The organism is Nocardioides sp. URHA0020 (assembly GCF_000620705.1).
In the GTDB taxonomy this organism is placed as follows: Bacteria; Actinomycetota; Actinomycetes; order Propionibacteriales; family Nocardioidaceae; genus Nocardioides.
Genome location: NZ_KK211168.1, coordinates 1 through 57,221, shown reverse-complemented (window position 1 = coordinate 57,221; position 57,221 = coordinate 1). Strand labels below are relative to the sequence as shown.

51 protein-coding genes, 1 tRNA gene and 3 rRNA genes (1 of these 55 running past the window's edge) are annotated in these 57,221 nt (G+C 69.4%); 15 read left to right on the top strand and 40 right to left on the bottom strand.

Annotated elements, in window-relative coordinates:
* Window positions 1-155: the 5' end (the start) of a bestrophin-like domain gene (locus N542_RS0112010; RefSeq protein WP_028644119.1), read on the bottom strand. Its footprint begins 670 nt before the window's first position; only the first 155 of its 825 coding nucleotides appear in the window; the start codon lies at window positions 153-155; its stop codon lies off the left edge, out of view.
* Window positions 156-433: 278 nt separating this feature from the next.
* On the opposite strand from N542_RS0112010, the gene N542_RS0112005 reads away from it, so the two are divergent.
* The 3 genes from N542_RS0112005 to N542_RS0111990 all read left to right on the top strand — a co-directional run bounded on the left by N542_RS0112005 (window position 434) and on the right by N542_RS0111990 (window position 5,122).
* Window positions 434-1,813, top strand: coding sequence for a glutamate decarboxylase (locus N542_RS0112005; protein WP_028644118.1), 1,380 nt, complete (start codon window positions 434-436; stop codon window positions 1,811-1,813).
* Between the two features lie 11 nt (window positions 1,814-1,824).
* Complete coding sequence (locus N542_RS0112000; RefSeq protein ID WP_051551680.1) at window positions 1,825-2,640, top strand: YrhK family protein; 816 nt, start codon at window positions 1,825-1,827, stop codon at window positions 2,638-2,640.
* A gap of 157 nt (window positions 2,641-2,797) precedes the next feature.
* Window positions 2,798-5,122, top strand: a complete 2,325-nt coding sequence (locus tag N542_RS0111990; protein WP_028644116.1) for an arylsulfatase — start codon at window positions 2,798-2,800, stop codon at window positions 5,120-5,122.
* Between the two features lie 187 nt (window positions 5,123-5,309).
* Here N542_RS0111990 and N542_RS27535 read toward each other — a convergent pair whose 3' ends face one another.
* Window positions 5,310-5,606, bottom strand: coding sequence for a hypothetical protein (locus N542_RS27535; RefSeq protein ID WP_155993024.1), 297 nt, complete (start codon window positions 5,604-5,606; stop codon window positions 5,310-5,312).
* A 486-nt stretch (window positions 5,607-6,092) separates the two neighbouring features.
* Between N542_RS27535 and N542_RS0111980 the strand changes: the two genes are divergently transcribed.
* Complete coding sequence (locus N542_RS0111980) at window positions 6,093-7,466, top strand: cytochrome ubiquinol oxidase subunit I (RefSeq protein WP_231482629.1); 1,374 nt, start codon at window positions 6,093-6,095, stop codon at window positions 7,464-7,466.
* Entirely contained in the window at window positions 7,463-8,464 is a 1,002-nt protein-coding gene (locus N542_RS0111975; protein ID WP_028644113.1) for a cytochrome d ubiquinol oxidase subunit II, read from the top strand. Before N542_RS0111980 ends, N542_RS0111975 begins: the two co-directional genes overlap by 4 nt.
* Before the next feature lie 267 nt (window positions 8,465-8,731).
* Here N542_RS0111975 and N542_RS24625 read toward each other — a convergent pair whose 3' ends face one another.
* The 3 genes from N542_RS24625 to N542_RS0111960 form a co-directional block, all read right to left on the bottom strand.
* Window positions 8,732-9,235: a PGPGW domain-containing protein gene (locus tag N542_RS24625; protein ID WP_051551676.1), complete on the bottom strand. Its 504-nt coding sequence runs from the start codon at window positions 9,233-9,235 to the stop codon at window positions 8,732-8,734.
* Between the two features lie 78 nt (window positions 9,236-9,313).
* On the bottom strand, window positions 9,314-9,592 hold the full coding sequence (locus N542_RS0111965) for a GlsB/YeaQ/YmgE family stress response membrane protein (protein WP_028644112.1): 279 nt from the start codon (window positions 9,590-9,592) through the stop codon (window positions 9,314-9,316).
* Between the two features lie 967 nt (window positions 9,593-10,559).
* Window positions 10,560-11,516, bottom strand: coding sequence for an AraC family transcriptional regulator (locus tag N542_RS0111960; RefSeq protein ID WP_036507882.1), 957 nt, complete (start codon window positions 11,514-11,516; stop codon window positions 10,560-10,562).
* Window positions 11,517-11,589: 73 nt separating this feature from the next.
* Here N542_RS0111960 and N542_RS0111955 point away from each other — a divergent pair, with 73 nt between their 5' ends.
* A complete protein-coding gene (locus N542_RS0111955; RefSeq protein WP_028644110.1) occupies window positions 11,590-12,567 on the top strand; it encodes an SDR family NAD(P)-dependent oxidoreductase in 978 nt (325 codons plus the stop codon).
* 145 nt (window positions 12,568-12,712) lie between these two features.
* On the opposite strand, the gene N542_RS0111950 is transcribed toward N542_RS0111955, so the two are convergent.
* Window positions 12,713-13,507 carry an aldo/keto reductase gene (locus N542_RS0111950; RefSeq protein WP_028644109.1) on the bottom strand — a complete coding sequence of 265 codons (795 nt, stop codon included), beginning with the start codon at window positions 13,505-13,507 and terminating at the stop codon, window positions 12,713-12,715.
* 89 nt (window positions 13,508-13,596) lie between these two features.
* Here N542_RS0111950 and N542_RS0111945 point away from each other — a divergent pair, with 89 nt between their 5' ends.
* Window positions 13,597-13,812: a hypothetical protein gene (locus N542_RS0111945; RefSeq protein ID WP_028644108.1), complete on the top strand. Its 216-nt coding sequence runs from the start codon at window positions 13,597-13,599 to the stop codon at window positions 13,810-13,812.
* Between the two features lie 31 nt (window positions 13,813-13,843).
* Here the strand turns inward: N542_RS0111945 and N542_RS27165 are convergent, their stop codons facing one another.
* Both N542_RS27165 and N542_RS0111935 read right to left on the bottom strand, forming a co-directional pair.
* Complete coding sequence (locus N542_RS27165) at window positions 13,844-14,290, bottom strand: CBS domain-containing protein (RefSeq protein WP_028644107.1); 447 nt, start codon at window positions 14,288-14,290, stop codon at window positions 13,844-13,846.
* 92 nt (window positions 14,291-14,382) lie between these two features.
* Window positions 14,383-16,803 carry a molybdopterin-dependent oxidoreductase gene (locus N542_RS0111935; RefSeq protein ID WP_081795170.1) on the bottom strand — a complete coding sequence of 807 codons (2,421 nt, stop codon included), beginning with the start codon at window positions 16,801-16,803 and terminating at the stop codon, window positions 14,383-14,385.
* 136 nt (window positions 16,804-16,939) lie between these two features.
* Here N542_RS0111935 and N542_RS0111930 point away from each other — a divergent pair, with 136 nt between their 5' ends.
* The 5 genes from N542_RS0111930 to N542_RS0111910 all read left to right on the top strand — a co-directional run bounded on the left by N542_RS0111930 (window position 16,940) and on the right by N542_RS0111910 (window position 21,529).
* The gene (locus N542_RS0111930) at window positions 16,940-17,599 is read left to right on the top strand and encodes an enoyl-CoA hydratase-related protein (protein ID WP_028644105.1); all 660 of its coding nucleotides are present in this window, start codon (window positions 16,940-16,942) and stop codon (window positions 17,597-17,599) included.
* 7 nt (window positions 17,600-17,606) lie between these two features.
* Entirely contained in the window at window positions 17,607-18,212 is a 606-nt protein-coding gene (locus N542_RS0111925; RefSeq protein WP_028644104.1) for a TetR/AcrR family transcriptional regulator, read from the top strand.
* 57 nt (window positions 18,213-18,269) lie between these two features.
* The gene (locus tag N542_RS0111920; protein WP_051551675.1) at window positions 18,270-18,737 is read left to right on the top strand and encodes a PaaI family thioesterase; all 468 of its coding nucleotides are present in this window, start codon (window positions 18,270-18,272) and stop codon (window positions 18,735-18,737) included.
* Between the two features lie 388 nt (window positions 18,738-19,125).
* Window positions 19,126-19,818 carry a response regulator transcription factor gene (locus N542_RS0111915; RefSeq protein WP_036507670.1) on the top strand — a complete coding sequence of 231 codons (693 nt, stop codon included), beginning with the start codon at window positions 19,126-19,128 and terminating at the stop codon, window positions 19,816-19,818.
* A gap of 358 nt (window positions 19,819-20,176) precedes the next feature.
* Window positions 20,177-21,529, top strand: a complete 1,353-nt coding sequence (locus N542_RS0111910) for a chloride channel protein (RefSeq protein WP_197025949.1) — start codon at window positions 20,177-20,179, stop codon at window positions 21,527-21,529.
* A 394-nt stretch (window positions 21,530-21,923) separates the two neighbouring features.
* Here N542_RS0111910 and N542_RS0111905 read toward each other — a convergent pair.
* The 10 genes from N542_RS0111905 to N542_RS0111860 all read right to left on the bottom strand — a co-directional run bounded on the left by N542_RS0111905 (window position 21,924) and on the right by N542_RS0111860 (window position 29,111).
* Window positions 21,924-22,000 (bottom strand) — tRNA-Pro (locus N542_RS0111905).
* A gap of 72 nt (window positions 22,001-22,072) precedes the next feature.
* Window positions 22,073-22,603: a DinB family protein gene (locus N542_RS0111900; protein ID WP_028644100.1), complete on the bottom strand. Its 531-nt coding sequence runs from the start codon at window positions 22,601-22,603 to the stop codon at window positions 22,073-22,075.
* A 38-nt stretch (window positions 22,604-22,641) separates the two neighbouring features.
* Window positions 22,642-23,607, bottom strand: a complete 966-nt coding sequence (locus N542_RS24620; protein ID WP_051551673.1) for a hypothetical protein — start codon at window positions 23,605-23,607, stop codon at window positions 22,642-22,644.
* Between the two features lie 9 nt (window positions 23,608-23,616).
* A complete protein-coding gene (gene der, locus N542_RS0111890; RefSeq protein ID WP_028644099.1) occupies window positions 23,617-24,990 on the bottom strand; it encodes a ribosome biogenesis GTPase Der in 1,374 nt (457 codons plus the stop codon).
* Window positions 24,987-25,748: a lysophospholipid acyltransferase family protein gene (locus N542_RS24615; RefSeq protein WP_028644098.1), complete on the bottom strand. Its 762-nt coding sequence runs from the start codon at window positions 25,746-25,748 to the stop codon at window positions 24,987-24,989. The genes der and N542_RS24615 overlap by 4 nt, the downstream gene beginning before the upstream one ends.
* A complete protein-coding gene (gene cmk / locus N542_RS0111880; protein ID WP_028644097.1) occupies window positions 25,745-26,446 on the bottom strand; it encodes a (d)CMP kinase in 702 nt (233 codons plus the stop codon). The genes N542_RS24615 and cmk overlap by 4 nt, the downstream gene beginning before the upstream one ends.
* Before the next feature lie 11 nt (window positions 26,447-26,457).
* Complete coding sequence (locus N542_RS0111875; RefSeq protein WP_028644096.1) at window positions 26,458-27,519, bottom strand: prephenate dehydrogenase; 1,062 nt, start codon at window positions 27,517-27,519, stop codon at window positions 26,458-26,460.
* Window positions 27,512-27,910 (bottom strand): chorismate mutase, encoded by a 399-nt coding sequence (aroH, locus tag N542_RS24610; protein ID WP_051551672.1) that lies wholly within the window; start codon window positions 27,908-27,910, stop codon window positions 27,512-27,514. The genes N542_RS0111875 and aroH overlap by 8 nt, the downstream gene beginning before the upstream one ends.
* Window positions 27,911-27,919: 9 nt before the next feature.
* Complete coding sequence (locus tag N542_RS0111865) at window positions 27,920-28,312, bottom strand: VOC family protein (protein WP_028644095.1); 393 nt, start codon at window positions 28,310-28,312, stop codon at window positions 27,920-27,922.
* 4 nt (window positions 28,313-28,316) lie between these two features.
* On the bottom strand, window positions 28,317-29,111 hold the full coding sequence (locus tag N542_RS0111860; protein ID WP_028644094.1) for a helix-turn-helix domain-containing protein: 795 nt from the start codon (window positions 29,109-29,111) through the stop codon (window positions 28,317-28,319).
* A gap of 70 nt (window positions 29,112-29,181) precedes the next feature.
* Here N542_RS0111860 and N542_RS0111855 point away from each other — a divergent pair, with 70 nt between their 5' ends.
* Entirely contained in the window at window positions 29,182-29,538 is a 357-nt protein-coding gene (locus N542_RS0111855; protein ID WP_028644093.1) for an STAS domain-containing protein, read from the top strand.
* 732 nt (window positions 29,539-30,270) lie between these two features.
* Here N542_RS0111855 and N542_RS0111850 read toward each other — a convergent pair.
* The 6 genes from N542_RS0111850 to N542_RS0111825 form a co-directional block, all read right to left on the bottom strand.
* Window positions 30,271-31,035, bottom strand: coding sequence for a pseudouridine synthase (locus N542_RS0111850; RefSeq protein ID WP_028644092.1), 765 nt, complete (start codon window positions 31,033-31,035; stop codon window positions 30,271-30,273).
* Window positions 31,032-31,760 carry an SMC-Scp complex subunit ScpB gene (scpB, locus tag N542_RS24605; RefSeq protein ID WP_036507863.1) on the bottom strand — a complete coding sequence of 243 codons (729 nt, stop codon included), beginning with the start codon at window positions 31,758-31,760 and terminating at the stop codon, window positions 31,032-31,034. Before scpB ends, N542_RS0111850 begins: the two co-directional genes overlap by 4 nt.
* Window positions 31,753-32,634: a segregation and condensation protein A gene (locus tag N542_RS24600; RefSeq protein WP_036507665.1), complete on the bottom strand. Its 882-nt coding sequence runs from the start codon at window positions 32,632-32,634 to the stop codon at window positions 31,753-31,755. Before N542_RS24600 ends, scpB begins: the two co-directional genes overlap by 8 nt.
* Entirely contained in the window at window positions 32,631-32,966 is a 336-nt protein-coding gene (locus N542_RS0111835; protein WP_442937466.1) for a hypothetical protein, read from the bottom strand. Before N542_RS0111835 ends, N542_RS24600 begins: the two co-directional genes overlap by 4 nt.
* 2 nt (window positions 32,967-32,968) lie before the next feature.
* Window positions 32,969-33,865 carry a ParA family protein gene (locus N542_RS0111830; RefSeq protein WP_036507661.1) on the bottom strand — a complete coding sequence of 299 codons (897 nt, stop codon included), beginning with the start codon at window positions 33,863-33,865 and terminating at the stop codon, window positions 32,969-32,971.
* A 290-nt stretch (window positions 33,866-34,155) separates the two neighbouring features.
* Window positions 34,156-34,467: a GNAT family N-acetyltransferase gene (locus N542_RS0111825; RefSeq protein ID WP_028644089.1), complete on the bottom strand. Its 312-nt coding sequence runs from the start codon at window positions 34,465-34,467 to the stop codon at window positions 34,156-34,158.
* A gap of 191 nt (window positions 34,468-34,658) precedes the next feature.
* On the opposite strand from N542_RS0111825, the gene N542_RS0111820 reads away from it, so the two are divergent.
* Entirely contained in the window at window positions 34,659-36,029 is a 1,371-nt protein-coding gene (locus N542_RS0111820) for a glycoside hydrolase family 26 protein (protein ID WP_028644088.1), read from the top strand.
* Window positions 36,030-36,106: 77 nt separating this feature from the next.
* On the opposite strand, the gene N542_RS0111815 is transcribed toward N542_RS0111820, so the two are convergent.
* The 12 genes from N542_RS0111815 to N542_RS0111760 all read right to left on the bottom strand — a co-directional run bounded on the left by N542_RS0111815 (window position 36,107) and on the right by N542_RS0111760 (window position 50,069).
* Complete coding sequence (locus tag N542_RS0111815; protein WP_036507659.1) at window positions 36,107-38,674, bottom strand: DEAD/DEAH box helicase; 2,568 nt, start codon at window positions 38,672-38,674, stop codon at window positions 36,107-36,109.
* Window positions 38,674-39,630, bottom strand: coding sequence for a site-specific tyrosine recombinase XerD (locus tag N542_RS0111810; protein ID WP_028644086.1), 957 nt, complete (start codon window positions 39,628-39,630; stop codon window positions 38,674-38,676). Before N542_RS0111810 ends, N542_RS0111815 begins: the two co-directional genes overlap by 1 nt.
* A complete protein-coding gene (gene ald, locus N542_RS0111805; protein WP_028644085.1) occupies window positions 39,623-40,750 on the bottom strand; it encodes an alanine dehydrogenase in 1,128 nt (375 codons plus the stop codon). Before ald ends, N542_RS0111810 begins: the two co-directional genes overlap by 8 nt.
* Window positions 40,751-40,885: 135 nt before the next feature.
* Complete coding sequence (locus N542_RS0111800) at window positions 40,886-41,473, bottom strand: NUDIX domain-containing protein (protein ID WP_028644084.1); 588 nt, start codon at window positions 41,471-41,473, stop codon at window positions 40,886-40,888.
* An 11-nt stretch (window positions 41,474-41,484) separates the two neighbouring features.
* Window positions 41,485-43,170 carry a CTP synthase gene (locus N542_RS0111795; protein ID WP_028644083.1) on the bottom strand — a complete coding sequence of 562 codons (1,686 nt, stop codon included), beginning with the start codon at window positions 43,168-43,170 and terminating at the stop codon, window positions 41,485-41,487.
* Window positions 43,171-43,181: 11 nt separating this feature from the next.
* On the bottom strand, window positions 43,182-44,033 hold the full coding sequence (locus tag N542_RS0111790; protein WP_028644082.1) for a copper transporter: 852 nt from the start codon (window positions 44,031-44,033) through the stop codon (window positions 43,182-43,184).
* Window positions 44,030-45,187 carry a putative cytokinetic ring protein SteA gene (steA, locus tag N542_RS0111785; RefSeq protein WP_051551669.1) on the bottom strand — a complete coding sequence of 386 codons (1,158 nt, stop codon included), beginning with the start codon at window positions 45,185-45,187 and terminating at the stop codon, window positions 44,030-44,032. Before steA ends, N542_RS0111790 begins: the two co-directional genes overlap by 4 nt.
* 112 nt (window positions 45,188-45,299) lie before the next feature.
* Window positions 45,300-47,048: a DNA repair protein RecN gene (recN, locus tag N542_RS0111780; protein WP_028644080.1), complete on the bottom strand. Its 1,749-nt coding sequence runs from the start codon at window positions 47,046-47,048 to the stop codon at window positions 45,300-45,302.
* Entirely contained in the window at window positions 47,041-48,021 is a 981-nt protein-coding gene (locus tag N542_RS0111775) for an NAD kinase (protein ID WP_028644079.1), read from the bottom strand. Before N542_RS0111775 ends, recN begins: the two co-directional genes overlap by 8 nt.
* Window positions 48,018-48,857 carry a TlyA family RNA methyltransferase gene (locus N542_RS0111770; RefSeq protein ID WP_028644078.1) on the bottom strand — a complete coding sequence of 280 codons (840 nt, stop codon included), beginning with the start codon at window positions 48,855-48,857 and terminating at the stop codon, window positions 48,018-48,020. The genes N542_RS0111775 and N542_RS0111770 overlap by 4 nt, the downstream gene beginning before the upstream one ends.
* Before the next feature lie 2 nt (window positions 48,858-48,859).
* A complete protein-coding gene (locus tag N542_RS24595) occupies window positions 48,860-49,057 on the bottom strand; it encodes a hypothetical protein (RefSeq protein WP_036507655.1) in 198 nt (65 codons plus the stop codon).
* 10 nt (window positions 49,058-49,067) lie between these two features.
* Window positions 49,068-50,069: an HAD-IIA family hydrolase gene (locus tag N542_RS0111760; RefSeq protein WP_028644077.1), complete on the bottom strand. Its 1,002-nt coding sequence runs from the start codon at window positions 50,067-50,069 to the stop codon at window positions 49,068-49,070.
* A 47-nt stretch (window positions 50,070-50,116) separates the two neighbouring features.
* Here N542_RS0111760 and N542_RS0111755 point away from each other — a divergent pair, with 47 nt between their 5' ends.
* A complete protein-coding gene (locus tag N542_RS0111755) occupies window positions 50,117-51,238 on the top strand; it encodes a DUF1015 family protein (RefSeq protein ID WP_028644076.1) in 1,122 nt (373 codons plus the stop codon).
* Here the strand turns inward: N542_RS0111755 and N542_RS0111750 are convergent.
* The 4 genes from N542_RS0111750 to N542_RS0111730 all read right to left on the bottom strand — a co-directional run bounded on the left by N542_RS0111750 (window position 51,213) and on the right by N542_RS0111730 (window position 57,212).
* Window positions 51,213-51,569 carry a single-stranded DNA-binding protein gene (locus N542_RS0111750; RefSeq protein WP_028644075.1) on the bottom strand — a complete coding sequence of 119 codons (357 nt, stop codon included), beginning with the start codon at window positions 51,567-51,569 and terminating at the stop codon, window positions 51,213-51,215. The genes N542_RS0111755 and N542_RS0111750 overlap by 26 nt on opposite strands.
* Window positions 51,570-51,733: 164 nt before the next feature.
* A 5S ribosomal RNA gene (rrf, locus tag N542_RS0111745) occupies window positions 51,734-51,850 on the bottom strand.
* 136 nt (window positions 51,851-51,986) lie between these two features.
* A 23S ribosomal RNA gene (locus N542_RS0111740) occupies window positions 51,987-55,131 on the bottom strand.
* A 558-nt stretch (window positions 55,132-55,689) separates the two neighbouring features.
* Window positions 55,690-57,212: ribosomal RNA gene (locus tag N542_RS0111730) — 16S ribosomal RNA — on the bottom strand.
* The 16S, 23S and 5S rRNA genes sit together here, the layout of an rRNA operon.
* Window positions 57,213-57,221: the final 9 nt, after the last annotated feature.

The window sequence follows — 57,221 nt, the reverse complement described above, 5'->3', positions numbered from 1 at the left end:
GCGAATCCGGTAGCCAGCACCCCGAAGACGCCGGCAGCGCGATCGCCGTCGTTGAAGTAGCCGCCGTCGGGCGCGCGACGGCGTACGAGCAGCATCGCGGCCACCGCGGCCGAGACCGCTGCGACCACGATCGCGGCGCCGATGAGGAGGTTCATCCGCTGCTCCGGAACGAACCGCTGCGGACCGTGCTCGACATGTGCGCTCCGTTTCGACTCGACGGTCCGACAGCTCCGACCATCGCAGGACTGCACTGCCCCCTGCCTCCCCCGACACGGGTGAGGACGGCGCGAGGCTGCCGCCGCTGTCCTCACAGCAAGGCGCTCCCGACCGGCAGCGTCCGAAAGGTGGCGCTCGTGATCTCACCCGAACCGGGTGGTCCGGCGCCACCCGTACGGCGGGAACCTGAAACGCTGCCCCACCCCGAGGAGATGCGATGACGGACGTTGACCGCTCGTTCGATGCAGGTGCCGCGCTGTTCGGCAACCGCTTCCTGATCGACGAAGTGCCGACCCGGGAGTTCCCCGAGCACGGCATGACCGCGACGGACGCGCTGCGACTGGTGGGCGAGGACATCGCCCTCGAAGGCGACCCGGCGCGCAATCTCGCGACGTTCGTCACGACCTGGATGGAGCCCGAGGCGCAGAAGATCATCGCCACGAACCTGCACCGCAACTTCATCGACCACGCCGAGTACCCGCGCACGGCCGAGGTCGAGCAGCGCTGCATCCGGATGCTCGCCGACCTCTTCCACGCCCCAGGCGAGACCACGGGCGCGCGCACCCAGGGTTCGTCGGAGGCCATCATGCTGGGCAGCCTCTCCCTGAAGTGGAACTGGCGGAAGCGACGGGAGGCAGCCGGTGCCTCGACGGCGAACCCGAACCTGATCTTCGGCGGTGACGTCCACGTCGTGTGGGAGAAGTTCTGCCGCTACTTCGACGTCGAGCCGCGCATCGTGCCGTTGCGGCCCGGCAAGTACACGATCGGACCCGAGGACGTCGAGCCGCACGTCGACGAGAACACCATCGGTGTTGCCGCCGTGCTCGGCACCACCTTCACCGGCCACCGCGACGACATCGTGGGCATCAACGACCTCCTCGTCCGGATCAAGGCCGAGCGCGGTCTCGATGTGCCGCTGCACGTCGACGGCGCCAGCGGCGGCTTCGTGTGGCCCTTCCTCTACCCGGACTCGAAGTGGGACTTCCGGCTCGAGCAGGTGCGCTCGATCAACGTCTCGGGCCACAAGTTCGGACTCGTCTACCCCGGGGTCGGGTGGCTGATCTTCCGGGAGACCGCAGACCTGGCGCGTGACCTGGTCTTCGAGGAGAACTACCTCGGCAAGACCGACGCCACCTTCACCCTCAACTTCTCCACCGGCTCGGCGATGGTGCTCGCCCAGTACTACAACCTGATCCGCTACGGCCGCGAGGGCTACACCTACATCATGCGCAACATGCAGCAGAACGCCGAGCTGCTCGCCGACAAGCTGGAGGCCATGGGTCAGTTCGAGGTGATCGGTCGCCACGACGAACAGCTCCCCCTGGTGGCGTTCAAGCTCAACGGCGACTACCCGTACGACGAGTTCGACATCGCCTGGCAGCTCTCCGCCGAGCGCGGCTGGATGGTCCCGGCCTACACCCTGCCGCCGGACGCTGAGGACGTGACGATCATGCGTGCTCTCGTCAAGGAGACCATGAGCCGCGAGCACGTGGACACGCTCGCCCGCGACATCGAGCAGGCTTGCGCGACCCTGCAGGCGAAGGGCGGTGCGCACGAGTCGGAGCGCAGGAAGGTCGTCCTCGGGCCCGGCTTCTGACGAGCGCGGCGATGTCCGACCTGCCCATCCGGCTACCCGAAGGGGCCACGGACGTCGTCACCGACGGACCCGCCCCGTTCGTCACCGGGGTGCGGTACCGGGGCCCGGACGGCGTGCTGGTCCGCTGGGAGGCGCGCGCGAGCCGACGGGTCGCTCCGGCGCACGGCCGGGGGCTCACCTGGTGGATCGGACTTCTCTTCGCGATCGGCGCGACGGCATTCGTGGTCGGCCCGATCCCCGCCTACACCCACGCGGTGGGAGCGCGGGCGGACGCGCTCACCTACTTCGTCGGCTCGCTCTTCTTCACCGCCGGCGGCTACCTGACCTACCTCCAGGTGGTCCGCGCCTCCGGGCGCCGGTGGTTCGGCTGGTTGCCGCGCGCCCTGGGGTTCTGGGCTGCGACGGTGCAGCTGGTGGGCACCCTCTACTTCAACGTGACGACGTTCGCCGGCCTGCTCGACCTGCCCGCGGACCTCGACGAGCGCGTCGTGTGGCGACCCGACGCCATCGGGTCGGTGTGCTTCCTGGTCGCCTCCGCGATCGCGTTCGCCGAAGCCGGTCACCGGTGGTGGTCGTGGCGGCCGGGACACCTCGACTGGCACATCACCGCCCTCAACATGTGGGGCTCGATCTTCTTCGGCCTGTCAGCCATCGGCGCTCACATCGGCCCGGACGGCTCGCTGACCAGCGTGCAGCTCGCCAACGGCGGCACCTTCGCCGGCGCGCTCTGCTTCCTCGTCGGCGCGGTGCTGACGATGTCGGAAGGCCGCGCGGCCAGTTCCGGAGCGGACCCGGGTCCGGTCGCGCCACCACGACCGAGGCGTTGAGCGCGGTCGCGGAGGGCCGGTTCACCCGACTTGGGTGATTGCCTCCCCCGTCATCGTCCCTAGCGTGGAGGCGCCCCGGCCGACAAGTCCTCGGTTGCCGGACCCCGACCTCACGCAGGTCGACGGCCGGCAGCTGTCGAGCAGGAAGTAGCCGTCCATGAGTGCCTCGTTCCCCACGCTGCCGCGCCAAGACGTGCTGCCGTTCCCGGCGACCCCGTCGGCCTCGACGGCGGGACGCACGATGCAGGAGTCGACGTACGAGCGCCGGGTCCAGGAGCGACGGCTACCGGCCGATGCCCCCAACATCCTGGTCATCCTCATCGACGACGCCGGGCCGGGCCTGCCGGACACGTTCGGCGGAGAGGTCCGCACGGACACGCTGACTCGGATGCGTGATGCGGGCATCAGCTACAACCGATTCCACACCACCGCGATGTGCTCACCGACCCGGGCCTCGCTCCTGACCGGTCGCAACCACCACCGGATCGGCAACGGTCAGATCGCCGAGCTCGCCAACGACTGGGACGGCTACTCGGGGCACATCCCCAGCAGCACGGCGCTGGCCGCCGAAGTGCTCACCGACTACGGCTACTCGACCGCGGCGTTCGGCAAGTGGCACAACACGCCAGCTGAGGAGACCACTCCGTCGGGCCCGTTCCACAACTGGCCGACCGGCAAGGGGTTCGAGTACTTCTACGGCTTCCTCGCCGGTGAGGCGTCGCAGTACGAGCCCAACCTCGTGCGCAACACCACCAGCGTGCTGCCTCCTCAGCGGGCCGACGAGGGCTACCACCTCAGTGAGGACCTCGCCGACGACGCCATCGGCTGGCTGCGTCGGCACCAGTCCTTCGAGCAGGACAAGCCGTTCTTCATGTACTGGGCCAGCGGCTGCCTGCACGGTCCGCACCACATCATGAAGGAGTGGGCCGACAAGTACGCCGGGGCGTTCGACGACGGCTGGGACGCCTACCGCGAGCGCGTCTTCGCGCGGGCCAAGGAGTCGGGTTGGATCCCACAGGACGCCGCACTGACGCCGCGTGACCCGCGGCTGCCTGCCTGGGACGACATCCCGGAGGACGAGCGCCCGTTCCAGCGCCGCCTCATGGAGGTCGCCGCCGGCTTCGCCGAGCACGTCGACGTCCAGGTCGGGCGACTCGTCGACGAGCTCGAGCGACTTGGCTACGGCGATGACACGCTGATCTTCTACATCTGGGGGGACAACGGCTCCTCCGGAGAGGGCCAGAACGGCACCATCAGCGAGCTCCTGGCCCAGAACGGCATCCCCACCACCGTCGACATGCACATCAAGGCCCTCGACGAGCTGGGCGGACTGGACGCGCTCGGCTCCCCGAAGACCGACAACCAGTACCACGCAGGCTGGGCATGGGCCGGCAGCACGCCGTACAAGGGGATGAAGCTGCTCGCCTCGCACCTGGGCGGGACCCGCAACCCCATGGTGGTGCGCTGGCCCGACCGCATCACACCCCAGACCCGACCTCGCACCCAGTTCCACCACTGCAACGACCTGGTGCCCACCATCTACGAGGTCCTCGGCATCACGCCACCGCGCGTGGTCCGCGGTGTCGAGCAGCAGCCACTGGACGGAGTCAGCCTGGCGTACACCTTCGACGATCCCGACGCCGCGGGACGACTTCACACCCAGTACTTCGAGATCATGGGAAGCCGGTCCATCTACCACGACGGATGGATGGCATCCGCCTTCGGACCTCGAGCACCGTGGGTGCCCGGTCTCCCCGAAGGCATCCTGGACTGGACACCGGACCAGGACGTGTGGGAGCTCTACAACCTCGACGAGGACTGGACCCAGGCCCACGACCTCGCAGCCGAGGAGCCCGAGAGGCTGGCGCAGCTGAAGGAGACCTTCGCGATCGAGGCGGCCCGCAACAGTGTCTACCCCATCGGTGGCGGGCTCTGGGTCCCGGTGTTCCACCCAGAGATGCGGATCTCCACGCCGTACCGGGAATGGACCTTCACCGGTGACATCGTGCGGATGCCGGAGTTCTGCGCACCAGCCCTGGGCAACCGGGCCAACTCCGTCGTCATCGACGCCGACCTGCCGGCCGGCGCCAGCGGCGTGCTCTACGCACTCGGCGGGGCCGGCGGCGGCCTGACCTGCTACCTCGACGACGGCTATCTCTGCTACGAGTACAACTGCTTCATCCTGATGCGCACCAAGCTGCGATCCGCCCGACCTCTGCCTGCCGGCCACACCAAGATCGAAGTGCGGACCGTGTACGCCGAGGCCCGTCCCGGCGGACCGCTGGACATCACACTCCTGACCGATGGAGAGGTCGTCGCGTCCGGACAGGTTCCCGTCAGCGCCCCGCTGCTGTTCTCCGCCAACGACTGCCTCGACATCGGCACCTGCCTCGGCGGTCCCGTCTCCCTGGACTACTACGACCGAGCCCCGTTCCCGTTCAACGGCACGATCGAACAGGTTGAAGTGCGGTACACACACTGACAACCCGGCTCCCCGAACTGCCCCAACCCGAGACACCCGGCTCGCGACGCCAGGTCCGGGACGCGGGAGTGCTCGTACGGCGCTTCTCCCGCAGCATCAACGTCGATGGAGACTGCTCTGCCGGCTACGGTGCCGCCCGACATGCGTCACCGGAGCGGTGACCCGGGCCGACGCAGTCATCCTTCCGTCATCGATGCGGGCCCCGCGCGCGCGATGTGGCCTCCGGTGTGGCGACGGCGAGCAGAACGAGACCGAGGACCAGTCCCAGGAATCCCAGTTGCCCGACGCCGACGAGGACGAGGATGGTGACGACCACGAGAGCGGGCACCCGGCGCAGGTCACGGGGGTCGCTCATACGGCTGGCAACGAGGAGCCCGACCAGCGCCCCCAGCGTTGCGAGCAGGCACAGCGGCCCGAGGTGGGAGCGCAGCAAGGCTGCCGCCACGAGGACGGTCGCGAGGACGAGGGCGGTCAGTTGGCGCATGGTCCGACCCCCGAGCACGACCGGCTCAGGACGCTGTCGACGATCGAGATCTCCCAGCACATCCTTGGCGCCTACTGCTGAACTGGCGGATTGTCACCGGTTGCTCAGTGGTCCGCTCCGGATAGGTACCCTCCGCGTGACTTCCAAGCCCCACCCGAACGGGGGGCGGACCGGTCGCGCAGTCAGCGCCAACGCGCGTGGATCACGACCTGCGCCAGGAACGCTCACGGCCCTACGCAACCCGAGTCTTCACCAGCTCGCCCGGATCCAGGCAAGCTCCTCGGCCGAGGGTCGACGGTTGAAGCGCATGTTCGCCGTGGTCGGGGCAACCGAGTACGACGGCGCGCCCCTACTCGCAAAGGAGGATCACATGCGAGCGACGCTCTGCCACAGACCGGGCAGCGTCCGCGTGGAGGAGAGGGGCCGTCCACCTCACCCGCCCGGCATGCACGGGACCCTGCGGGCCAAGGCTCGGCGAACGGGCGCGTGAGGACCTTGCTGGCAGACATCATGGTGACGGACCCAGCGGGTCTGCTCCCCGCCCGCCAGCAGATGGCGCTGTCCCTCGGGTGGCACATCGTGCTCGCCTGCTTCGGCGTCGCGTTCCCCGCGATGATCTTCGTGATGCACCGGCGCGGCATCGTCCGCGCAGATCCCGTCTCCCTGGGCCTCGCACGGCGCTGGTCGAAGGTCTCAGCAGTCCTGTTCGCCATCGGCGCGGTGTCCGGGACCGTGCTCAGCTTCGAGATGGGGCTGCTCTGGCCCGGGCTCATGGGCCCGTTCGGTGATGTCCTCGGGTTCCCGTTCGCCCTCGAGGGACTCTCGTTCTTCGTCGAGGCCATCTTCCTCGGCATCTACCTCTACGGATGGGATCGGCTGCCCCCGCGGCAACACCTCCTGATGTTGCTGCCGATGGCCACCGCCGGCGTCGTCGGCACGTACTGCGTGATCTCGGTCAACGCCTGGATGAACATGCCGACCGGGTTCCGCATGGTCGACGGCGAGGTGACCGATGTCGACCCGTGGGCCGTGCTCCTCAACTCCGGCGCTCTCCTTCAGTTCGCGCACATGTGGGTCGGTGCGTTCATGGTCGTCGGATTCGTCGTCGCGGCGGTCTACGCCGCCGGCATGCTGCGCGGACGCCGCGACGAGCACCACCGCCTCGGGTTCACGGTGCCGTTCGTGTTCGCGACCGTCGCCGCGTTGCTGCAACCTGTCATCGGCCACGTGCTCGGCATCCGGCTGGGCCAGACCCAACCGTCGAAGCTGGCCGCGTTCGAGCTCGCCACCACCACCGAGCAACCCGCACCGTTGCGCCTCGGCGGACTGCTCATCGACGGCCAGCCACGGTGGTTCGTCGAGATCCCGCAATGGGGCTCGTTCATCGCACGAGGGTCGTTCGACAAGCCCGTACGTGGCCTCGACACCTTCCCGGCTGCGGATCAACCGCCGGTGAACATCACCCATGTCGCGTTCCAGTCGATGATCGGCATCGGATCTCTGCTGGCGCTCGGTGTTGTCGTGTTCTGGGTGGCCCGGTGGCGCGGTCGCGACCTGAGCGGCAACCGTTGGTTCCTCCGTTGCGTTGTCGTCGCAGGTCCCCTTGCCGTCCTCGCACTCGAGTGCGGGTGGATCGCGACAGAGGTCGGCCGGCAGCCGTGGACGGTCTGGCAGGTGCTCCGCACCACGGAGGCCGCCACCGACAACCCCGGCCTGTGGTGGAGCTTCGCCGGCGCCTGCCTCCTCTACGTCGGCATGACCGTCGGAGCCGGGGTGGTGCTGCGGTCGATGGCGCGCCGGTGGCGCGCGGGTGAGGAGGACCTACCCAGCCCGTACGGACCGCAGAGGCAGGACGCATGACGCTTCCTGTGCTGGCCGCGGCCGCGCTGTTCGCCGGAGTGCTGGCCTACGGGCTCTTCGGTGGCGCCGACTTCGGGTCCGGATTCTTCGACCTGACCGCTGGTGGCAGCACCCGAGGCGGCGAGCTCCGCACCCTCGTCGACCACAGCATCGGTCCAGTGTGGGAGGCCAACCACGTCTGGCTCATCTACGTCCTCGTCACCTGGTGGACCGCTTTTCCCACCACGTTCGCCGCGGCGACTGAGACCCTGTTCGTGCCGTTCCTGCTGGCGCTGGTGGGCATCGTGCTTCGAGGTGCTGCGTTCGCATTCCGCAAGTACTCCGGCACCCTGGCGCAGGCGCGCCTGTTCGGTGCCGTCTTCGCCGGGTCGTCGCTCATGGCGCCGTTCTTCTTCGGAACCATCGCTGGCGCCATCGCCTCGGGGCGCGTGCCTGCTGACGGCGACGGTGACCTGTGGTCGTCGTGGACGAGCCCGACCTCGCTCTTCGGTGGAGTCATCGCCATCGGGACCTGCTCGTTCCTCGCCGGCGTCTTTCTCGTCGCGGACGCCGAGCGCGCCGGCCACCGCGATCTCGCGAGCGGCTTGCGCCGCCGAACCCTCACGGTCGGTGTGGTCACCGGTGCAGTCGTCTTCGTCGCACTGGTGCCGATCATCCACGACGCCACCACCCTGAGCGAGGGCCTCACCGGCCGCGCCGCGCCGCTCATCCTGGCCTCCGGTCTCACCGGCGCCGCAACCTTGGTGCTCCTCGCTCGCCGGCGTTTCCCGGCCGCACGCCTGACCGCCGTGGTCGCGGTCGCCACCGTGCTCCTCGGGTGGGGAGTCGCGCAGTACCCCTGGATGCTCGTCGATGAGGTCACGATCGACCAGGGCGCCGGGGCCGACGCGACGCTGGTCGCGATCCTCGTCGCGGTCGCCCTGGCGATCGTCCTCGTGCTTCCCGCCCTCGGCTACCTCTTTCGCCTGACGCAGTCGGAGAGATGGACGCACGACTAGAAGCGCCGCGTCGTGACGTGCTGTGCGACCGAGCCGACGATCTCCGTTGCCGCGAGGTCCCAGGGATTTCCGGGGCCTGTACGCCAGTGTTCGCCGAACCATCTCGTCGCTGGCAGGCCCTCAGTGACCCTCCGCAAAGTAGCCGGGCACCAGGTGGTCAAGGTCGAGCGTCGCTGGCGGCCGATCCGCAAGGACACTGGCTATGAAGGGCCGGAGCGGCAACCCCGCAGGGAGCCAGGCGGCGGATGCGCGACTGTTTGCACGTCCTCAGCCGGTCGAGCCGGGTGCCTTGCCGGCGGACGCCCCAGAGCGCTCGTTGGCGGCCTCGTCGTGGCGGATCTCCCTGAAGTTGAAGTAGGAGTACACGACGGTGGCTCCGGCTATCAACCCGGAGAGGATGAGGGTCGCGCCGGTGCCCCAACCGCCGAGGAGCCACCACCGGTCGGCCACGGGCCACCACCCGGGCGCGTGGGGTCGCACCCCCCACACGATGCCGAGGGCGATCAGGGCAGTGACACCGATGGCCGACACGAGCAGACGCGACCACGTCGCCACACTGTCGGCCGCGGTGCGCAGAGCCGCCTTCTTGACTGGCGACAGGCGTCGCTCGGCCCAGCTGTACTGCGTCGACAGCAGTGCCATCCCAGCGAAGAGCGCGAGCAGGCCGGGGCCCGGCAGCACGAGTGCGGCGATGCCGATGAGGACCAGCAGCCAACCTGCGATCTGGACAGCGACGCCCTTCGCGGCGTCCCGGCCCCGAGATGTGGCCATGTGAAGCTCCTCCCCTGCCGGACCTGTGGCCCGCGATCGTGCTCAGGGCCGGTCGACGTGCCCTGGCGGACTACCGGCTCAGACGGCCCCGTGCCGACGCTTGGTCACCTGTCCCCGGATCAGGCTGTTGACGAGGAGAACGAGGATGGCGGCAACGACCGCCTGGACGATCAAGACCTGCCACCAGACGTCCATGTCCATCCCCTCGGCCAGGAAGCCTCCGACGAAGGCGCCCACGAGTCCGAGCACGAACGTCAGGATCCACCCGATCGCCTGCCGACCCGGGATCAGCAGTCGCCCTAGTGCCCCGACGACGATCCCGGCCAGAAGTGCAGTGAAGATTCCTGCGGTGCTCATGCGATCTCCCCAACGTGCAGCGCCAATCCGTGCCTTCGTCAGGGGCCGGTACCCCGTCCCCGGGCGAGGAAACGGGCGCTGTCACGAGGTGGGTCCAGATCAGCTCGACGCGCAGATCACCACTTGCCGGGGCGCCGTTAGTCGCCGGCTTGCCGAGGGCTCGGCGAGCTCGTCAATGTTGAGAGGGGTGAGTGGACACTTTGTGGAGCACCGGTTCAGATCCCGGAGGCCTTTCAGGCCCAGGGATCCGCAGATCACCGGGCCTGATTTCGCAGGTCAGACGCCCTTTCGCGCACTCTGCGTTCGGTCGGCCTGACAGGATTCGAACCTGCGACCCCTTGGAGGACCTTAGGCAGTCGGTCGCGACTTGCCCTGGCGAACGGAAACCGTTTTTGACCTGCGGAAAGACCTCCGTCAGATTTGTTCGGTGTAGCGCTCGACGGCTCGAATCGGCCGACGTCTGAGAGGGTTTACGACCAGTTGAGGACCAGTGTTTTGCGCTGAAGCGCGGACGATCGAGCGCCGGCCAGGACGCGCGGTGGGTCGGCAACGCGCTCCCCGATCTGCACCTCGGCTGAAGTTACACGTGGTTGGAGGCGCCCCATAGGCGGTGGAATGACTCACTTGCTGGGAACGCGTCTGCGAGCAGGAACCGGTCCAGTTGGGCCGTCGCTAGGCTTTAGCGGGGTTCGGGGCACCGTCTTGCCGCATTGCGAATGGTGGCGGCCTCACCCGAGCTGGGCGACGATTTAGCGGGCGTTCGCGCTGCGTCTTGGCTGCTTCGAGGTGGAATGCGAAGAAGGGTTTTTCGCCTTGGACTCACGACTTTCGTCGTATCACGATCGCCTTCACCATGGTGGGGCCTTGTCGCTTTGAAAGGACTGCTCGGCCAAGAACGGTTCGATGGCCGACACGAGGCAGCCATCCTCTTGCGGCCTCATCGACGCCGAAGTGTGCGTCTCAGTCGCTAGCCAGCCGTGCTGTGAACTCGTCGCCGGTAGTGCAGGGGAGACTCGCCGATCTGTCGCTTGAAGGCGGTGCTGAACGCGCTTTCGGATCCGTAGCCGAGCCGGGAAGCGAGATCGCCGACCCGCACGTCGGGGTCACGCAAGGCCCGTTGAGCCAGAAGCATCCGCCAGCGCGAAAGGTATGAGAGGGGTGGAGTGCCTGCGACCTTTCGGAACCGGTCGGCGAAGCTAGTCCGCGACATGCCGGCGGCGCGGGCGAGCTCCGTCAAGCCCCACGGTGTGCCTGGGTGGTCGTGCATGAGCCGCAGAGCCGGGGCGAGCTGCTCGTCTGCCAAGAGCCGGAGCCATCCGACTGGGGGCTCCTCCTGCTCCAAGTACGCGCGCAGCACCTCAAGCAGGAACAGCTGGCCCTGCTGGCGGATAGCGAATGCGGACCCGAGCCTGCCGCTGGAGGCTTCTTCGACGATCTGCACAACGATCGTGGCCAAGCGGGACGCCGCGGGCGTCGAGGCCCGGACGTGGACCAAGCCGGGCAACGCCGTGCGAAGCAACTCCTGTCCTGCAGGGTTCACCTCAATCCAGCCTCCAACGAGAACGTCGTCGGTCGACAGGTCGGCCGCAGCCAACTCCATCGCATCGAAGCTTGCCGCGGGGCTCAGCTCGCGGGGCGGTCCGTCGTCATCGAGCCCGCCGCGGACCTCCAGGCTTGTGCGGTGGTTGAGCAGCACCACGTCGGCGGCAACGAGTTCGATCGGTCCATCCGGTCCACCTGGTCCGTCGACGGTGAAGCGAGCGGAGCCGGCGACTAGCGCGATGAGCTTCAACGGCCGCGCCACTGGCTCGCGGGCAGTCCACGGGCCACGCACCGCGAACCCGCCGGTCACCATGCCGCGGACGCCTACCTGCTCGAAGACGTCAGAGAGCACATCAGGCAGAGAAGCGGTCGCGATAGCCATGTTCGTACTTTGAAGCAAGAAATACGGATTCGCAAGCATTCCGAGTCCGGCCGTAGCCGGTCAGACTTGAATCATGATGACGCAGCAGGTTCCTCTGCACACCCCGTTCACACCCGCCTCCACCGCCACGGACGTCCTGCTGGGCGTCGACCTGCGCGGGCGCGAGGCCATCGTCACGGGCGGCCACAGCAGGCTGGGGCGCGAGATCACTCGCGCTCTCGCGGCCGCCGGCGCGACCGTCACGGTCGCGGCACGCGACACGTCGCGTGCGACCGCCGCAGTGGAGGAGATCCCCGGTGTCCGGGTCGAGCAGCTGGATCTCTCCGATCCGACCTCGATCGAGGCCTTCGCCGCTCGATGGATCGCCTCCGAACGCCCGCTGCACATGCTGGTCAACAACGCCGCCGTCCTGTTCGGACCCGAGCTGCGCCTCGACGCCCGCGGCCACGAACTGGCGTTCTCGACCTCACACCTCGGTCACTTCCACCTCACGCGGTCGCTCCTCCCAGCCCTACGCGCAGCGCACGGTGCCCGAGTCCTCACGGTCACCTCCGGCGCCGCCCGGATCGGTGAGATCCGTTGGGACGACCTCAACTTCTCCAGCGGCTACAACCCCGTGGCCGCCTACGCGCAGTCCAAGCGCGCGAACACCCTCTTCACCGTCGAGCTCGACCGTCGCTACGCCGAAGACGGCATCCGGGCCTTCGCGGCACACCCCGGCGTCATCGTCGGGCCCGGCCCTCACGCCCCTGGACGACTGGATTCCTTCCGCGCCCAGGGCCTCGTCGATGAGCACGGTGCCACCATCGTCGACCCAGTCGCAGGAAAGAAGACCATCGAGCAGGGCGCTGCCACCCTCGTGTTCGGCGCCGCCAGCCCTCTGCTCGAAGGCATCGGCGGCGTCTATCTCAAAGACAGCGACGTCGCCGTAATCGACGACGAAGACCAACCCATGACCGCCGACAGCATCCCCGCCGACGCCAACATCGCCATGCTCGACCCCGAGGACGCGCGGCGCCTGTGGAACCTCACCGAGCAGCTGCTCGCCTGACATCTCAGGGGTGACCGGTCACTCGCGTCGGTGTGACGCAACTTCGTGAGTGCGCGGACCGCGGCAGGGTGCCCCGCAGCGCAAGCTGTCTGCGGGCATGAGCGGTCACTTCCGAGGGACCGTCTGGGCGCGAGGACTCGTTGCTTTAACCCTTCCCGAGCGTGTCTAGGGCGGCCATGTCGTCATCGCTGAGCGCGAAGCCGCCGACGTCCGCGTTGGAGCGGATCCGCTCCGGGTTCACGGACTTGGGAATGACCACGAAGTCGTGCTGGAGATGCCAGCGGATGATCACCTGGGCGGCCGTGCGGCCTTCCCGCTCGGCGATCTCCACGATGGTCGGGTGGTCGAGCGTGCCGCCGCGCAGGGCGCTGTAGCCCTCGAGCACGATGCCGCGGTCGCGGTGGTCGGCCACCGTCGCGGCGTCGTACAGCAGGGGGCTCCACTCGATCTGGTTGACGGCCGGGGTGTACCCAGTGGCCGCGGTGACCTCGTCGAGGAGGGCGGAGTCGAAGTTGCTGACCCCGATCTCGCGGGCGAGTCCCGACTCGCGGGCCTGGCCGAAGGCGCGCCAGATGTCGTTGTTGGACGACCCGTCTCCCGGCCAGTGGATCAGCCACAGGTCGACGTGGTCGGTCTGCAGCAGATCGAGGCTGGCTTTGAGGGTGTCGAGCTCGTTCCCGGCCTGGCTGGGCGGGCACTTGGTCGTCAAGAAGACCTCGTCGCGCGGCACACCGCTTTCGGCCAAGGCGCGTCCTACCTCGCCCTCATTGCCGTAGACGGTGGCGGTGTCGAGGTGGCGGTAGCCGGCTTCGAGGGCCGCCGACGCGGCGCGGACGGCCTCGTCGCCCTTGATCTGCCAGGTCCCGAAGCCAAGTAGCGGCATCGCCGAACCAGCGGCCAGGGTCACGGTGTCGTCGGGCAGCTCGATCGAGTGGGTCATGACCCCACCCTAGGCAGGCGGGATCAACTGGCCACGGCACAGCCGCTTTGCGACGAACCTTTCGCATGCGAGCGTCCACACCATCACCCATGAACCGGGCGACCAATCTGGCTCCGGCACGTCTCTGCCTTTCGGCGCACCCTGCGGATCGCGCAGATGCGGTTGTTCGGGTCCTGGCGGCTCACCTCGACGCTCACCACCGCAACCGACACGGCGGACTCGACTACCGTCCCGAGGACCTCGGACTCGACCTCGACGACCTCGGCCTGCGCCTCACGTTCTACGCCGACAGCTTCCTGGTCTGAGACCTCGCTCGGGCAGCGGCCGCCGGCCCAGTCACAATGGCCGACCTCGGGCGAAGGTCACTCCGGTGACGTGCGGTGGCGGTATGCGACCGGCCCGTTCGGCCCCGCGAGCCAGTACGTCGGAGTCGTTGCAGCAGCCGCTGCGCGTTCGTTTGAGACAGAGGAGCCCGATGAGGCGGTGGTTGGGGTCCGTGACGGCCAGGCGGCGTGACTGTTGCCTCTCCAGGATGGCTGCCGCTTCGGCCAGCGGTTGCGAAGGTCCGATCGTTCGGGATGCGATGGTGGCCGTGTTGATCGCGGCGTCGTTCGGGACGATGCCTAGAGCGATGTCTGGACGCAGATCGTCGCGGGTGAGCGTGCCGTGGAGGACGCCGTCGTCAGAGACGAGCAACAGCATGTGGACGTGGTCGTCGGCCAGTGCGGCGCGTGCTCCCTCGACGGTCAGGTCGAGGCTGTGGGTCTTGGGCCGTCTAAGCATCGCGTCGGCAACTTGTAGCTGACGTGTCGGAGTTGCCGGAGCGCCTGCGAGAGATGAGTCGCTGCGGGGGTGGCAGCTGGTCGGTGGGCGACTCACACCGTCGCCTCGACGTCGGCGGGTGCCGGCTGGAGTCGTTCGATGCGGGCCGGGAGGTGCTTGTGCCAGGGCGTGGCTGAGAACGGGTCGCGCCGTGTGGAGTCGGTGAGCTCGTTGAGAGCCACCCCTACACGGGTGAGGTTCTTCGAGTTCTCGGACGTCGCAAGGTTGTCAGCGTTCGTCGGGTCGTCTTGTTGGGCGTTCGGTAGGTCGAGCCCGAAGCCGTTGGGCAGGCTGGCGTGTCCGGGCTGCAGTCGGTCGTCGATCTCGACCTTGCTCGTGGCTTGGCCCCGGCTGGTCGTGATGACGGCTTGGTCTCCGGTCGCCAGGTGGAGTCGCTCGGCGTCGGTGGGGTTGATGCGGAGCGCGCCTTCGGGGTCGCGCTGACGCCAGGTGGGGTCGCGGAAGATGGTGTTGGCGGTGAAGGCGCGTCGTTGTCCAGCGACTAGCACGAACGGGTAGTCGTCGCTGGTGTGGGTGGTCGGGGTCTCCGGCAGCGCGGAGAGTGCGTCGAGCAGGTCCGGGATGGCGAGGGGGATCGGGTCGGGACTGTGGCGAACGTGCTTCCAGGCGTCTTCGGGGCGGTCCAGGGTAAAGGTCACGCCCGATCGGCTGGACACGATGTCGTCGAAGAGTTCGTCGGCGTTGCGGTGGCCGGCCCTGCGCATGGCATCCGGGTAGTCGCGAGAGACCTTGACTGCCAGTCCCCACAGGACGGCGGCTGCCTGTGCGTCGTCGGGAAGGGTGCGGCCCAGGGAGTGGTAGAGCAGGTATGGCGCCATCTTGATGGTCGTGCGGTCGGCGGCGAGGAGTGCGGCAAAGGCTGCCTTGAACGCCGGACGTCCCAGTCGCAGCGCTGTCCGTAGGAGGGCGACCCGGCGGGTGGGTGCAGCGCCGAGTGCTTCGAGGAGACGGCTGTAGATGACGGGCTCGGGCAGGGTGCCGGGCAACGGGTCGAGTGCCGGCGCCCGGAGCTGGAAGGTGTTGCCCGGGAACTCGAAGTTGAAGAACGTGGCCTCCCACTTCTCGAACTGGCTGCTGGCGGGGAGCACGTAGTGGGCCAATCGGGCGGTCTCGGTCATCGCAACGTCGGTCACGACGACGAGGTCGAGGGCAACGAGGGCTCGCTTGAACTCGGCGGAGTCCGCGAACGAGTGGGCAGGGTTCGAGGAGTCGATCATCATCGCCCGGAACCGGCGCGGGTGGTCGGTGAGGATCTCAGAGGCGATCACGTTGCACGGCACCAGACCGGCCGGCATGGGGGTGTCGGTGACCGGGGTGCGCTGCACGCGGGTCTCGTAGCGACCCAGCGGCGCGAGCGAGGTGTGAGGTTGCATAGCTCCGGGCCTGCCGAAGTTCCCGGTCAGCAGCCAGGTGAGCTTGTTGAGGTAGGAGATCAGGGTGCTGTTCGGTCCCTGCTGGACGCCCAGGTCCTCGTAGGTCGAGACGCTACCGGCGGTCGCAATGCGGCTCGCGACCTCGCGGATGCGCTGCTCGGGCACGTGACACACGTCTGCGTAGGCGGCGACATCGACGGCGCCCAATGCCTCCAGCACTGGACCTTGGTCGGTGAGGTGCTCACGGGCGAAGGCATGGTCGACCAGGTCCTCTTGAACGATGACGCCGAGGATCGCGGCCAGGCACCAGGCATCGGTCCCAGGGCGGACCTGAAGGTGGTAGTCGGCGAGGTCGGCGGTCTCGGAGCGAATCGGGTCGATGACGACCATCGTCCGGGCCGGGTCCTTTGCGATGTCCTTGAGGACTGTGCGGGCACGGGTGACGCCGTGGCTCTGCCAGGGATTCTTGCCGATGAACACCGAGACCTCGGCGTGCTCAAAGTCGCCGTGGGTGTGTCCACCGGTGAGGTGGGCGTCGACCCATGCCTCGCCGCACTTCTCCTGGGCCAGGGGGTTGGAGCGGTAGCGCGCACCGAGCGCGTGTTGGAGCGGCTGGCGGTACGCGCCGCCGAGGTGGTTGCCCTGTCCGCCGCCGCCGTAGAAGAAGATGCTCTCCCCGCCGTGGGTGTCGCGCACTGCGGTGAGACGTTCGGCGATCTCGTTGATCGCGGTGTCCCAGCTGATCTCGCTGAAGCTGCCGTCGGCTTCGCGGCGCAGTGGGCTGGTCAGCCGGCGCCCACCGTTTTGGTAGTGGTCGAGCCGCAGAGCCTTGTTGCACGTGTAACCGTGGCTGGAGACGTGGTCCTTGTCGCCACGAATTTTGACGAATCGACGGTCGTCGACCTGCACCTGGATGCCGCAGTTGTTCTCACACAAGATGCATGCGGTCTTCTTCCACTCCAGGTCGGCTTCCGCAGCCGCAGTCACCGTCCGGATTGGTGCGGCACTGGCACCTCCGTCGCCTCGCCCAGTCCTTCGGTCAAAGGCGTGCGGGGTGGTGGTGTCACGGGTCTGGGTCATGGGTCGCCTCTCGTGGGATTGGTTCTCCGAGACCGCTTTGGTTCGGAGGTCCCGTGGTGTGTCTCGGTATCGCTGCTTGCTCGACTTGGACAGATTGTAGAGCATGTGCTCTGATACTCAGGACGAAAGGAGAGCCATGCCAACTCTCACCAAGCACGGCCCGCTCTGGACGATCGACTTGGGCGAGGACGAGAACCGCTTCTCGCCCGCCTTCCTCGCCTCGATGGAGGAGTTCTGCGACGAGATCGCCTCTGGTACTGAGCCAGCGGCGCTGCTGACTACCGGGGGCGGCAAGTTCTATTCCAACGGCCTCGACCTGGACTGGCTCGGTGCTCACCCCGACGAGATGGACTCCTACGTCCACCGAGTTCACGGACTGTTCGCGCGGGTGCTGACGCTGCCGGTGCCGACGGTGGCCGCACTGAATGGTCACTCCTTCGGTGCCGGAGCGATGCTGGCGATGGCGCACGACTACCGGGTCATGCGCGAGGACCGCGGCTACTTCTGCTTCCCCGAGGTCGACATCCACATCCCGTTCACCTCTGGGATGGCGACACTCATCATGTCCAAGCTCACCCCACGCGCGGCCGCGGACTCGATGATGACCGGACGTCGGTACGGCGGTGCTGATGCGAGCGCCGCAGGCATCGTCGACGCCACCGCCGCCCTGGAAGGGCTCCACGAGGCCGCCGTCTGCATGGTGCAGGACTTGGCCGGCAAGGACCGCGACACCCTGGGCAAGATCAAGCAGGTCATGTTTGCCGACGCGGTCGCCGCTCTGCAGAAGACGAGCTGAGTCGCTCGTGGGCCGCCCCCGAGAGCACGACCTCGACACCCTCCTCGGACATGCTCGAGACCTCTGGGCCGAACAGGGCGCGACCGCGCTGACCATCCGTGCACTCAGCGCCCGCTCCGGAGTCTCCAACGGCGCCATCTACAACGCGTTCGGCTCACGCGCCAACCTCTTGGCACGCGTGTGGGCAGCCGAGGCAGAGAAGTTCCTCACCTTCCAGACCTCGACGGTCGACATCGCCCTCGCCGCCCACGACGCGGTCGGCGCCGTCGTCGCAGCCGCCCTCGCCCCGTCCGACTACGTCCTCCACGACGAAGCGGCCGCCCGGCTACTGCTGGCCACAAGCCTCGACGACCTGCGCGAAGCAGACGTCAGCCCGGCCGACCGCGAGCGCCTCAACGACCTACGCGCAACCCTGTCCCTGCTGATCCGCCGGCTCGCCGAGCAGCTCTGGGACAACACCGACCCCCCAGCCATCACGCTGATCAAGTACTGCCTGGTCGACCTCCCCTCCGCACTCCTACTCGCCCAGAACGCCCCCACCGACCCCCTCGCCCGCTACGCACTCGAGCACGCCGTCCGCGGAATCGCCGCCGGCACCCCGCCCCAGCGCTAACTGCCCAGGCACACGTCGCACAACGCCGGCCGGACTGAACGCCAACCAAGGAACCTCATGTCAACCGAACCCGCCACCGCCGTCGACGCCGACGTGCTTATGTCCCTGTCCGGACTAGAGCTTCTTCGACTCGGCCTCACCGACGCACCACGCCCGCCCAGCATCGGTCAGCTGCTCGGCATGCGCCTAGCCGACGTCGAGTACGGATCTGTCACCTTCGAGCTCACCACCCAGCCACTCTTCAGCAACCCACTCGGCACCGTCCACGGCGGCATCGCAGCCACCATGCTCGACTCTGCGATGGGCTGCGCCGTGCACACCACCCTCGAAGCCGGAGCTTGGTACGCGACGCTGGAACTGAAGGTGAACTACATCAAAGCCGCCAGCGTCCAAGGCCAGACTCTCATCGCAACAGGGCAGACAATCCACGTCGGACGCAGCACTGCCACCGCAGAAGGTCGCGTCGTCGACAGCGAGGGAAACCTCATCGCGCACGGCACAACGACCTGCCTGATACGCCGGTAGGCAACCGCACACGCTCGTCACACCTGCCGATGTTGAACCGACCGGATCTCGGCAGATCCGCGCGTCCGGCAGACGGCGACGAGGCACTGGCCCCGAACCGCAGATCGCGGCACGAGCGACTGGCCTTCGCACATGGCACTTGACTGACCGTCCCTGTGGAACAGCCGTCCGGGGACACAGCGACCGGCCCTGCACTCATCCCCAAAATTGGGGAAGAGATCCCTCCGACGCGTAGCAGTCGCTCAACTGGGCAAACCCCTAGGGTCCGGCCCCCAGGGTCGGGTGAGTCAGGTTGGTCGGCCTCCGGTCGGCCCTCGATGGTGGCACCGGGCCTCGGGATGTCTCAGGCCCGTCTCGGGGTGGCGCGCTCAAATCGTTCGGGGGGACGATGGAACGCTCTAACCAGATCACGGTCGCGATAGTCGACCAGCATGTCCTGTTCACCCAATGCCTCGCGATGGCGCTGGAGCTGCGGAACTACTCCTGCCGGGTGTTGCCCGAGCCAGACGAGGCGCCGGAAGCTGGCTCGATCTTGGGACAGCTCCTCGCGATGCGCCCGGACGTCGTGCTGGTCAATGCTGATCTCGGGCCATACTGCAGCGGCGTCGAGTTGGTCGAGCCTTTGGTGCGCGCCGGCATTGCGGTCGTGGTCATCACCGAGTCGATCGACGAGCCACTGTGGGGGCGATGTCTGGCCCGAGGTGCCCGCACCGTGTTGTCCAAGAGCGCTCAGCTGACATCCGCAATCGCGGTGGTGCGACGAGTCAGTCAGGGCCAACTCGTCCTCGACCGGTCCGAGCGGGACCGCTTGATCGCGGTGCACCGCCGCTACGCCGTGCAGCAACGCGAGCTCCGAGAGCACCTACGGCGCCTCACCATCCGCGAGCGCGAGATCCTGCGGCACCTGGTCGCCGGGGTCACGGTCCGTGAGATCGCTGCACGCCGTGTCGTGAGCGAGGCGACGGTGCGGAGTCAGGTGAAAGCGGTTCTGAGGAAGCTGGACGTCAGTTCTCAGATCGCCGCTGTCGCGGTTGCTCGTCAGGCCGGCTGGAGCGCCCCGATCGGATCGCTGGCCAGTTGACGTGGCCTTCCCACCGCTCAGGCGCATCAGGCCTACTGGCTCGGACCCGCCGATACGCGGCGCAAAAGGCTAGGTGGCGACCCACTGTCCCGGTGACATGTTCGGCCGGCTGTACGCGCGTCTCGCGGTCAGAGTCCGAGCTCGTTGCTGACCTGCGGTGATGTTGCTGAGAGCCCTGAGGGCGTCGGTGCGATCCTGCGAGATCTTGCGAGTCAGGGTGGGCCCACACCGAGCCTTCGGACAACGCGTCACCGGCACACGTCACCAGCCTCACCAATGAATGCGCGCAGCCGCGTGGTGCCGTCTCACCCGTTCCGCATGAGGCGCGGCGGGACAAAGGACGCTGAACTTGGGTCGCATGGCAACGTCCGACAGCTCCCACGCCACCATGTCGGGGTCCCCGCCCCCGGCGCCGGATCCGGCCGTCGTCATCCGCTCCCGGCCCTACTTGACGGCGCTGGTGCTCGCGACGTTGCTCGGCATCCCTATCTCGGGGGTCGCCTACGGGTTCCTCGCGTTGGTCACCCAGGTCCAGGACTACCTCTTCACCGACCTGCCGGGTGACCTCTTTGCCGGCGGCACGCCGGCCTGGTGGCCTGTGCCGTTCCTGCTGCTCTGCGGCTTGCTGACCGGCCTGACCATCCGGCACCTGCCCGGCAACGGTGGTCATTCACCCGCCTTCGGCTTCGTCGCCGGAGGTGCTCAGCCCGTCGACCGAGAACTTCCCGCGATCGTCCTCGCCTCGTTCGCCACGCTGGCGCTGGGTGCCGTCCTCGGGCCCGAGGCGCCGCTCATTGCCATCGGTGGTGGTCTCGCGGCACTCGTGGTCCACCTGCTCAAGAAGGATGCGCCGCCGATGGCGGTGACGATCATGGCCTCGGCCGGCAGCTTTGCGGCGATCAGCACGCTGCTGGGCTCGCCGCTCCTCGGCGCGTTCCTCATCATGGAGAGCGCCGGGATAGCCGGCGCGACGTTGAGCCTGGTGGCGCTACCGGGCCTGCTCGCGTCCGGTGTGGGCGCCATCGTGTTCGTTGGCCTCGACAGCTGGACCGGTCTCGGTGACTTCTCCCTGGCTCTCACCTCGGTGCCGCCCGCAGTGGCCCCCACGGTGGCGACGCTGGCCTGGGCCGTGCCGCTCGGGGCGGCAGCCGCGTGCCTGGGTTGGGTGATCCGATGGATCGGCCTGTCGCTGCGCCCGATCGTGCACCGGAGCCGGGTGCTGGTGACCGCATGCCTCGGGCTTGCCATCGGCCTCACCGCGATGGCCTACCAGCTCGTCTCGGGACACAGCTTCACCCAGGTGCTGTTCTCCGGACAGGACAACCTGCCTGCCGTGGTGGCGCACGCGGCGGACTACTCCGTCGGCACCCTCCTGCTGCTCGCGGCGTGCAAGACGCTGGCGTACGGGCTGTCGTTGAGCGCGTTCCGTGGTGGCCCCGTCTTCCCCGCCATCTTCATCGGGGCGGTGCTCGGGATCGCAGTCTCCGGCGTCCCCGGGATGGCGACGGCGCCGGCCATGGGGATCGGGATCGGCGCGATGTGCACGGCGATGCTGCGCCTGCCACTGACCTCGACGCTGCTGGCGACGCTGCTCCTGGGTGCCGACGGCCTGTCGACGACACCCGAGGTCGTGGTCGCGGTCGCGGTCGCGTACGTGGTGACGATGATCCTCCCGGTGCCGGCCGCGATCCGGCCCGGAGAAGTCCCGTGAGCCGAACATGCCGTCCATGCCCGGACCAGCACCCAGAGCCCCAGAAGGCCAACCCTGACGAAGTCCCAGGCGAAGACAAGCACAGCGAGACTCAACCACCGGGCGTCCCCGGCGGCGATGGCTCGTACCAGGGCGTACCAGGCCGTCCTCGGACATGCTCGACATCGCGGTCCGTCATGACGCGATCCCGACGAACCCGGTCCACGGGACCAGCCACGTCCACAGGCCCCGGCAGGAGACCAGGGCACTCTCCGAGGCAACCACCAGAGCGACGAGCTGGGCTCAGATTCGTAGTCCACGACACGTTGTCGACCAGCAGTCGACCATCCTGAGGCCCCACGTCACAACCAAAACCGCCTCTGCCCTGCATATCTGCAGGTCAGAGGCGGTTTGTTGGTCGGGCTGACAGGATTTGAACCTGCGACCCCTTGACCCCCAGTCAAGTGCGCTACCAAGCTGCGCTACAGCCCGAACGGTCGCCACCTTGTGAGCAGCGAACCGGCGTGAACACTACCGCAGGCCGGGCCTTCGCTCGGAATCGGGTCAGCCCATCGACTTCTGGCCGTCGATCGTCTCGCGGATGATGTCGGCGTGGCCGGCGTGCTGGGCGGTCTCGGCCGCGATGTGCACGAACGCCCGGCGGGCCGACCAGCTCGCGCCGGGCTCGAACCACGGCGCCTCGGGCAGCGGCTGGCGCGCGTCGAGGTCGAGGGCCGGGTTGGCGAGCAGCGCGTCGGTCGCCTCGGCGACCTCGTCGTACGCCGCGAGCAGGCCGGCCAGCGTCTCGCCCTCGAGCATCCGGAAGCCGTTCTGGTACTCCAGCACCGCGGGCGGCGGGTTCGACCAGTCGATGTTGGACCAGTCCACGTCGGGGCGCGTGGCCGGGCCCTCGACGACGAAGTCCGCCCAGTTCTTCTCGACGGCGGTCACGTGCTTGACGAGGCCGCCGAGGCACAGCTGGCTGACGGTGGGCGTCGAGGCGGCCTGGTCGTCGGTCAGGCCGCGGACAGTGGCGAGGAAGAGCTCGCGGTGCTTGCGGAGGAGGTCGAGGAGGTCATCGCGTTCAGTGGTCATGGGACCAGGCTAGGAAGCGATCAGGCCAGTTCCTGACCTCAATGAGAACGGACCTCGGCAGAGCCCGCGGAGACCCGCAGCGAGGACGCGTCGACCGCGACGAAGGCGGACGCCGGGATCCCCTTGAGCTCCTCGATCAGCCGATCCGGCCAGTGCACGTTGCGCTCACCCTGGAAGTACCACGGGGACCCGTTGTCGGCCAGCACCAGGCCGTAGGTCTTCATCGCCCTGATCACCGCGACGGTGTACGGCGAGAGCCCGCGCGTCGGGTAGCCCGCCCGCAGCCGGAAGCGCGCGCCCATCGGCGGGTAGGCCCGGCTCGACCGCGAGCCCGCGTCGTGACGCGCCGGCCACAGGTGGTGCCTGCTGGTGACGTCGGTGGTGAAGCGGATCGCGTGGTCGACCCGCCTGGCCCTCACCTCCGACCACCGCAGCAGCCCGGGCAGGATCGGCAGCCCGGCGGCGTCGGCGGAGGTCCAGCCGTTGGGCCGCAGCCGGTTGGAGCGCAGCGACCACACCGCCCCGGAGCCGGCGACCCACCTCCCCCGGCTGGTGCGGGTGTTCCAGGTCTCGTAGAGCCTGCAGGCGCCGCGGTCCACCACGATCGCGTGCTTGTCGCCGTCGGAGCCGCGCCCACCCTCGACCCGGGTGTCGCGACCGAGCGGATAGCGGACGCGGTCGCTCTCACGGGCGTAGTCGAACCGGACCCGCACCCTGGCGTGCGACGGCTTCACCACCGTGACCGGGATGCCGTAGCCGGGACCATCGCCGTACGACGGCCCGAAGTCGGGGTGCAGGTCACGGCCCGTCGACATGTGCGAGAGCCACTGCCGGCTGCGGGCGTGCACGGGCAGCCCGCGCACGCTCGCGTTCCACCAGTTGTCCGCCGGGAAGACCCGACACCCGCCCACCGCGCGCTGGACCGGAGCCCGCTCGCCGTACGCCGTGCTCGCGGTCGGGACGGTCAGTGCCAGCGCGACGACCGCGACCGCGAGTCTTCTCATGCTGGGACGCTAGCGCTTGCGCTTCTCGCGCGGGCGCTGCTCCAGGATGATCGGGGTCCCGACGAAGCCGAACTCCTCGCGCAGGCGACGCTCGATGAACCGCTCGTACGACGCGTCCAGCTTGCCGCTGGTGAAGAGCACGAACGTCGGCGGCGCGGTGGAGGCCTGGGTGCCGAAGAGCACCTTCGGCTGCTTGCCGCTGCGCACCGGGTGCGGGTGCTCGGCGACGAGCCGGCCGAGGAAGCCGTTGAGCGTGCCGGTCGAGATCCGGGTCTCCCAGCCGGCGATGGCCTTCTCCAGCGCCGGCACCAGCCGGTCGATGTGCCAGCCGGTGCGGGCAGTGAAGTTGATCCGCGGCGCCCACTGCACCTGGACGAGCTCACGCTCGATCTCGCGCTCGAGGTAGTAGCGGCGCTCCTCGTCGACGAGATCCCACTTGTTGAACGCGATGACCAGCGCGCGGCCGGCCTCGCGGACGGTCTGGAGGATCCGGACGTCCTGCTCGGAGATCGACTGCTCGGCGTCGAGCACCAGCACGGCCACCTCGGCCCGGTCGATCGCGGTCGACGTGCGCAGGGAGGCGTAGTACTCGTGGCCCGAGGCCTCCTTGACCCGCTTGCGCAGGCCAGCGGTGTCGATGAAGCGCCAGACCCGGCCGCCGATCTCGATCAGCTCGTCGACCGGGTCGACGGTGGTGCCGGCGACGTTGTCGACGACGACGCGCTGCTCCCCCGCGAGCATGTTGAGCAGCGAGGACTTGCCGACGTTGGGCTTGCCGACGATCGCGATCCGGCGCGGACCGCCGACCTCGCCGAGCCGCTCCTCCGGAGGCTCCGGCAGCGCCGCCAGGACCGCGTCGAGCATGTCGCCGGAGCCGCGACCGTGCAGGGCGGAGACCGGGTAGGGCTCGCCGAGCCCGAGGTTCCAGAGCCCGTACGTCTCGGCCTCGGTGCGCTGGTCGTCGACCTTGTTGGCCGCGAGCACGACGGGCTTGCCCGATGCACGCAGGATCTTGACGACGGCCTCGTCGTGGTCGGTGACGCCGACGGTCGCGTCGACCACGAAGAGCACCGCGTCGGCCAGGCCGACCGCGATCTCGGCCTGGGCGCGGATCGAGGCGGCAAGGCCACGGGCGTCCGGGTCCCAGCCGCCGGTGTCGACGACGGTGAAGGCGCGGCCGGCCCAGTTCGCGTCGTACGAGACCCGGTCGCGGGTCACGCCGGGGACGTCCTCGACGACCGCCTCGCGGCGACCGATGATCCGGTTGACCAGGGTGGACTTGCCGACGTTGGGGCGACCGACGACGGCGAGGATCGGGACGGGCCCGGTGTCCTCAGCCACGCCCTCCGCTGCATCCTGGGGGGCAGGCTCGTGCTCGGTCATGGTGCTCCTTGATCGGTGACCCCGGTCGGGGGGTCGGTCTCTACGTCGGTTGGCGGCAGCGGACCCGGGAGTTCCCGGCCGGTCGACGCGCGCGCCCGGTCCAATTGGACCATCATGTGCTCACGGAGCAACAACGACGCCTTCTCCACTTGTTCCCGGGTCCTCGGCCACGGCGCCGCGTCGATGCGGCACACCTCGCCGAAGACCATGTCGATGGTCGCCCCACCGTGCGGCAGGGAGCCGCTGGTGCCGCCGGGATCGCGGCTCCCGAGGGTGGTGAGGGGTACGACGGGCGCGCCCGACACCAGCGCCAGGTAGGCCGCGCCGCGGTGGAACCGCTCGAGGTCGCCGGCGCCTCGGCTGCCCTCGGGGTAGATCCCGACCGTGCGGCCCTGGCGCAGCGCCCGCAGGCAGATCTTCACCGCGCGCGGGTCGGCGTTGTAGCGGTCCAGCGGCACCTGCCCGGAGCGCCACAGGAACCAGCCGAGCAGCCCGCGGAACATCTCCTGCTTGGTCAGCACGTGCACCGGCCGCGGCGCGTAGATCGCAAGCAGCGGGCCGTCGATGACGCCGACGTGGTTGGAGGCGAAGATCACCGGACCGGAGGTCGGCACCTGCTCGGCGCCGTGCACCCGCACGTCGTACCGACGGCGGAGCAGCCAGCGCGCGACCGGGCGCAGCGGGTAGAGCAGGTAGCGCGGCGAGCTCCTGACCCGGTCGCTGCGCGGGCGCTCCAGGTGCACGCGGGCGTCGGTCACCGGTGCGCCCCGACGTCCTCGACGAGAGCGACGACGAGGTCGATGACCTCGTCGAGCGAGTACGGCGTCGTGTCGATGTGGACGGCGCCCTCGGCCATCGTGAGCGGAGCAGTGGCGCGGCCGGAGTCGATCTTGTCGCGCGCGAGCAGGGACTCCTGGGTCGCCGCCAGGTCGGCGCCACCCTCCTCGGCGGCGCGGCGGGCGGCCCGCGCCGCGGGGTCGGCGCTGATGTAGAGCTTCACCGGGGCGTCGGGGGCGACCACCGAGCCGATGTCGCGGCCCTCGACGACGATCCCGCCGTCGGCCGACTCGGCGGCGATCACCGCGCGCTGCAGGTCGAGGAGGCGGGCGCGCACCTCGGGCACGGCACTGACCGGCGACACCGCGGCGTTGACCTCGTCGCTGCGGATCTCGACGGCGACGTCGGTGCCGTCGACGGTGATCGTGGGCGCGAGCGGGTCCGTGCCCGACACGATGACGGGCTCACCGCAGCGCGCGGCGACCGCAGCCGGGTCGTGGACGTCGACGCCGGCGCGCAGGAGCCACCAGGTCATCGCGCGGAACATCGCACCGGTGTCCAGGTAGCGCAGCCCGAGCCGGTCGGCCGCTCCGCGCGAGGTGCTCGACTTGCCCGATCCGGACGTGCCGTCCACCGCGACGACGAGACCGGGGGCGAGCGGGTGCGCAGAGCTGTTCACGGGGCCGCAGCCTACCGGTGAGTGACCCACCCGCGGGATTCGAGCGACACGAGCAGGTGCTCGGCGCGGGCCTCCTCGACCAGCAGCTCCACCAGGCCGACCGGGCGACCCGGATCGTGGTCGATGTGCACGTCCTCGATGTTGACCTCGCTGGCGCCGGCGTCGGCGAAGAGCCGAGCGAGCTCGCCGGGGTGGTCGGGCACCGAGACGAAGACCGACCGGGTGGGTCGCGCCGGCCCACCGTGCTTGCCGGGGATCGCCCGGGTGCCGGCGACCCCCTGCTCCAGGAGGGTGCCGAGGCCGTCGCGGTCACCGCTCGCGATCGCCTGGATCAGCACGTCGAGCTCGCCGCGCACCTCCCCGAGCAGCCCGAGCACGGCGTCGGCGTTGGCGGTGACGATCTGGCCGTAGAGGGCGGGGTCGCCGGCGGCGACCCGGGTGACGTCCCGCACTCCCTGGCCGCTGAGGGCGAGGTGCTGCTCGGGAGCGTCGGCCAGTCGGGCGGCCACGAGGGAGGCGAGCAGGTGCGGCACGTGCGACGTACGCGCCACCGCGCGGTCGTGCTCGGCCGGGCTGAGCTGCACCGGTACGGCGCCGCAGAGCCGGGCCAGCGCCTCGACCAGCGCGACCGCGTCGGGGCGGGACGTCGCGTGCGGGGTGACGGCCCACGGCCGTCCGTCGAAGAGCGCGGCGGTCGCGGCCAGCGGCCCCGACCGCTCGCTGCCGGCCATCGGGTGCCCGCCGACGTACCTCTCGATGCCGGGGTGGTCGGCGACCGCAGCGAGCGGTCCGGTCTTGACGCTCCCGACGTCGGTGACGACCGCGTCGGAGGCCCCGAGCGCTCGGGCGATCTCGACGCCCAGGTGGTCCGGGGGCACGGCGACCACGACGAGCTGCGGGCGGTCCTCGGCGGTGCGCGGACGACCCGCACCCAGGCCGGAGGCCGTGCGCAGGTGCTCCGACGACGCGTCGGTGAGCAGCACGTCGATCCCGACGCGGCGACAGGCCAGCGCGATCGAGGTGCCGAGCAGCCCGGTGCCGACGACCTCGACCGGTCCGGCCAGCTCAGTCATCGGTGGCAGCGTCGTCGGGCACGGCGCGCACCCGCGTGAGGTCGCGGCGCAGCGCGGCGGCACCGTGCAGGTAGACGTGGGTGATGTCAGCGCGTGGGAGGTCCGTCTCGACGTGCGCCATCATCCGCACCACCCGCGGCATCGAACCGGCGATCTCGAGCTCTCGAGCACAGATCAGCGGCACGTCGCCGAACCCGAGTCGGCGCGCGGCGTACGCCGGGAACTCCGAGACCAGGTCGGAGGTCGCCGTGAAGATCACCGAGATGAAGTCGTCGACCTCGAGCCCGTTGGACGCCATGACGTCGGTGACCATCTCGGCCACGCGCTCGAGCATGTGGTCCCGTACGTCGTCCTCGAGCTGGGTCGCTCCTCGCACTGCCCTGACTGCCACCCGGCAACCCTATCGGGGCTGATAGCTCCCGAACGACCAGTGGTTGCCCTCTGGATCCTCGACGCTCCCCCCGCGGCCGCCGTAGTCCTGGTCGACCATCTCCCGCACCACCGTGGCGCCCGCGGCGACCGCCTTGTCGAAGAGCGCGTCCGGGTCGTCGACCACGAGGTACGCCGCGGAGCCACCGACGTTCGTGACGACCCCGTCGGGACGCTGGCTGCCGAACATCACTCCCCCGCCGCCGGGCCACAGCCACTCGGCGTGCACGACGACCGACGGGTCGGTCTCGTCCCGGTACGTCGCGTGCTCGGTGAAGCCGATCGCGCCCAACCACGCCATCATCGCGTCGGCGTCGCCGAAGCTCAGGGTCTGCCAGTGCTTGACGTCCGCTGCATCGCTCATGTCCTCAGCCTGCCTCGTCGTCGCCCAGGTGGTCTTGAAGAAATGGGAACTCCTCGCGCAGCCAGGTGGTCGGCGTGCAGCCCGCGAGCGCGACCCACTCGCGCGTCAGGTGCGCCTGGTCGGCGTACCCGCACGCCGGCGCCACCTCGACCAGGCGACGGCGGCCGAGCATCGCCTTCGACGTCTCGAAGCGACCGAGCCGCTGCAGGTCCTTGGGCGTCATCCCGCACTCGGCGCGCACGAGCGTCGTCAGGTGCCGGCGGCTGTAGCCCACGTCGTCGGCGACGCGTTGCACGCTCGCGCCGCGGGTGAGGCCGGCGAGGGCGCGCCCGACCTCGGCGCGGGGCTCCGGCGCCCCGTGACGGGCCAGCTCGGCGATCAGGGCGCGCTCCACCACCGCCGCGCGATCCTCGACCGGGCAGCCCGCCAGCTGCTCGGGGAGGTGCCGCAGTCGCGGTGCGACGTCCGTGACGTCGAGCAGCTCCCCCGACAGCTCCGCGGCCGGCAGCCCCAGGAGGGCCCGCGCGCCCGACGTGGTGAGCGCGAGCTGCACCCCCACCTGGGTGCCGTCGTGGTGGATCTCGGCCGGGTGCGCGTGCAGTCCGGACACCGTCGACCAGCGCCGCTGCCGGCTGCCCGGCCGACCCGCCCAGCCGACGTCGAGCGGCGCGCCGACGGGCAGCACGAAGGTGAGCGTCGTCGACGGCAGGCCGCGGTGCAGGCCGGGCGCACCGAGGTCGACGTCGTACGCCGTCAGGGAGGCGACGTACGGCGCCAGCGCGGGAGCGACCGGGGCCATGGGACCCACCGTACGGCGAACTGTCCCCGAGGATGAGCCGCGATCGCCCGCGACCGTGTAGACAACAGCCGTGGCCACCACCGACGACCAGCCGATCCTGGCCATCAGCGACGAGCTCGTCGGCGACGTCCGGGTGCTCCGCTGCGTCGGCGAGATCGACATGGCCTCGGCCCCCGGGCTGCGCGAGCGGATCGCCGGCCACCAGGTCGACGGTCCGCCCCACCTGGTGCTCGACCTGACCGGGGTCACCTTCATCGACTCGCTCGGCCTCGGCGCCCTGATCGGCGCCCACAAGCGCGCCCGTGTGCTGCAGGGCTCGCTCCTGATGGTCCCCAGCGACGCGACTCGCCGCGTGCTCACCGCCACGGCGCTCGACCGCGTCTTCGAGCTCCGCCCCACCCTCGCCGCAGCCCTCCCCACCGGCTGAGCACCCACCCGCTGGTTGAGGTGCGAGGGCCCCCAGGCCCGAGCCTCCAGCGCCCGCCCGCTGGTTGAGGTGCGAGGGCCCCCAGGCCCGAGCCTCCAGCGCCCGCCCGCTGGTTGAGGTGCGAGGGCCCCCAGGCCCGAGCCTCGAAACCCCCGCAGCCCTCGCAGTACGTCGATGCCGTCGGTCGGCACCGCACGAATGCGGCAGGGGTCTCGACAACGCTCAGGCGCCAGAGCGCCTTCCCTGCTCGACCACCGGGAGCTACGACGTCCCCGCTGGTTGAGGTGCGAGGGCCCCCAGGCCCGAGCCTCGAAACCCCCAAGCCCGACCTCCAGCGCCCACCCGCTGGTTGAGGTGCGAGGGCCCCCAGGCCCGAGCCTCGAAACCCCCGCAGCCCTCGCAGTACGTCGATGCCGTCGGTCGGCACCGCACGAATGCGGCAGGGGTCTCGACAACGCTCAGGCGCCAGAGCGCCTTCCCTGCTCGACCACCGGGAGCTACGACGTCCCCGCTGGTTGAGGTGCGAGGGCCCCCAGGCCCGAGCCTCGAAACCCCCGCAGCCCTCGCAGTACGTCGATGCCGTCGGTCGGCACCGCACGAAGGCGGCAGGGGTCTCGACAACGCTCAGGCGCCAGAGCGCCTTCCCTGCTCGACCACCGGGAGCTACGACGTCCCCGCTGGTTGAGGTGCGAGGGCCCCCAGGCCCGAGCCTCGAAACCCCCCGAACCCGACCTACAGCGCCGCGTTGTCCAGCAGCTCGCCCAGCTCGTCGAGCGTCAGGTCGCGCATCTCCCCTGACAGCAGGCCCCGCAGCACGACCGGCCCGATCTGGGTGCGCGTGAGCCGGCGCACGGGGTAGCCGATGTGCTCCATCAGCCGCCGCACGATCCGGTTGCGGCCCTCGTGGATCACCAGCTCCACGATCGACTTGTCCTTGCCGGCCTCGATGATCCGAGCGTTGCTGACGGTCACCGGCCCGTCCTCGAGCGTGACGCCCTCGACCAGCTGCTTGAGCGTGCGGCGGTAGATCTCGCCCTCGACCTCGGCGACGTACGTCTTGTCCACCTCGTACGACGGGTGCGCCAGCCGTTGGGCGAAGTCACCGTCGTTGGTCAGGATGATGAGCCCGGCGGTGTCGGTGTCGAGCCGGCCGACGTGGAAGAGCCGCTCGGGCCGGTCGGCGACCAGGTCCTGCAACGTACGCCGGCCCTCGGGGTCCGACATCGTCGACACCACGCCGCGCGGCTTGTTGACGGCCAGGTAGACCTTCTCCGAGATCGGCGGCAGCCGCTTGCCGCTGACCCGGATCACCGCGGTGCGCGGGTCGACCTTGGTGCCGAGCCGGGTGACGATCTCGCCGTCGACCTCGACCTGGCCCTCGAGCATCAGCTCCTCGCACTTGCGGCGCGAGGCGACGTTGGACATCGCCAGCAGCTTCTGCAGCCGGATCAGGCCGTCGTCGTCCATCTCCAGGCCCGAGCTGTGCACGTCGTTCATGTCGGCTCGGTCCCGCCATCGGGCTCGGTGCCGTCGCCGCTGTGCGGCGAGGCATGCGGCGAGGTGTGCGGATGCTCGGGCTCCGGAGCCGGCTCGCTGGCGACCGGCGGCGGGGCGACCATCTCGGCCAGCTCGTCCTCGAGGTCGGCCATGTCGGGCAGGTACGGCGCCAGCTCGGGCAGCTCGTCGAGCGAGGTGACGCCGATCCGCTCGAGGAAGTAGCCGGTCGTCCGGTAGAGGTTCGCCTGGGTCTCGTGGTCCTGCCCGGCCTCCTCGACCAGGCCGCGGGCCAGCAAGGTGCGCATCACGCCGTCGACGTTGACCCCGCGGATCGCCGACACCCGCGCCCGGGACACCGGCTGCTTGTAGGCGACCACGGCGAGCGTCTCCAACGCCGCCTGAGTGAGTCGAGCCTGCTGACCGTCGAGCACGTAGGCCTCGACCACCGCGGCGTACTCGTCGCGGGTGTAGTAGCGCCAGCCGCCGCCCACGTTGCGCAGGTCGAAGCCACGCCCCTGCTCGGTGTACTCCTCGGCGAGCGCGCTCAGCGCCGCCGTCACCTCGTCGACGGGATAGCTCACCGCGGTGGCCAGCGCGACGGTCTCCATCGGCTGGTCGGCGAGCATCAGCAGCGCCTCGAGCGCGGGACGCAGCGCGGTCAGCGGTACGGCGAGCCGCTCCTCGGACTGCTCGGCCGCGACGTCCTCGACCTCGGTCTCACTCATCGCCGTCATCTCCCTGTGCGTCTGCGTGGTCGGGCGCCGCGTCAGCCACCGGCGGCGCGCCGTCGAACTCGTCGGTGACCAGGTCCTCCACGGCCGTGTCGTCGTCTCCGGTCCACCGTACGGTGAGCTCGCCGAGCGGGGTCAGCTGGTCGAAGCCGACCGCCCCCTCGCGGAAGAGCTCCAGCAGCGACAAGAAGCGCGCCACCGTCGTGAGCCGGTCCGGCGAGTCGCCGCACAGGGCCCGGAAGGTCATCGAGCCGTTGCGGCGGAGCCGGTCGACGACCAGCGCCGCCTGCTCGCGCACGCTGACCTTCGCGGCGTGGATGTGGTGCAGCGAGAGCTCGAGGACGGGCTTGGGCTCCAGCGCCTTCGCGGCGAGCTGGGCGAACTGCTCCAGCCCGATCCCGATCAGCACCTCCGGCAGCAGCCCGGCGTACCGCTCCTCCAGGCCGACCGCGCGCGGGTGCCGGCGCGACTCCACCGCCAGCCGCTGCTCGAGGACCGAGGCGACCTGCTTGAACGCGCGGTACTGCATCAGCCGGGCGAAGAGCAGGTCGCGCGCCTCCAGCAGGGCGAGGTCCTCCTCGTCCTCGACGTCACCGGACGGCAGCAGCCGGGCGGCCTTGAGGTCGAGCAGCGTCGAGGCGACGAGCAGGAACGACGTGGTCTGCTCGAGGTCCCAGATCGGCCCGCCGGCCTTCACGTGCGCGATGAACTCGTCGGTGACGCGCGACAGCGCGACCTCGGTGATGTCGAGCTTGTGCTTGGAGATCAGGCTGAGCAGCAGGTCGAAGGGACCCTCGAAGTTGTCGAGGTGCAGAGCGAAGGCCGGCGCGGACTCCCCCGCGGTCTCGTCGACGACCGGGGCCGTCATTCCTCGGTCAATCGTCGGACCAGCGCGCTGTCGTCACCGTGCGCCTCGAAGTCGGCCAGCACCAGCGCGATGGCCTCGCGGACCAGCCGTCCGCGGTCGACGGCCAGGCCGTGCGCGCGACGCAGCCCCAACCGGGCGTGCTCGATGTCGAGCAGCTCGTCGGAGGTCACGTAGACCGTCATCTTCTCGTCGTGGCGGACGCGACCGCTCGGCCTCTTCGGCGCTGCCTCGACGTCGTCCGCGACCTCGGCCACGGGTTCGGCGCGGGTCTCGGCCGGGGTCTCGGAGGCGACCTCGGCCGTACGGCGGAAGAGGTCGTCGGCGGCCGGCAGGCTCACTCGTCGGGCCAACGAGCCAGCACCTCCCTGGCCAGCTGACGGTAGGAGTCAGCACCGGCAGAGCTCGAGGCGTACGCCGTGATCGGCTCGCCGGCCACGGTCGCGTCGGAGAACTTCACGGTCCGGCGGATCACGGTGTGGAAGACGGTGTCGCCCCACGCCTGGACCAGCCGGTCCATCACCTCGCGGCTGTGCAGCGTGCGGCCGTCGTACATCGTGCCGAGCACGCCGTAGATCTCCAGCTTGGGGTTGAGCCGCTCGCGGACCTTGTCGATGGTCGTCTTGAGCAGCGCCACGCCGCGCAGGGCGAAGTACTCGCACTCCAACGGCACGATCACGCCGTCGGAGGCGGTCAGCGCGTTGACCGTCAGCAGGCCGAGCGACGGCTGGCAGTCGATCAGGATGACGTCGTACTCCGAGAGCGCCGGCGCGAGCACCCGCTGCAGGGTCTGCTCACGCGCCACCTCGTGGACGAGCTGCACCTCGGCGGCGGACAGGTCGATGTTGGACGGCAGCAGGTCCATCCCGGCCACCCCGGTCGGGACCACGACGTCCTGGAGGGTGACGTCCTTCTCCATCAGCAGGTTGTAGATGGACAGCTCCATCTCGTGGGGGTTGAGCCCCAGGCCGACCGAGAGCGAGCCCTGCGGGTCGAAGTCGACGAGCAGCACCTTGCGGCCGTACTCCGCCAGCGACGCACCGAGGTTGATGGTCGTCGTGGTCTTGCCCACGCCGCCCTTCTGGTTGCACATGGAGACGACCCGGGCGCGGCCGTGGCTGACGACCGGGCCCGGCTCGGGCAGCACCGGCATCGGGCGACCGGTCGGGCCCATCACCGGCTCGGTCACGGGCGAGGGGCTCGCCGGGCGCTCGAAGGGCAGGACGTCGGACACAGGCAGCTCATCTCGCGGGTCGGGGGAAGGCAGGTCGTCGGGAGGACGGGGGGTGCGGACCAGGGGTGGCATCGCGCCGGCTTCGAACGTCCCACCTGAGCTCATCCGACGCTCCTCCCCGACATGTCGACACGGCGACTTGTGGCCGACTGTGCGCGAGCCTAGGACCGCCCACCGACGGCGACAACAGCGGGGCGGAAACCCCCAGGCGGGCGGGGCAATCTGTGCACTCGGCCCCGCGTGGGTGCACAGGGCAGGGGTCCCCTGTGCACTCACCTGTGGATGACGGATCAGTCCGTGACGGTGCTCTGCGGCACGCCGTGCACGAGCTCGGCGTACTCGGGATGCTTGTCGATCCAGCTCTTGATGAAGGGGCACAGGGGCAGCACCTGGTGCGTCCCGGTGGCGCGTACGTCGTCCAGCGCGAACCGCGCGAGGGTCGAGCCGATGCCCTTGCCCTCGAACGTCGGGTCCACCTGGGTGTGGGTGAAGATCACCAGCGCGTCGGTGAGCTGGTACTCCGCGAACCCGGCGAGCTCCCCGTCGAGGTGCGCCTCGTAGCGGTGCTCGGCGGGGTTGTGGGAGGTCTCGACGTCGGCCATGCGCCCAGCCTAGGCGCGGACCTGCGGCAGGCAACCGCTCGCACGCCGGCCCGACCGGACACGCCCCGGTAGGAGGTGCTCACCCAGCCGGTTGAACCGCACCATCGGCACGCCGGAGGCAGCACCTGAGAGGTCGTCGGGAGTTGCCCGAAGGATCGTCCGAAAGGAATCCTCGCCGGTAGCCTGGACGGATGCACCGGTGGGGGGCCGTGCGGCTCGTGCTGTCCGGGCTGCTCACGGGGGGACTGATCGCGACGGGGGTGACCCCCGTCGTCGCGCGAGCACGCCCACCTCACGTCACGCTGACCGCCCGCGTCGGCGCCGGCACCGTCCAGGTCGGCGATCCCGCCACCCTCACCGCTCGCCTGTCGCCGGCGCGCAGGGGCGTCACCCTGGTCGTCCAGCGATGGGTGTCGGGCCGGTGGGTCACCTACTCCCGTCCGCGGACCGACGCCCACGGCCGGGCGCAGGTCCGGCTCTCCTCGTCGACAGCCGGGTCCCAGCGGTTCCGGGTGCGCCGTACCTCGCCGGTGCCGGCGCGCCGAGCGACGTCCTCGCCGGTCACGCTCACCGTGACGCCGGCCGGCCGCTGCGCCCCCCGCACCCCGCTCGTGGACACGCGGGCCACCACCGCCGCGCGCTGCCTCGCCGCCCGCCTCGACCGCTGGCAGGCGGCCCGCACGATGGCGGCCGGCCAGCAGCTCAACGTCTCCAACAGCGCGTACGCCGCGCCGCTCACCTCCCTGGGCTCCCGGGCCGTCCCGGTGGTCGGCTTCGACCTCGAGGAGCTGGCCCAGGGCCAGACCTACGGCTTCCCGGTCGCGCCGCTCGACGCGCTCGTCGCCCGGGCGCAGGCCGGCGCCGTGCTGAGCGCCTCCTGGCACCCACCCAACCCGGGCACCGGCGGCGGCTACGGGGACCGCAGCTGGTCCGACCTGGGCTCCCTCCTGCGACCGGCGACGCCGGCGGCCGAGGCCTTCTGGGCGGGCTTCGAAGCTCGGATGGCGCTCCTGCTCCAGCTGCAGCAGGCCGGTGTCGCCGTGGTGTTCCGCCCCCTCCACGAGGCCAACGGCAGCTGGTTCTGGTGGGGCCACCCGGCGCCCTCCACCTACCGGAGCCTGTGGACGGCGATGCAGGCGCGGGCCGCGAGCCTCGGCGTCCACAACGTGCTGTGGGCCTACAGCTTCAACGCCGACACCGGCAGCCACATCACCTCCCCGGTGACGCTGCTCCCCGCGAAGGTCGACCTGGCCGGCCTGGACAGCTACGACCCCGAGGTCGGCGCCGGCAGCTCCGCCGACCGGCTCTCGACCGCCGGGTACGCCGCGGTGGCGGCCAAGGTGCGCCGGATGACCTTCACCGAGGTCGGCCCCTCGGACAGCCCCGACGGCGCCTGGGACCCCGCCGTCATCGCCGCCACGGCCCGCACCCTGGCCAACCCGCCGCTGTGGGCCATGCTCTGGTTCGACGACTCGACGGGCAGGAAGCAGCTGGCCTCTCTCACCCGTGGGCGGACGTGGCTCGACGGCTGCCGCGACGGCTTCTGCCTGGTCGGTCCCTGACGCCGGATCGTCGAGACACCCTCAGTGGCTGCGCATCCGCTGATTCCACGACCACTCCGGGTGTCTCGACGCAGAGGTCAGCCGCCGAGGCGCTGCATCGCCACCGCGGCCAGCACCAGCTCGCCGGTCTCGTCGGAGGCGTCGACGTCCACGACGCCGTCGATCACCCAGTCGTGGTGGCCCTCGGGGTCGTGGATGGTCTGCCGCACCTGCCACGACCGACCGGACTCGGTGACCTCGAGCAGCGCCGGCCCGCGGGCGTCGGCGTCGAGCAGCACCTCGCCGTGCTCGGCGTAGTAGAGCTCGATCGCCTCGTCCCAGGCCGAGCGGGTCATCACGACCTCCGCCGGCGGGTCCGTGCGGTCGGCCGCCGCGCGCTCCATCGCCATCAGCCCGTCGAGGTTGTCGCGGCCCACCAGCTCGACGCGGCGCCACATCGCGTTGCGGATCATCACCCGGAAGGCCCGCGTCTGCTTCGAGATCGCCCGCGGTGAGGGCGGCGGCTCGTGGTGCGCCACGTCGGCGCGCACGTGGTCGGGATCGTTGAGCGCCTCCCACTCGTCGAGCAGCGAGGAGTCGGTCTGCCGGACGGTCTCGCCCAGCCACTCGACGAGGTCGTCCAGCTCCGGGGTGCGGTGCGCCTCGGGCACCGTCTGGCGCAGCGTCCGGTAGGCGTCGGTGAGGTAGCGCAGCACCAGCCCCTCGGAGCGCGCGAGCTGGTAGCGGCTCACGAAGTCGGTGAAGCTCATCCCCTGCTCGTACATCTCGCGCACGATCGCCTTGGGCGACAGCGCGTCGTCGCGGAGCCAGGGGTGCCGCTCGCGATAGATCTCGTACGTCGCGGTGAGCAGCTCGGCCAGCGGCTGCGGCCAGGTGACGTCCTCGAGCAGCACCATCCGCTCCTCGTACTCGATGCCGTCGGCCTTCATCTCGGCCACGGCCTCGCCGCGCGCGACGTGCTGCTGCTGGTAGAGGATCTGCCGCGGCCCCTCCAGGACCGCCTCGATGACCGAGACGATGTCGAGCGTGTAGGTCTCCGCCTCCGGGTCGAGCAGGTCGAGCGCGGCGAGCGCGAAGTGCGCGAGCGGCTGGTTGAGCGCGAAGTCGGTCGGCAGGTCGACGGTCAGGACGTAGCGCCGGCCGAGCTCGTCGACCTCGTCGAGCCGGGTGAGCGTGCCCGACCGGAGCAGCGAGCGCGCCAGGCGCAGCGCCCGCCGCGACAGCCGCAGCTGCTGGCGGCGGTCCTCGTGGTTGTCGGTGAGCAGCCGCCGCATCACGGCGAACGCGTCCTCCTCGCGGGCGAGGACGTTGATCAGCATCGCGTTGTCGACCTTCATCCGCGACACCAGCGGCTCGGGCTGTCCGTGGACGAGCTTGTCGTAGGTCTGCTCGGTCCACACCACCGTGCCCTCGGGCGGCTTCTTGAGCTGCGCCTTGCTGCCGCGCTTGGCCCGCTTCTCCTCGCTCATCGCCGCGTTCTTGGCGGCCGACTTCGCCTTGGCCCGCTCGTTGGCGATGGTGTGCTCCGGAGCCTGGACGACGACGTACCCGGCCGTGTCGTAGCCCGCCCGGCCCGCCCGGCCGGCTATCTGCAGGAACTCCCGGCTGCGCAGCACCCGCGAGCGGTTGCCGTCGTACTTCGCGAGCGCGGTGAAGAGCACCGTACGGATCGGCACGTTGATGCCGACACCGAGCGTGTCGGTGCCGCTGATGACCCGCAGCAGCCCGGCCTGAGCGAGCTGCTCGACCACCCGGCGGTAGCGGGGCAGCATCCCGGCGTGGTGGACGCCGATCCCCCGGCGCAGCAGCTTGGACAGGGTCTTGCCGAAGCCCGCGCCGAACCGGAAGCCCGCCAGCCGCTCCGCGAGCTCGTCGCGCTGCGCCCGGTCCGCCCCCGCCCAGCCGGCGTTCAGCAGCGACGTGGCGTGCTCGACGGCGTCCTTCTGGGTGAAGTGCACGACGTACACCGGCCCCTGTCCGGTCGTCACCAGCTCCTCGAGGGTCTCGACCAGCGGCGTCAGCTGCCAGGAGAAGTGCAACGGCACCGGGCGTACGGCGTCGTCGACGACCGTCGTCTCGCGGCCGTTGCGGCGGCTGATGTCCGCCGCGAGCTCGGTGACGTCGCCGAGCGTGGCCGACATCAGCAGGAACTGCGCCTGCGGCAGCTCGAGCAGCGGCACCTGCCACGCCCAGCCGCGGTCCGGCTCGGCGTAGAAGTGGAACTCGTCCATCACGACCAGCCCGACGTCGGCCCGCTCCCCCTCGCGCAGCGCGATGTTGGCGAGCACCTCGGCGGTGCAGCAGATGATCGGGGCGTCCGGGTTGACCGAGGCGTCGCCGGTCAGCATCCCCACGTCGTCGGCCCCGAAGACCTCGCACAGTGCGAAGAACTTCTCGCTCACCAGCGCCTTGATCGGTGCGGTGTAGAAGGACACCCGGTCGGAGGCCATCGCGGCCTTGTGGGCGCCAACGGCGACCAGCGACTTCCCGGATCCGGTCGGCGTCGCGAGGATGACGTTGTCGCCGGCTAGGACCGAGAGGATCGCCTCCTCCTGGTGCGGGTAGAGCTCGAGGCCCAGGCCTCCGGCGTACGCCGTGATGTCGTCGAGCACGGCGTCGGCATCGAGCTCGGTCGGGGGCGGCATCAGTCTCGGGCTCTCGGGTGGGCGGTCGCGAAGACCTCGCGGAGGTTGTCGACCGTGACGAGCGTGTAGACCTGGGTCGTGGTCACCGAGGCGTGCCCGAGCAGCTCCTGCACCACGCGGACGTCGGCGCCCCCGTCGATGAGGTGGGTGGCGAACGAGTGCCGCAGCGTGTGCGGCGACACGTCCCTGGTGACGCCGGCCCGGTCGGCGGCCTTGACCAGGACCGCCCACGCCGACTGGCGGGAGAGCCGTCCGCCGCGGGCGTTGAGGAAGAGCGCTCCCCCGTTGCCCCGACCGATCATCGGGCCGGTCGACCCGGTCGGGGACACGGTCGCCAGCTCGGGCCGGCCCCGCACCAGGTAGGCGTCGATGGCCTCGCGGGCGAAGGACCCGACCGGGACGATCCGCTCCTTGCTGCCCTTGCCGCGCAGCAGCACGGTGCCCTCGACGGCGTCCAGGTCGTCGACGTCGAGCCCGACCGCCTCCGAGATCCGCGCGCCGGTGCCGTACAGCAGCTCGAGCAGGGCCCGGTCCCGCAGCGCGAGCGTCGTCCCGGGTGCGCCGGCGACCTCCAGGATCGCCTCGACGTCGGAGAGCGGCAGCGCCTTGGGCAGCCGCTTCGCCGGCGTCGGCGGCTTCACCCCGCTCGCGGGGTCGGCGACGGCCAGCCCGTCGGCGACGGCGAACTTGTGGAAGCCCCGCACCGCCACCACGGTGCGCGCCGCCGACGTCGAGCTCAGCGGCGGGTGCTCGCCATCGCCCTCGCGCAGCCGCACCAGGAAGTCGGTGACGACCGCCTCGGTCACCTGGTCGAGGTCCGCGATGCCGCGCTCGGCCAGGTAGCCGTCGTACCGCCGCAGGTCACGGCGGTACGACGTCAGCGTGTTCGTCGCGAGCCCGCGCTCGACCGAGAGGTGGTCGAGGTAGGTGCGGACCGCACGGGGGACGTCACTCAGCGAGGACTCCGTCCAGGCTCACGGCGTCGATGCCGACCGCGGCAGCGACGGGAGCGTTCGTCAGCTGCCCGGCATGCGTGTTGAGGCCCAGCGCGAGCGCCCCGTTGTCGCGGCACGCCTGCGCCCAGCCCTTGTCGGCCAGCGCGACGGCGTACGGCAGGGTCGCGTTGGTCAGCGCGTACGTCGAGGTGTTCGGCACCGCGCCGGGCATGTTCGCCACGCAGTAGAAGGTCGAGTTGTGCACCTGGTACGTCGGGTCCGCGTGCGTGGTCGCGTGCGTGTCCTCGAAGCAGCCGCCCTGGTCGACGGCGATGTCGACCAGCACCGAGCCCGGCTTCATCCGCGAGACCAGCTCGTTGCTGACCAGCTTGGGAGCGGCCGCACCCGGGATCAGCACCGCGCCGATGACCATGTCGGCCTCGGTCACCTGCTGCTCGATCGCGAGCTTGGACGACGCCAGACCGTGCACCTGGTTGTTGTAGCGCCAGAACGACATCCGCAGCTTGTCCAGGTCGTTGTCGAGCAGCGTGACGTCCGCGCCCATGCCGAGCGCGATGTTGGCCGCGTTCTGCCCGGAGACGCCGGCACCGATGATCACGACCTTGGCGTTCGCGACACCACCCACGCCTCCCATCAGCACGCCCCGGCCGCCCTGGGCCTTCATCAGCGAGTAGGCGCCGACCTGGGGCGCGAGGCAGCCCGCGACCTCCGACATCGGGTAGAGCAGCGGCAGCCCTCCCGAGGGCAGCTGCACGGTCTCGTAGGCGATGCCGGTGATCTTGCGGGCCAGCAGCTCCTCGGTGAGGGGCTTGTCCGCGGCCAGGTGCAGGTAGGTGAAGAGCGTCAGCCCCTCCCGCATCCGGTGGTACTCCTCCGCGACCGGCTCCTTGACCTTGAGGACCAGGTCGATGCTGCCGTCGGTGCCCCACGCGGCATCCGCGTCGGACACGATCGTCGCACCGGCGGCGACGTACTCCTCGTCGCCGATCGACGAGCCGACGCCCGCGCCGCGCTCGACGAAGACCTGGTGGCCGTGCGCGACCAGCTCGTGCACACCGATCGGGGTGATCGCCACCCGGTACTCGTGGTTCTTGACTTCCTTGGGGACGCCGACCTTCACCGACTCGCTCCTGTCATCGATACCGTTGTGAATGTCCGATCTGGACACTCGATCCGTACTGCAATGACCTTATTGCCACTGATTCCGCAGCCGATGTCAAGGGGTGGCGACACCGGCCGGCGGAGCTCGTGCCCCTCAGACTTCCAGAAGGCCCTGCGCCTGCGCCATCAGGACCGCGATCACCGTGTGCCCGTCACCGACCCGGCCGTCCACGACGGCCGCGTGGAGTTCACGGGCCGGCACCCACCCGGTCTGCATCTCGGCCTCCTCGTGGTGCGCGACGAAGTCGCCGCGATCCTGCTCGGCCAGGCCGCGCGCCAGGAAGTAGTGGTGCCGCTCGGAGGAGATCCCCGGCGAGGAGTACGTCGAGCCGATCGGCGTCCACTCCGCTGCCCCGAGGCCCGCCTCCTCGACCAGCTCGCGCCGTGCGGCCTCCAGCGGGTCCTCGCCGGCGACGTCGAGCAGGCCGGCCGGCAGCTCGACGAAGGTCCGCTCGGCAGGGTGCCGGTACTGCCAGAGGCACAGCACCCGCTCCTGCTCGTCGACCGCCAGGATCACGACCGCGCCCGGGTGCTCGAGCACGAGCCGGGTGAAGGGCTCGTCCTCGGGATGGCCCGGGCGCTGCAGGTGGTCCTCGCGCAGGGCGACCACCCAGTCGTCGCGGTGCAGGTCCACCGACCGCACGACCGGCCAGGACTCGTCGTGGTCGACGACCTCGGGCACGCGATCGCCCCTCAGTCCTCGTCCGCGCGACGCAGCAGGCTCTCGTCGATCGGGAAGCGCAGCTCCTTCTGCCGCTCGATCGCGGCACCGACCAGACCGGCGAAGAGCGGGTGCGGGCGGGTCGGGCGCGAGCGCAGCTCGGGGTGCGCCTGCGTCGAGACGTAGTAGGGGTGCACCTCGCGGGGCAGCTCGACGAACTCGACCAGGTTGTTGTCGGGCGAGGTGCCCGAGAAGACCAGGCCGGCCTGCTCGAGCTGGTCGCGATAGCTGTTGTTGACCTCGTAGCGGTGCCGGTGGCGCTCCTCGATCAGCGGGGCGTCGTACACCTTGCGGGCGATCGTGCCCTCCTTGAGCGCGGCCGGGTAGAGGCCCAGGCGCATGGTGCCGCCGAGGTCGCCCGCGCCCTCGACGAAGCTCACCTGCTCCGCCATCGTCGCGATGACGGGCTCGGGGGTGTCGGGGTCGAACTCCGTCGAGCCGGCCTTCTCGAGGCCGAGCACCTGGCGGGAGTACTCGATCACCATGCACTGCAGGCCGAGGCACAGGCCCAGGGTCGGGATGCCGTGCGTCCGGGCGTAGGTGAGGGCGCCGAGCTTGCCCTCGAGCCCACGGATGCCGAACCCGCCCGGCACGCAGATCGCGTCGACGTCGCTGAGGTGCTTGGCGGCGCCGTGCGGGGTCTCGCACTCGTCGGAGGCGATCCAGCGGATGTTGACCTTGGCCTCGTGGGCGAAGCCGCCGGCACGCAGCGCCTCGCCGACCGACAGGTAGGCGTCCGGCAGGTCGATGTACTTGCCGACCAGCGCGACCGTGACCTCCTCCTTCGGGTGGTGCACCCGGCGGAGCAGGTCGTCCCACACGGTCCAGTTGACGTCGCGGAAGGGCAGGTCGAGACGGCGTACGACGTAGGCGTCGAGGCCCTCGCGGTGCAGCACCTTCGGGATGTCGTAGATCGACGGCGCGTCCGCGGCGGTGACCACGGCCTCCTGGTCGACGTCGCACATCAGCGAGATCTTGCGCTTGATGGAGTCGGGCAGCTCGCGGTCCGCGCGGCAGACGACGGCGTCCGGCTGGATGCCGACCTGGCGCAGCGCGGCCACCGAGTGCTGGGTCGGCTTGGTCTTCAGCTCACCGGACGGGCCGATGTAGGGCACCAGCGAGACGTGCAGGAAGAAGACGTTGCCCCGGCCGATGTCGTGGCGCACCTGGCGGGCGGCCTCCAGGAAGGGCAGCGACTCGATGTCGCCGACGGTGCCGCCGACCTCGGTGATCACGACGTCGACCTCCGGGCCGCCCATGGCCAGGATCCGGTCCTTGATCTCGTTGGTGATGTGCGGGATCACCTGCACGGTGTCGCCGAGGTAGTCGCCACGGCGCTCCTTGGCGATCACGCTCGAGTAGACCTGGCCGGTCGTGACGTTCGCGATCTGACCGAGGTCGGTGTCGAGGAACCGCTCGTAGTGGCCGATGTCGAGGTCGGTCTCCGCGCCGTCGTTGGTCACGAAGACCTCGCCGTGCTGGAAGGGGTTCATCGTCCCGGGGTCGACGTTGAGGTAGGGGTCCAGCTTCTGCATGGTCACGCGCAGACCACGCGCCTTCAGCAGACTGCCGAGGCTCGATGCCGTCAGGCCCTTCCCGAGGGAAGAGGCGACGCCCCCGGTGACGAATACGTGCTTGGTGGGCGTCCGGTTGTTCACGGAACTCGATCCTACGTGAGAGGGACCGCTCCCGCCGAACCCGACGCTCCGAAGGCACCGCCCGGTTTGCTCAACGACCGGATCAGGGCGAGCGTCGCGGTCACCTGACCGAGGGTCGTCTCGCCCCCGTCGACGGTGCCGACGGCCTTCGCGGCCGGGTCCGCGCGCAGGGCGACCAGGTCTCCGCTGCCCCGGCCGGACCGGGTCGTGCCGACGACCACGACACCCGTGGACGTGGCGAGGCCGGTGGAGACGCCGGAGAGGATCGCCGGGTCGGTGTGGTCGCCGAGGACGACGAGCACCACGTCACCGGTCGTGGCGTCCTTGGACGTGCCGACCAGCTCCGCGCCCGCCAGGCTCTCCCGCACCGTCTCGACGTCGCTGCCGGTGCCGGCGACGGCGAGCCCGAGGAGCTGACCCAGCCGCTCGTACGTCGGGGCATCGGGGTCGATGGCGTCACCGAGCTGGGTCATCAGCTGGCTGCCGAGGGTGTCGACGAGCGACTTCTGCCCCGGATCGGTCAGCGCCGCGCGGACGGCGTACGTCCCGGAGACCTTGCCGCCCGCGGCTCCGACCTGGGCCACCAGTGCGGCGGCGGTGTCGGCGTCCGCGCCGGGCATCGCGACGACCGCGACCTGGTGGGTGGCGAGGTGGTCGGCGTACAACCGCTTCGCCGAGGCGGCCGCGAAGGTGTCCCCGAAGTCCGCGCCGCGTGGGCGCTCCGGCGACGTCGAGGTGGCGGCCGACGCAGGCCGGTCGTCGCGACCGAGGTCGGTGAGCGGGCCGCCCCCGAGCACCACGCCGACGGCGAGCGCGAGGAAGACGGCGACGAGCGACACGATGTGGTGTCGGTAGGAGATCACGAGAACAGCTCCACAGCTTGGTCGTAGAGGTCGGAGAGCGCGGCCGTGAGCGAGTCCGCCCACTCCTGGCCGACGGGGGTCACGGACACGGCCGCCGCGAGCGCCACCAGGCCGGCGAGCATCACCAGCATCAGGTGCCAGGGCCGGACGCGACCGGAGTAGAGGTGCGGCACGGCGGCGGCGTCGACGAGCCGCGGCCCCACCTTGAGCCGGGTCAGGAAGGCACCGGCGGCCCCGGGCCGCTGGCTGTCCAGCAGCTCGGCGACGGTGACCCGCATCCCGACCGCCACGATGACCGTCGGGCCGGCGGCGTCGACGAGCACCAGAGCCGCGTCCTCGGGTGCGACCGCCGTCTCGACCAGTGCCGGGCGGATCCCGAGCCGCTCGATCTGCTCGACGATCGGCGGCGCGCTCCCCGGGTCGATCCGGACCACGACGTCGCGCGCCGCCCGCAGCGTGGCCGCCGACGGCAGGTCGTCCTCGGCGTCGACCACGACGACGTCGGGGCGTACGCCGACCGCCCGCAGCGCCTCGGCCGCGGCGCCGACCGCCACCACCACCGGGTGCTGCTCGCGCACGAACGGTCGCACGGCTGCCAGCTCGGTGTCGTAGTCGTAGTCGCGGACGACCACCAGGGCCGGTCGACGCGCGACCCGGGTGGCCAGCCGAGGCACCCCGAGCCCGTGCAGCAGCAGGTCCTGCTCACGCCGGAGGAGCTCGGTGCTGTTGTGGGTCAGGCCCGCCAGCTGCGTGGCCAGACCGGACTGCGCGCGCTCCATCTCGGCCACGACGCCGGCGCTGTCGAGCGCCCGACCGGTCGCGACCTCCTCGTCGGCGACGTAGACGGTGCCGTCGTGGATCCGCAGGGTGGCGCCGTCGGAGATCGCCGCCAGGCCGGCGGCACCGACGCTGTCGACGATGAGGACACCGGCGTCGGCCAGGGTCCGCGGGCCGAGGTTCGGGTAGCGGCCGGAGATGATCGCCACGGCATCCACCACGGCGACGACCCCCGCGTCAACCAGCGCCTGGGCGCTGGCCCGGTCCATGTCGAGGTGGTCGAGGACGGCGATGTCGCCTGGGCGCAGCCGCGGCAGTAGGTCGCGGGTCCGGCGTTCGACCCGAGCGGTCCCGACGGTCCCGGGTCGTGCCTCCACGGGGCGTTGGCGAACTGAAGACTTCATATCTGCGCCATCGTGCCAAACCCAGCAAGGTCATCCGGGCACCGCTGGCAGCCGGGCGCGTCGGCACGCCGACGGGCGGTGGACCTCAGGCCCGCCTGGCGTCCTGGGCCACCTCGAGCAGCTCACGGGCGTGCGCCAGGGCCGTGTCGGAGTCGGACATCCCGGCCAGCATCCGGGAGAGCTCCCGCTCGCGCTGCGACTCGTCGAGGACCGTGAGACCCGAGCTGGTGACCGTGCCGTCGGAGGACTTCTCGACGACGACGTGCCGGTCGGCGTACGCCGCGACCTGGGGCAGGTGGGTGACCACGAGCACCTGGGCGGTGCGGGCCAGCAGCGCCAGCCGGCGCCCGACCTCCACCGCTGCGGCACCACCGACCCCGGCGTCCACCTCGTCGAAGACGAAGGTCGGCACCGGGCTGGTGCCGGCGAGCGCGACCTCCAGCGCGAGCATGACGCGCGAGAGCTCGCCACCGGACGCTCCCTTGGAGAGGGGCCGCGGCTCGGAGCCGGTGTTGGCGGCGAGCAGCAGCTCGACCTCGTCGACCCCGGAGGCGGTGTGCCGCAGCCAGCGGCCGTCGACCAGCAGCGGTCCGCGGCTGAGCCTGTCGGGCTCCGCCACCTCGCTCTGCCGCACCTCGATCGTCAGCCGGGCGTGCGGCATCGCCAGCAGGGTGAGCTCGGCGGTGACCTCCTTCGCGAGCCGGACGGCCGCCTTGCTCCGGGCCGTGGAGAGCGCTGCCGCCGCGGCGGCGAGGTCACGGCGCAGCGTGGCCTGCTGGGTGCGCAGCTCCTCGATCCGCTCATCGGTGTTGTCGAGACTCAGCAGCCGGGTCGCCGACTGCTCGGCCCAGGCGAGCACCTCGTCGACCGTCTCGCCGTACTTGCGCGTCAGCGCCGTCAGGGCCGCCCGCCGGTCCGAGACGGCGGCGAGTCGGGCCGGGTCGGTGTCGATCCGGGTGGCGTACGACGCGACGTCGGCCGCGAGGTCGGACAGCAGGTAGGTCAGCTCGGCGAGTCGGTCGGCCAGCTCCCCCGCCTCGGCATCGTGCTCGCGCACCCCGTCGAGCGCGGAGCGCGCCGCGTACGCCGTCGTGAGCGCGTCCGGGTGGCCCTCCTCGCTGGAGAGCGCCTCGCGGGCCTGCTCGGCCGCCGTGCGCAGGGTGTCGGCGAAGCCCAGCCGGGTCTCGTCGGCCGCCAGCGTGGCGTCCTCCCCCGGCTCGGGCGAGACGGCCTCGATCTCGCCGAGACCGAACCGCAGCAGGTCGGCCTCCTGGGCGCGTTCGCGCGCGGTGGCCACCACCTCCTCCAGCTCGGCCTCCGCGGCCTCCAGCCGGGTGTGCAGGGCGGAGTACGTCGCCAGCAGCGCGGCCAGCGGCGCACCGCCGAAGCGGTCCAGCGCCTCCCGTTGCGCCCGGGCCTGCAGCAGCCGGTGCTGGTCGGACTGGCCGTGCACCGCCACCAGCGGCTCCGCCACCTGGGCGAGCGCCGTCACAGGCACCGACGCGCCACCGACGAACGCCCGCGACCGGCCCTCGGCCGAGACGTTGCGCGCGAGCACGACGAGGTCGTCCTCGACCTCCCCGCCGACGTCCTCGACCGCACCGGCGAAGCCGCTGAGCCCGTCCACCCGGACGACGCCCTCGACCCGCGCGGTCTTCGCGCCCGTGCGCACCGCCCCGGTGTCGGCACGGCCGCCCAGGAGCAGCCCGAGGGCGGTCACGATCATGGTCTTGCCCGCGCCGGTCTCACCGGTGATCACCGTCAGGCCGGGGCCGAGCTCGAGCGTGGACGACTCGATCACCCCGAGCGAGGTGATCCGGATCTCCTCAAGCATCGCCGATCTCCTGGGCCACGCGGTGGCGACGCTCGGTCGACCCGCGCCAGCCCTCGACCGGCAGGCCGAACTTCGCGACCAACCGGTCGGTGAACGGCGCCTCGTGCAGGCGCACGAGCCGGACCGGGACGGCGCCACGGCGTACCTCGATGCGCGCACCCGGCGGCAGGTCGACCGTGCGACGCCCGTCGCACCACAGCACCCCGGCGCCGTCGGTGCGGGCCAGCACCTCGACCGCCATCACCGAGGTCGGGGCCACCACGAGTGAGCGGGCGAAGAGCGCGTGCGCGCTGATGGGCACCAGCAGCAGGGCCTCGACCCCCGGCCACACCACGGGTCCGCCGGCACTGAAGTTGTACGCCGTCGAGCCGGTCGGCGTCGCGCACACGACGCCGTCGCAGCCCCACCGCGACAGCGGCCGCCCGTCGATCTCGACGACCACCTCGATCATCCGCTCGCGCGAGGCCTTCTCGACGCTGGCCTCGTTGAGGGCGAAGGTCCGGGCGATGACCTCGCCGTCACGGTGCACGGTGACGTCGAGGGTGAGCCGGTCCTCCGAGGTGTAGCGACGGTGGACGACCGCGTCGATGGTCGACTCGAGGTCGTCGTACTCGGCCTCGGCCAGGAAGCCCACGTGCCCCAGGTTGACCCCCAGCACCGGGGTGAGGGTGCCGTGGATGAGCTCCGCGGCACGCAGGATCGTGCCATCGCCGCCGATGACCAGGACCAGCTCGCAGCCGGCGCTCGGATCGGCGTCGGGCGCGATCTCGACGCCCTCGCCGCCGGGCTCGAGCAGCAGGTCCGCCGCCTCGGTGCGGAGCAGCCGCACCACGATCCCGTGGGACGTCAGCGCCTTCGCGAAGGCACGGGCCACCTCCCGGGCCTCGTCCCGGCCCGTGTGCGCGACGAGCAGGACGCGACGGACCTCCGTCGACTGCTGGGTCGTCTCGGTGCTGGTCCCGGGGCTGGTCACGGGTCCACCTTCTCACCCGCCACCCCCAGGGGGTCGGCTCCCACCACGGCGCTGTGGATCTCCTCGTCGGAGATCTCGGCCGGGCCGCGGCGCAGCCACAGGAAGAACTCGACGTTGCCCGACGGTCCCGGCAGCGGGCTGGTGGCCACCATCCGGGCGCCCCAGCCCCGCTTCGCCGCGGCTGCCGCCACGTTGAGGACCGTCTCGGCACGCTGCTCGGGGTCCCGGACCACCCCGCCCTTGCCCAGTCGCTCCTTGCCGATCTCGAACTGCGGCTTGACCATCAGCGCCAGGTCGGCCTCGGGCACCACCACCCCGAGCAGGGCGTCCAGCACCAGCTCCAACGAGATGAAGGACAGGTCGCCCACCACCACCTCGACGGGTCCGGCGACCAGCTCGGGGGTGAGGTCGCGGATGTTCGTGCGGTCGTGGACCGCAACCCTCTCGTCCTGCTGCAGGCGCCAGGCGAGCTGCCCGTAGCCGACGTCGACGGCGACGACCTCGCGTGCACCGTGGCGGAGCAGGACGTCGGTGAACCCGCCCGTCGACGCTCCCGCGTCCAGGCACCGGCGCCCGGCCACCACGAACCCGTGCGGCTCGAAGGCCGCCAGCGCCCCCGACAGCTTGTGCCCGCCGCGTGAGACGTAGTCCGGTCGGTCCGGGTCAGCGCTGACCACGATCGCCACGTCCGTCGTCACGCCCGTCGCCGGCTTCGCTGCCCGGGCGCCGCCGACCTTGACCCGACCCTGGGCGATCAGCTCGCTGGCGTGCTCGCGGGAGCGAGCGAGCCCGCGTCGGACCAGCTCCGCGTCGAGGCGCAGGCGTCGAGGGGGCACGGTCAGGCGGGGTCGGTCGGCGCGTCGGTGCTGTCGAGGGCGCGGCGCAACTCGGTGTGGGCGGCCTCGAAGACCCCGACGTGCTCCTCCAACGGCCGCTCCTCGAGCTCCTCGACAGCGGCGATGACGTCGTCGACCCCCACCACCCCGGTGCGCACCCGCTCCGGCTCGTCGGGCACCGGCAGGTCGGTCTCACTCATGCGCTCGAGGCTACCGCGCAGCGGGTGGGCTGACGGCGGCCAGGTCCACCGGCTCGCCGGCGTCGTCCAGGTGCTCCCACGCGGTCGCCGCGGCGACGCGCCACCAGTCGTCCTGCGCACCCTCGCCCGAGATGACCAGCGATCCGCGCTCGACCCTGCCCTGCCACCCGCCGAGCCGGTGACCGCCGTCCGTGCGCTCCGGGGCGGTGTGCGCCTGTCCGAGTCCCGCGAGGTCCGGGGCGACGTACGTCGGCCGCATCTCCTCCGGTGCCGCTGCCAGCTCCGCGAGCCCGGTGACCCCGGTCAGCACGAGCAACGAGTCCAGACCGATGCGCAGGGCCCCCTCGATGTCGGTGTCGAGCCGGTCCCCCACCATCAGCGGCCGCTCGCCGCCGACACGCCGGATCGTCTCGTCGAGCAGCGGCCGCTCTGGCTTGCCCGCGACCACCGGGTCCACGCCGGTGAAGTCGCGCAGCATCGCCACCTGCACGCCGTGCCCGGGAGCGACGCCGAACGCTGTCGGGATGGTGTGGTCGGTGTTGCTTGCCACCCACGGGAGCCCGTCCCGGATGCGCACCGCGGCCCGCATGATCGCGCTCCACTGCACGTCCGGCCCGTAGCCGGTCGCCACCGCGGCCGCCTCGTCCTCCGGTCCGACCGGCACCAGACCGGCGGACTCGAGCGCCTCCACGAGGCCGTCCGCACCAAGGCACAGCACTCGCGCGCCCTCGCCGAACCGGTCCAGCAGCAGCCGCGCGGCCGCCTGCGCGGAGGTGACGACGTCCTCGACCTGGGCGGCGACCCCGAGGTCGCGCAGGTGCGAGGCCACCCGCTCCGGTGGCCGGGCCGCGTTGTTGGTGATGAACGCGAGGCGCATGCCGGCCTCCCGTGCGGCGGCCAGGTGTTCGGCCGCACCGGGTACGGCGTCGCCGCTGATGTAGACGACCCCGTCGAGGTCGAGCATCGCGAGGTCGTAGCCCTGGCACAGCGGCTCGTGCGAGGTGCCCAGCACGGCGCCTCCTCCGGATCGTAGGTGTGGCCGCACCCTACGATGCTCCGATGGACTCCGGCGTCGTCGCCACCCCTGCCCTGGCGGCCCGCCCGCTCCGGCTGGCGCCGTTCCGCGCGACCATGCTGTCCCCACGCCGCATCGGGGCCCACGCCTCGGCCCGAGCCTTCGCCCGGCCCTACCGCGACGTCGCGGCCCGCTTCGCGACCTGGCAGCAGTCCGGTCAGGTCGTGCGAGACCTGCTGCCGGCGCTCTACCTGCACGAGTACACGACCTCCGGGGTGACGATCCGTGGCCTGGTCGGGGCCCTCGACCTCACCCGGGCGGCCGCCAGCCGCGACGAGATCGCCGTGCTCCCCCACGAGGGCGTGCACCTCGCGCAGGCGAGGGAGCTCGCCGACCGGATGGCCGACATGGCCATGAACCCCGCCCCCATCCTGCTCACCCATCGGGCACCCGCGGACCTGCGCGACCTGTTGCGCCGGGTCCGCGACCGACCTGCTGACCACCAGTTCACCGATCGCTCCGGCCAGTACCACCGGATCTGGGCGATCCGCGACGCAGCGGTCCTCGCCGGCATCGAGGCCGGGCTGCGGGACGCCCGCACGCTGATCGCTGACGGCCACCACCGCTATGCCGCGTACGGCCAGCTCCGCACGGACCATCCCGACCTGGCCCCGGCGACAGACGCCGGGCTCGTCATGCTCGTCGACCAGGTGGACACCCCGTTCTTCCTCGGCGCCATCCACCGGATCCTGCACGGACTCTCGCTGGCTGACCTCGGTCCTCTCGAGGGTGCCGTCCGCCGCGTGGCCGGTCCGCAGGAGGCGATCGCCGCGCTCGCGCCCGACACGCTCGTGGCCACCGACGGTCACGACTGGGCCGCCGTCTCGCTGCCACGCGACGACCGGCGCCTCGCCGTCGAGGTCCTCCACGGTGACGTCCTGCCGGCGCTGGCTCACGGCCCGCGGGCCACGGCGTACGCGCACTCCGTCGACGAGGCCCTCGGCGCCGTCGCTCGACGCCCCGGTCTCGCGATCCTGATGCCCGCGCCGGAGTTCGCCGACGTCCTGCGCGTCGCCGAGCACGGCCGACTGCTCCCGGAGAAGGCGACCTCCTTCCAGCCCAAGCCGAGCGTGGGGGTGCTCATCCGGTCCCTGCGCGACGAATGAGCCGGCCGCGACTCATCTCCACCTCCACCCGTGAGGCGGCCCCCGCTGCGGTCCGGAAGAACCTGCGCCGCACCGCACCCGACACCTCCACCAGGTCGTCGGGCTGCCACGAGGCGACCGAGCGCCTGGCGCGCGAGCTCCAAGCCGCGCACTCGAGCGCGTCCACCGCGGTACGTCCGGTGCCCTCCGGCCGGGGCACGACCACGCGGAACGTCCACAGCACGTCGCCGCTGGGCAGGACCCGCTGCTCGGGTCGCTGCGAGATGCGCCCGATCAACCGGACCTCGTTCATCGCCGACTCCGGCGTCGTCTTCTTCTGCTGTGCTGACATGCACACCACCTCCACCGGACACGATGGCGCTCGGAGCCGACGGCTCGAGCCGGCCCGGGGAGCACCCTGGGGATGACGGCGTCACTAACGGCCCTGTGCACCAAAGACGGGCCGCAAATGCGAAACAGGGCCACCCCCAAGGGGGTGGCCCTGTTCGAAAGAATGTCCGGCGGCGTCCTACTCTCCCACAACCTCTCGGTTGCAGTACCATCGGCGCTGAAAGGCTTAACTTCCGGGTTCGGGATGGGACCGGGTGTTTCCCTTTCGCTATGGCCGCCGTAACTCTTGCGGTGCAAGCCGGCCACGGGGTGTGCACGTGGGGCTTGACCAAGCTCTGTATTGAGTTTGCTCTTGTGTGGTTAGTGGACGCGAACATGTGTGTTCGTCTGCGCGTTGTAGGTTTTTGTTGAGGGTTTGTGTGACAAGCCCTCGGCCTATTAGTACCGGTCGGCTAGGCATTGCTGCTGTACACCTCCGGCCTATCAACCCAGTGTTCTGCTGGGGGCCTTACCCGGTTACCCGGTGGGAAACCTCATCTTGAAACGTGCTTCCCGCTTAGATGCATTCAGCGGTTATCACTTCCGAACGTAGCCAACCAGCCGTGCCCCTGGCGGGACAACTGGCACACCAGAGGTTCGTCCATCCCGGTCCTCTCGTACTAGGGACAGCCTTTCTCAAGTTTCCTGCGCGCGCGGCGGATAGGGACCGAACTGTCTCACGACGTTCTAAACCCAGCTCGCGTGCCGCTTTAATGGGCGAACAGCCCAACCCTTGGGACCTACTCCAGCCCCAGGATGCGACGAGCCGACATCGAGGTGCCAAACCATCCCGTCGATATGGACTCTTGGGGAAGATCAGCCTGTTATCCCCGGGGTACCTTTTATCCGTTGAGCGACGCCGCTTCCACATGCCGACGCCGGATCACTAGTTCCGACTTTCGTCCCTGCTCGACATGTCTGTCTCACAGTCAAGCTCCCTTGTGCACTTACACTCGCCACCTGATTGCCAACCAGGCTGAGGGAACCTTTGAGCGCCTCCGTTACATTTTAGGAGGCAACCGCCCCAGTTAAACTACCCATCAGGCACTGTCCCTGAACCAGATAATGGTCCTAGGTTAGACATCTAGTACGACCAGAGTGGTATTTCAACGTTGACTCCACATCCACTGGCGTGAATGCTTCACAGTCTCCCACCTATCCTACACAAGCCGAACCAAACACCAATACCAAACTATAGTAAAGGTCCCGGGGTCTTTCCGTCCTGCCGCGCGTAACGAGCATCTTTACTCGTACTGCAATTTCGCCGAGTCCATGGTTGAGACAGCGCCCAAGTCGTTACTCCATTCGTGCAGGTCGGAACTTACCCGACAAGGAATTTCGCTACCTTAGGATGGTTATAGTTACCACCGCCGTTTACTGGGGCTTAAGTTCTCAGCTTCGACACCGAAGTGTCTTACCGGTCCCCTTAACCTTCCAGCACCGGGCAGGAGTCAGTCCGTATACATCGTCTTACAACTTCGCACGGACCTGTGTTTTTAGTAAACAGTCGCTTGGGCCTGGTCTCTGCGGCCTTCAACGCTTCCCCACGCAAGGTGGTTCACGTATCCGGCCCCCCTTCTCCCGAAGTTACGGGGGCATTTTGCCGAGTTCCTTAACCATGGTTCGCTCGATCGCCTTAGTATTCTCTACCTGATCACCTGAGTCGGTTTGGGGTACGGGCGGCGCGTAGCTCGCTAGAGGTTTTTCTCGACAGCATAGGATTACCCACTTCACCCATACGGGCTCGGCATCACATCTCAGGGCCGTGATCGAACACAAGACGACGGATTTGCCTATCGTCTCCCCTACATGCTTACCCCCAGACAACCATCGCTGAGGTTGGGCTACCTTCCTGCGTCACCCCATCGCTTGACTACTACCGGATCGGGTCCCACGCTCCACCAAGGCGCCTCACCCCGAAGGGATCGGTCACCAAGGCTTTGGGTGGTTAGCATCACCGGGTTCGTCATGGGCGCTACTTTGCCGGTACGGGAATATCAACCCGTTGTCCATCGACTACGCCTGTCGGCCTCGCCTTAGGTCCCGACTTACCCAGGGCAGATTAGCTTGACCCTGGAACCCTTGATCATTCGGCGCACGGGTTTCTCGCCCGTGATTCGCTACTCATGCCTGCATTCTCACTCGTGTCGCGTCCACCCCTGGATCACTCCGGAGCTTCACTCGCGACACGACGCTCCCCTACCCATCCACACACCTGGACCACATTCGTGGCCGAGTTAACGCATGAATGCCATAGCTTCGGCGGATGACTTGAGCCCCGCTACATTGTCGGCGCGGAATCACTTGACCAGTGAGCTATTACGCACTCTTTCAAGGGTGGCTGCTTCCAAGCCAACCTCCTGGTTGTCACTGCGACTCCACATCCTTTTCCACTTAGTCACCGCTTAGGGGCCTTAGCTGATGGTCTGGGCTGTTTCCCTCTCGACAATGGAGCTTATCCCCCACTGTCTCACTGCCGCGCTCTCACTTACCGGCATTCGGAGTTTGGCTAACGTCAGTAACCTTGTAGGGCCCATTAGCTATCCAGTGCTCTACCTCCGGCAAGAAACACGCGACGCTGCACCTAAATGCATTTCGGGGAGAACCAGCTATCACGAAGTTTGATTGGCCTTTCACCCCTATCCACAGGTCATCCCCTCAGTTTTCAACCTAAGTGGGTTCGGTCCTCCACGCGGTCTTACCCGCGCTTCAACCTGCCCATGGATAGATCACTTCGCTTCGGGTCTTGAGCGTGCTACTCAGACGCCCTATTAGGACTCGCTTTCGCTACGGCTTCCCCACACGGGTTAACCTCGCAACACACCGCAAACTCGCAGGCTCATTCTTCAAAAGGCACGCCATCACCCCAACAACCCCATTGCAAAGAGGGGGCCAGCCGGGCTCTGACGGATTGTAGGCACACGGTTTCAGGTACTATTTCACTCCCCGCCAGGGGTACTTTTCACCTTTCCCTCACGGTACTTGTCCGCTATCGGTCATCAAGGAGTATTTAGGCTTAACGGGTGGTCCCGCCAGATTCACACGGAATTTCAGGGGTTCCGTGTTACTTGGGATGACACTCAACAGAGCTGGACTTACACTTACGGGGCTATCACCCTCTACGGCGCCACTTTCCAATGGACTTCAACTTCAACCAGCTTTTCTTACTGTTCGACCGGCCGGCAGACCGATCAGAGTGGTCCCACAACCCCCCACGCACAACCCCTGCCGGGTATCACATGCGCAAGGTTTAGCCTCATCCGATTTCGCTCGCCACTACTCTCGGAATCACTTTTGTTTTCTCTTCCTACCGGTACTGAGATGTTTCACTTCCCGGCGTTCCCTCCACACACCCTATATATTCAGGCGTGGGTAACACGACATGACTCGTGCTGGGTTCCCCCATTCGGACACCCCCGGATCACAGCTCGGTTGCCAACTCCCCAGGGCTTATCGCAGGCTCCTACGTCCTTCATCGGCTCTTGATGCCAAGGCATCCACCATGTGCCCTTCATAGCTTGTCGCACAAACACTCAACAAAAACTACAAAGATTCAGACAAACAACAGCCCCTCTGTCTACAGCACCACACCCCATGGACTCACGGGGCACAGCACAGAGGCTGTCGCTTTAAAAATTCGCGTCAACCACCCCCGCCTACAGACAGGGCTCACACCCCCACCAAGCCCGACCCACCCCCACCCCTCACGAGGCAGAGAAAGACCAGCACCCAGAAGAGGCACACGGTTGACGCAAAGATGCTCGCGTCCACTATCCAGTTCACAAGATCCACACCCACCCAAGCCACACCGCCACACAGTGACGACACGGTCCTGGAGGGCCAAAGAGACCAGCCTGACGGCTGATGCCTCAGGACTCAACAGTGTGTCAACCCCACCCCCCACGACCACCCCTCCAGGTTCCACACCCACCAGCAAGCTGGACAGGTAGTACTGAGAAGAGACAGCCCCAACGGGCAAAGCATCATCGACGATTCCACTAGTGAACACCACCAATGCCACCCAGACACACCGACCAGAAGACCTGGCCGGTTGCTGAACGTGCGGGGCGTGTGCTCCTTAGAAAGGAGGTGATCCAGCCGCACCTTCCGGTACGGCTACCTTGTTACGACTTCGTCCCAATCGCCAGCCCCACCTTCGACGGCTCCTTCCACAAGGGTTAGGCCACCGGCTTCGGGTGTTGCCGACTTTCGTGACGTGACGGGCGGTGTGTACAAGGCCCGGGAACGTATTCACCGCAGCGTTGCTGATCTGCGATTACTAGCGACTCCGACTTCATGGGGTCGAGTTGCAGACCCCAATCCGAACTGAGACCGGCTTTTTGGGATTCGCTCCACCTTGCGGTATCGCAGCCCTTTGTACCGGCCATTGTAGCATGCGTGAAGCCCTGGACATAAGGGGCATGATGACTTGACGTCATCCCCACCTTCCTCCGAGTTGACCCCGGCAGTCTCCTATGAGTCCCCACCATGACGTGCTGGCAACATAGGACGAGGGTTGCGCTCGTTGCGGGACTTAACCCAACATCTCACGACACGAGCTGACGACAGCCATGCACCACCTGTATACCGACAAAAGGGGCCGTATCTCTACAGCTTTCCGGCATATGTCAAACCCAGGTAAGGTTCTTCGCGTTGCATCGAATTAATCCGCATGCTCCGCCGCTTGTGCGGGCCCCCGTCAATTCCTTTGAGTTTTAGCCTTGCGGCCGTACTCCCCAGGCGGGGCGCTTAATGCGTTAGCTGCGGCACGGAACCCATGGAATAGGCCCCACACCTAGCGCCCAACGTTTACGGTGTGGACTACCAGGGTATCTAATCCTGTTCGCTCCCCACACTTTCGCTCCTCAGCGTCAGGTAATGCCCAGAGAACCGCCTTCGCCACCGGTGTTCCTCCTGATATCTGCGCATTTCACCGCTACACCAGGAATTCCGTTCTCCCCTGCATACCTCTAGTCTGCCCGTATCGAAAGCCAGCCCAGAGTTAAGCCCTGGGTTTTCACTCCCGACGCGACAAACCGCCTACGAGCCCTTTACGCCCAATAATTCCGGACAACGCTCGCACCCTACGTATTACCGCGGCTGCTGGCACGTAGTTGGCCGGTGCTTCTTCTGTACCTACCGTCACCACCATCATCGGCGCTTCGTCGGTACTGAAAGAGGTTTACAACCCGAAGGCCGTCATCCCTCACGCGGCGTTGCTGGATCAGGCTTCCGCCCATTGTCCAATATTCCCCACTGCTGCCTCCCGTAGGAGTCTGGGCCGTGTCTCAGTCCCAGTGTGGCCGGTCACCCTCTCAGGCCGGCTACCCGTCGAAGCCTTGGTAGGCCATTACCCCACCAACAAGCTGATAGGCCGCGAGCACATCCCTGGCCGAAAAAACTTTCCACCAACCCCCATGCAGGAATCGGTCGTATCCGGTATTAGCCACCGTTTCCGGTAGTTATCCCAAAGCCAAGGGCAGATTACTCACGTGTTACTCACCCGTTCGCCGCTCGAGTACCCCGAAGGGCCTTTCCGCTCGACTTGCATGTGTTAAGCACGCCGCCAGCGTTCGTCCTGAGCCAGGATCAAACTCTCCGTTGAAAACAACAC

Bases quoted from the DNA above. Each gene is read 5' to 3' on its own strand.
- N542_RS0112005 (WP_028644118.1), top strand. From the start codon at position 434: ATGACGGACGTTGACCGCTCGTTCGATGCAGGTGCCGCGCTGTTCGGC.
- N542_RS0112000 (WP_051551680.1), top strand. From the start codon at position 1,825: ATGTCCGACCTGCCCATCCGGCTACCCGAAGGGGCCACGGACGTCGTC.
- N542_RS0111990 (WP_028644116.1), top strand. From the start codon at position 2,798: ATGAGTGCCTCGTTCCCCACGCTGCCGCGCCAAGACGTGCTGCCGTTC.
- N542_RS27535 (WP_155993024.1), bottom strand. From the start codon at position 5,606: ATGCGCCAACTGACCGCCCTCGTCCTCGCGACCGTCCTCGTGGCGGCA.
- N542_RS0111975 (WP_028644113.1), top strand. From the start codon at position 7,463: ATGACGCTTCCTGTGCTGGCCGCGGCCGCGCTGTTCGCCGGAGTGCTG.
- N542_RS24625 (WP_051551676.1), bottom strand. From the start codon at position 9,235: ATGGCCACATCTCGGGGCCGGGACGCCGCGAAGGGCGTCGCTGTCCAG.
- N542_RS0111965 (WP_028644112.1), bottom strand. From the start codon at position 9,592: ATGAGCACCGCAGGAATCTTCACTGCACTTCTGGCCGGGATCGTCGTC.
- N542_RS0111960 (WP_036507882.1), bottom strand. From the start codon at position 11,516: ATGGCTATCGCGACCGCTTCTCTGCCTGATGTGCTCTCTGACGTCTTC.
- N542_RS0111955 (WP_028644110.1), top strand. From the start codon at position 11,590: ATGATGACGCAGCAGGTTCCTCTGCACACCCCGTTCACACCCGCCTCC.
- N542_RS0111950 (WP_028644109.1), bottom strand. From the start codon at position 13,507: ATGACCCACTCGATCGAGCTGCCCGACGACACCGTGACCCTGGCCGCT.
- N542_RS0111945 (WP_028644108.1), top strand. From the start codon at position 13,597: ATGAACCGGGCGACCAATCTGGCTCCGGCACGTCTCTGCCTTTCGGCG.
- N542_RS27165 (WP_028644107.1), bottom strand. From the start codon at position 14,290: ATGCTTAGACGGCCCAAGACCCACAGCCTCGACCTGACCGTCGAGGGA.
- N542_RS0111935 (WP_081795170.1), bottom strand. From the start codon at position 16,803: ATGACCCAGACCCGTGACACCACCACCCCGCACGCCTTTGACCGAAGG.
- N542_RS0111930 (WP_028644105.1), top strand. From the start codon at position 16,940: ATGCCAACTCTCACCAAGCACGGCCCGCTCTGGACGATCGACTTGGGC.
- N542_RS0111920 (WP_051551675.1), top strand. From the start codon at position 18,270: ATGTCAACCGAACCCGCCACCGCCGTCGACGCCGACGTGCTTATGTCC.
- N542_RS0111915 (WP_036507670.1), top strand. From the start codon at position 19,126: ATGGAACGCTCTAACCAGATCACGGTCGCGATAGTCGACCAGCATGTC.
- N542_RS0111910 (WP_197025949.1), top strand. From the start codon at position 20,177: ATGGCAACGTCCGACAGCTCCCACGCCACCATGTCGGGGTCCCCGCCC.
- N542_RS0111900 (WP_028644100.1), bottom strand. From the start codon at position 22,603: ATGACCACTGAACGCGATGACCTCCTCGACCTCCTCCGCAAGCACCGC.
- N542_RS24620 (WP_051551673.1), bottom strand. From the start codon at position 23,607: ATGAGAAGACTCGCGGTCGCGGTCGTCGCGCTGGCACTGACCGTCCCG.
- der (WP_028644099.1), bottom strand. From the start codon at position 24,990: ATGACCGAGCACGAGCCTGCCCCCCAGGATGCAGCGGAGGGCGTGGCT.
- N542_RS0111875 (WP_028644096.1), bottom strand. From the start codon at position 27,519: ATGACTGAGCTGGCCGGACCGGTCGAGGTCGTCGGCACCGGGCTGCTC.
- N542_RS0111865 (WP_028644095.1), bottom strand. From the start codon at position 28,312: ATGAGCGATGCAGCGGACGTCAAGCACTGGCAGACCCTGAGCTTCGGC.
- N542_RS0111860 (WP_028644094.1), bottom strand. From the start codon at position 29,111: ATGGCCCCGGTCGCTCCCGCGCTGGCGCCGTACGTCGCCTCCCTGACG.
- N542_RS0111850 (WP_028644092.1), bottom strand. From the start codon at position 31,035: ATGAACGACGTGCACAGCTCGGGCCTGGAGATGGACGACGACGGCCTG.
- scpB (WP_036507863.1), bottom strand. From the start codon at position 31,760: ATGAGTGAGACCGAGGTCGAGGACGTCGCGGCCGAGCAGTCCGAGGAG.
- N542_RS24600 (WP_036507665.1), bottom strand. From the start codon at position 32,634: ATGACGGCCCCGGTCGTCGACGAGACCGCGGGGGAGTCCGCGCCGGCC.
- N542_RS0111825 (WP_028644089.1), bottom strand. From the start codon at position 34,467: ATGGCCGACGTCGAGACCTCCCACAACCCCGCCGAGCACCGCTACGAG.
- N542_RS0111820 (WP_028644088.1), top strand. From the start codon at position 34,659: ATGCACCGGTGGGGGGCCGTGCGGCTCGTGCTGTCCGGGCTGCTCACG.
- N542_RS0111815 (WP_036507659.1), bottom strand. From the start codon at position 38,674: ATGCCGCCCCCGACCGAGCTCGATGCCGACGCCGTGCTCGACGACATC.
- recN (WP_028644080.1), bottom strand. From the start codon at position 47,048: ATGCTTGAGGAGATCCGGATCACCTCGCTCGGGGTGATCGAGTCGTCC.
- N542_RS24595 (WP_036507655.1), bottom strand. From the start codon at position 49,057: ATGAGTGAGACCGACCTGCCGGTGCCCGACGAGCCGGAGCGGGTGCGC.
- N542_RS0111755 (WP_028644076.1), top strand. From the start codon at position 50,117: ATGGACTCCGGCGTCGTCGCCACCCCTGCCCTGGCGGCCCGCCCGCTC.
- N542_RS0111750 (WP_028644075.1), bottom strand. From the start codon at position 51,569: ATGTCAGCACAGCAGAAGAAGACGACGCCGGAGTCGGCGATGAACGAG.